This is a genomic window from Desulfovibrio sp. SGI.133 (genome assembly GCF_050313955.1).
Classification (GTDB): domain Bacteria; phylum Desulfobacterota; class Desulfovibrionia; order Desulfovibrionales; family Desulfovibrionaceae; genus Desulfovibrio.
In genome coordinates this window covers 115,344-171,653 of record NZ_JBNPMK010000003.1, presented here as the reverse complement: position 1 = coordinate 171,653, position 56,310 = coordinate 115,344, and the positions used below count along the sequence as shown (strand labels likewise).

The window sequence follows — 56,310 nt, the reverse complement described above, 5'->3', positions numbered from 1 at the left end:
ATTTTTTACTGCTGCACGGACGTGGCCGGGGCCAGATCCTCAACGGAGCTCACCGGACGGCTGCCGGGATAGACCTCACCGGCACTGGTGCCGAAGTCGCGCTGGGGCGTCACGGTGCCGCGCACGGCATGCACGGGCCCTGAGGGCTGCGCCTGGGCCGTTGCGGCCTGCCGTTCCTGTTCCAGGCGCTCCAGACGCCGGGCCTGCTGCTCGCGGGCCTGTTCCGCGGCCTTGCCCCAGCGGGGGCTGCTGCTGCGCGCCATGGGCACCGGCGTGCTGCCCGCGGCCCAGATCAGGCTGGTATCCCGCGTGGAGGAGGCTCGCTGGGCGGCATCGAAACCGCTGCGGCCCGTTTCCTGTCCGGCCAGCTGCACATCGGGGAAACTTTCCGGCGGCATGAGCTCGCGGCCGTCAGGCAAAGGCTGCCGGGTGCGACGGGCCATGAGCAAAGGCGGTTCGGGGTCCAGGCTGCCGTCCAGAAAATCGCTGACCGTCACGAAACGCTGACAGCCCCCGGCCTGCAGCTGCGCGATGATGCGCGGCAGGTTCTCCAGCGTGCCGTGCACCGTATCGTGAAAAAGGAAGATGCCGCGCAGATCGTTGTTGACATAGCGCTGGCCCCGCGTGTTGACCAGGGCGGCGTAATCTTCGCGCACGCCCCGCCAGTCCTCGCTGTCCAGCGACCAAAGCACGACTTTGAGGTCCATCTGCTCGGCAGCCTTCAGGGTGACGTCACTGAATGAACCGTACGGCGGACGCAGGAAGCGGGCCTCGATACCCAGGGAGCGCAAAAAGCGCTGCACCCTGCCGATCTGCTCACTCTGGGCCGCCAGGTTGAGATGGCGCAGATTGGGATGGGAATAGGTATGGATGCCGATCTCGTGGCCTTCATCATGGATGCGCTGCACGAGGTCGGGATGGTGCTCGGCGTTCCGCCCCAGCACGAAGAACGTGGCCGGGATGTTGTGCGCGGCCAGGATGTCGAGGATCTGCGGCGTATTGGCCGAAGGGCCGTCATCGAAGCTCAGGGCGCAGAGGTTCTCCTGCATGGGCTGCGCGATGATGCGCACGCCATCGTAGACCCGGCACTGGCGGACACTGGCATCATTCATTATCAGCGTCGAGAGGGAGGCAGGCTCCAGAGGCCCGGAGAGCTTCCGGGCAGTAGCGGAGACGCGCAGCGGCGTGCCGCTGTCCGGGACGGCCTGGGCACAGCCCGGCAACAAAAGCAGGGCCGCCAGCAGCAGCCCCATGCCCATGCGCGACGGGAAACGCGCATCACGATCTTTGCCGGTCACGGGCCTGCGGCCCTGCCGGAAATGGGAAAACATCATCTTTTCCACCCTGAACTGAAGTGTTTTTCTACCTAACACCGGCCCCCCGGGACTGCAAGGCTATTTATCAGGAACGAATATCAATTTTTTATCCTTTTATTCCAGCTAATTACAAATAAAATTAAACTTTTTTTCAAATTTTTCAATTTTTTTCTTGACCCCGAGGGGTGTTTCCCGTACAAACACTCTTGTTCGAGAGGACAACGACGGACAGTTAGCTCAGTTGGTAGAGCACCGCCTTCACACGGCGGGGGTCACAGGTTCAAGTCCTGTACTGTCCACCACTACGGAGCGGTAGTTAAGACGGTTATAACGCCGGCCTGTCACGCCGGAGGCCGAGGGTTCGAGTCCCTTCCGCTCCGCCATAATTGCGAGAAAAGCGCACTGTGCAAACGGTGCGCTTTTTTTGAGAACAATACGGGATATTTTCCCGACTCCATATTTGGAGCGGTAGTTAAGACGGTTATAACGCCGGCCTGTCACGCCGGAGGCCGAGGGTTCGAGTCCCTTCCGCTCCGCCATAATCACGCGAAGGCGCCCTGCACATGCAGGGCGCTTTTTTTATTCCCGCATCCCCACTGCCCCATTCCACCTTCCGCCCTGTCTGCTCCAGCCATCATGCGTGGACAGGGGCGATCCTCTTGGTCTACCTTTTGCTATACCAGTAAGAAAAAGGAGAGGCCTATGCATCCCACTGCCAATATCATTGCAAAATTTGGTGCCGCTATCGGCATAGACGGCCTTGAGACCGAGAACGGCGTTTGCACGCTCCAGTTCGATGACGTGACAGTCACCCTTGAATGCGCCGAAAACAGCGACGCCCTGTACCTGTACAGCCGGGTGTGCGGCCTGCCGGACAACGATGCCGACAAGCTGGCGCTCTATGGTCTGCTGCTGGAACTGGACAGTTTTTTCAAGGGCACGGACGGCGGGGTGCTGGGCATCGAGCCCCTGCTCGACGCCGTGACCTATACCCGCCGCCTGCCGCTGGAACATCTGGACGAGACCATCCTCGACCGCCAGGTGGGCCGTCATGTGGACACGGTGGAGTCGCTGCGCGCTTCCATCGCGCAACTGCGGGAACAGGCCGCCACGCCCCAGGCCACTGCGGAAGCGGGCTGGAACGACGGCATGCTGAAGATCTGAACGCTGCTGCCATAAAGGATTCGCCATGAAGATCAACGACCTGAACATCATCGCCCAACGGCTGGGCGCGTTCGGCAAGGAACATCTGGGGATCGATCGCCAGGGACATACCGTCCCCACCACCTCCTCGCTGGGAGGCCGCATCGCCAACTGGATACGCTCGCGCCACAGCGACACGGCCGCCCAGGCCAACCGTGACGTCATGACCGGGATCATCAATACCATCCGCCAGACCGACGATCTGGGCGACCGCTTCGCGGACATCGCCCGGCAGAGCCTGGCAAACAAGCTGGCTGCCGGTCGTCCCTTGAGCGGACGTGACGCGGCCCGGGTGCTGCAGGACGTCATCCGTATCAAGACGACGGAAGACCAGGCCCGTCTGGAGACCCGGCTCATCAATGTCCGGGACCAGTTCCAAAAGCTCTGCGCCCCCCATGACGACGGCTCGCCCTCGGATCTGGAAACGCAGACGGCCGCGCGGCGGCAGCGCTTCGGCCTGCCTCCGGCCACGGCGGAACAGCTCCAAAGCTACCGGGACACCGTCCTGCGCGATCTGGAAGCCAGGGCCCGGCGTGCCGACCATTCGCTGACAGCGGCCGAAAGCCTGGATACCCTTGGCGAGAGCATCCGCATGCAGACACTGCAGGAAGCCAAGGCCGGTATCGCGGCCATGGCGGAGCAGGTCAGCGGCGAGGGCCCCCACGGCTTCATGGCCCGTCTGGGCGCCGCCATGCGGACCAAGGGCCTCGTTGGCGACATCAGCCCCGCCACCCGCGATGTCCTGGTCCAGACCATCCATGACAAGCTCAGTGCCCGCTGCCTGTACGACAGCAACAACATGCACCAGCCCACACTGGCGGAAGCCTCCACGGTGGCCGACAAGGTCATCAACAATTTCGTGGCGGCCCTGGACACGGTGGAGCACGCCCGGGCCATGCCCCGGGAGGCCAAGCGTATCCTGCAGGACGAGATCCTGCACGCCGCCAGGCCCGTGAACGCGGCCATGGCGCAGGCCATATGCGACGCCGTACTGGATACGGGCCAGTTTTTGCGCACCCTGACGCTGGCCGAGGCCACCCCCGCCGGACTGAAGAGAGACTTCGGTGCCTATGCCCAAACCATGCACGCCGCCATCACACAGCCGGACGGCATGCTGCGTCCCGGCATCGAGGGCGGGCCGGAAGCCGGTCTGGTCCGCATCCTGACGGCACGCGCCGCATGCAGGATGCTGGGCCTCGGCAATCTGGAGCCCCTGAGCAAGGACGAACAAAAGCTCTTCCAGCAGCTCGTACAGGAAAAGCAGCCCCTCCCGCCGGAGCTGGCCGCCCGCATCAATGCCCGTAATGGTGCCCACCACGCGGCCCGCAGTGCCCTGGGCGGCGGCTCCCCCCTGCATGTCCTGCGCCGTGAGCTTGCCCAGGAGGCCGACGCGGGCCTGCGTTCCCGCAACGAACTCCTGCTCATGAACGTCCTGGACACCCTGGTCCAGGCTGCGGAAAGCAATGAGTTCGATGCCCTTCTCGACCACGCGCCCGGTCTCGGCCAGATGCGCATGGCCGAAGCGCGCCGTTTCGTGCCCCAGGGCCTGGGCCTGACCCTGCCCGAAGGCCAGACCTTCGACATGGCCGCCGCCCGGCAAAAGATGCAGGACGGCCTCAATGCCACCGTCCTGTCCAGCCCTCCGGGCAACGGGGCCGTCACCCTGCCCAGACAGGAGTCGATCTCTCCCGAACTCATCCGCAAGTGCAACCACTTCTCGGACCAGTTCCTCAAGGACTTCGCCCGGAACGGCATCACCATCAACGGGCACAAGTTCGGCGGCGGGAGATTTACCCATGAGCCGCAGCAGCTGGAACGGGATCTGGACGCGCTCATCGCCATGTTCCCCTCCGCCGAAGAGGCCGGACGCATCTGCAGCCCGCTGCATCAGGCCAGCGGCGCCGACATCCTGATGCTCCTCATGGCCGACCCGGCCACCGCCAAGGAGACCACGCGCATCGCCGCCCTTCGGTCCTGGCCCCTCGCCAACAGCCTGCCCATCGAGATCATCCGGCACGCTGACGGCTCGTATCACGTCAATATCGAATTCTGCTTCCAGAAGATCGATGAGGAGATGGGCCCCCGTGCCTCCTCCGGCATCAACGCGAGAGCCTCCTTCCTGCTGCCCAACGGCCGGGAACCGCTGCAATTCCGCATCGAGGATTTCGACGTGCTGTTCAACACCCGGCAGGGCTAGCCGCAGTCAACGACCGGCCCGGCGCCGGGGCTGACTGCCTGACATTCTGAAATGGAACGGGGCATCCGTTTGGCGGATGCCCCGTTTTTCGTCGGCCTGTGGCACTGCCTGTGAGTGTCCCCTGCTCCGGCCTGAGAGGCAGCCCACAGGCACAAAAAAAGCCCTCGCGAGGCTTTCCTCGTGAGGGCTTGAAATCTGTGGCGCGCCCGGCGCGATTCGAACGCACGGCCTTTGGCTCCGGAGGCCAACGCTCTATCCGACTGAGCTACGGGCGCACACGTGTCTTTCTAGGCAAAGGGCGTGCCGCTGTCAAGCCCTGCCCCTGCCCGCTTCGGGGCGCACCGCCTCAGTGCCGAAAAGGGGCCGTGCCCCTCTTCCGGGCGCGACACCGCCCGGCATCACGGCAGGCCTGCTTCTTTTCGTGACAGTCTCCTAGTCTTGCGCTATACTTTCTTTCCCCGTTTTGGGGCGCCCCCCAACAAGGAGAACGATCATGAGCCAGATCCTCTGGTACGGCCATTCGGCCTTCAATATCAGTTGTGACGACAAGCATGTCGTCGTGGACCCCTTCCTGACGCCCGCTTCCGGTACCACGGCCGAGACCATCGGCCCGGTGGACGTGGTGCTGGTCACCCATGACCACGCCGACCATGTGGGCGATGCCGTGGCCATCTGCAAGAACACCGGCGCCATGCTGGGCGCCATCGTGGGCACGGCCCAAAAGCTGGAGGCCGCCGGTGTGCCCTCGGCCCAGCTGCTCAACTACATAGGCTTCAACATGGGCGGTACCGTGGCCCACGCGGGCTTCGAATTCACCATGACCCAGGCTTACCACTCCAGCGAGTCGGGCTCCCCGGCGGGCTACATCATCCGCACGCCTGACGGCAAGCACATCTACCATGCGGGCGATACCTGCATCTTCGCGGGTATGGAACTGTGGGGCCGCCTCTACCCCATCGACGTGGCCCTGCTGCCCATGGGCGGCGTCTTCACCATGGACGCCCGCCAGGCGGCCCTGGCCTGCAAGCTGCTGGGCTGCAAACAGGTCATCCCCATGCACTGGGGCACCTTCCCGGTGCTGGCCCAGGATACGGAAGCCTTCAAGGCCGAACTGGCCCGCGTGGCTCCCGGCTGTACCTGCATCGACCTGCTGCCCGGCCAGTCCGTGCAGATCTAGCGTGTTGTGGGGGAGCCATCCCGCGCATCAGCGATGTCTCCTCCCCCGAGCGCTTCCCGACCCATCAGCAAAAACGCCCTTCCTGCCATGGCAGGAAGGGCGTTTCGCTTTTTTCAGAAAACGGGAGTCGGGCGCGCCCTTAAACAGGGGATCGGCCCCACGCCTCCCGGATATATCGCTTTTTACTTTTTCTCGTCGTCGCCCTTGCCGCGAGCCTTATCCAGCAGCTCGCCCGCCTGTTGGCCCAGCTCACCGGCTTTGCCGCGGGCTTCCTGCAGCAGTTCCCCGGCCTTCTGGCGGGCACCGTCCACCACTTCACCGCTCTGGCGGCGCAGCTCTTCGGCCTTTTGACGGGCTTCCTCCATCATCTCTCCGGCCTGGCCACGCAGGGAGCCCATCTTTTCCCGGGCCTCGTCCAAAAGCTCGCCCGCCTGCTGGCCCAGTTCGCCCGCCTTGCCGCGGGCCTTGTCCACCATCTCGCCGCTCTGGCGACGCAGTTCACCGGCTTTCTGGCGCGCTTCTTCCATCATCTCGCCGGCCTTGCCGCGAGCTTCGTCCAGCAGTTCCCCGGCCTTCTGGCGGGCCTCGCCCACCACTTCGCCGCTCTGGCGGCGCAGCTCACCGGCCTTCTGACGGGCTTCCTCCATCATCTCTTCGGCCTGACCGCGCAGGGAGTCCATCTTTTCCCGGGCTTCGTCCAGAAGCTCGCCCGCCTGCTGGCCCAGGACCTGGGCACGGGTGGGCGCGGCAGCGGGCTGATCCGGCGTGGGCAACAGACGGTCCTCGTCCCCCTGTCCCTGGGCCACGCGCGCGGCCTCCTCGTCACGCAGGATGCGGCGCAGCACCTTACCGATGAGGCTCTTGGGCAGTTCCTCGCGGAACTCGAAGAACTTGGGCACCTTGTAGTTGGCCAGACGCGCCCGGCAATGGGCCGTCAGCTCGGCCGTGGTCAGGGTCTCGCCGGGACGGGGCACCACATAGGCCTTGAGCACTTCACCTCGGGTGGGATGCTTGACGCCCACGGCCACGGCCTCGGCCACTTTGGGATGCTCGTACAGGACCTCGTCCACTTCGCGGGGGTAGACATTGTAGCCGCCCACGATGACCAGATCCTTTTTGCGGTCCACGATATAATAGTAGCCCTCTTCGTCGTAGTAGGCGATGTCGCCGGTATGCAGCCAGCCGTCGGTCAGGGTGGCGGCCGTCTCCTCGGGACGGTTCCAGTAGCCCTGCATGACCTGCGGGCCGCGCACCAGCATCTCGCCCTCCTCATTGGGGCCCAGGACATGGTTGCTGTCGTTGATGTCCACGATGCGGATCTCGGTATGCGGGAAGGCCACGCCGATGGAGCCTTCTTTCTGCGGGCCGTCCAGCGGGTTGGCCGTGACGCAGGGCGAGGCCTCGGTCAGGCCGAAGCCTTCGGTGATGCTGGCGTGGGTCATGCTCACCCAGCGGCGCAGGGCCTCGGTGGGGAACGGCGCCGAACCGGAGACGCAGATCTCGATACAGGTGAGGTCGTATTTCTTGATGTCCTTCTGCTGCATAAGCGACATGTAGACCGAAGGCGCGCCCACGAAGAAAGTGGGACGGAAGCGGGCGATGGTCCGCAGCAGATCGGCGGGCGTGTAGCGCGGCACCGGGATGGTGGTGGCCGCCAGAGCCGTGGGCAGGATGATGTTGCCCACCAGGCCGAAGACGTGGAAGAAAGGCATGATGCTCAGGAAGGACATGGGCTTGCAGTTTTCCCAGTCCATATGGAGGATGGCCAGCAGCTGCTGCATCTGGGCCGAAATGCAGGCATGGCCCAGCATGGCGCCCTTGGGCTGGCCGGAGGTGCCGCCCGTGTACTGGAGCAGGGCCAGGGCGTCACCGGGGTCCTCGTCGGTGGGCACGCTGAAGCGGCCGCGGACCTTGATGAAATCTTTCCAGCGCAGCACTTCCTGCCCGTAGGGCACCTGCGGCACCTGGCCCTGACGGCGGGCCTTGATGCGGTACAGCCAGTTGAGCGGGAAGGCCAGACCGTCCGCGATGGTCGTGACCACGGCAAGGCGCAGGGGCAGACGGTCGCGCAGGGGCTCCAGCTTGGCCCAGAGCAGGTCCAGGGTCACCAGCACCTCGGCCCCGGCATCATTGAAATGATGCAGCAGCTCCTTTTCCATATAGAGCGGGTTGGTCATCACGGCCACGGCCCCGGCCTTCATGATACCCCAAAAAGCGATGACGGTCTGCGGGATGTTGGGCAGCATGACGGCCACCCGCTGGCCGGGCTTGACGCCGCGCAGGCGCAGGGCCTCGGCAAAGCGTTCCGCCGCTTCGTGCAGACGGCTGTAGGTCATCTGGAAATTCTGGAAACGGATGGCCAGGCGGTTGCCGTGCGTCTTGGCGGCTCTATCCAGCAGCGAGGCCAGATGCATGGGCCGGATGACGCATTCCGTGTCCTCGTGACCCACAAAATGCCGCCACCAGCCGGGGCGTTGACCGTCGTCCAGGATATTTTCCATGGCGCCGTCCAGGGGGCGGGCCGTTTCCGTCTGCGAAGGGGTAGTCATGCGCTGCTCCAGATGCATGCTGCAAAGGTTGGGCGCGGCCTCACGGCACACGCGTTGTCATCCCCCGGCCCGGAGACCGGGGGCCGTCATCAGGAGGGGCGCCGAAGCGCCCCTGTCGAACACTTTCGTAAAAAAGGATCAGGCCAGGGCGGTCAGGTCGTAGGTGCTGCTCTCCACGATATCGCCCTGCACCAGCGCGCCGGGAGCCACGCCCAGGCCGCTCACGTAGGTGATGCCGTCCACTTCGGGCGCCTGGAACCAGACGCGGCCCACATGCAGGCCCGGCCATTCGTCATGCGGCGCATCCACCAGCACCGGCATGGTCTGGCCCACCACTTCCTGCAACTGCTGCTCGCTGATCTCGGCCTGGATCTCCATGAGCGTGGCGCGGCGTTCCTCGCGCACTTCCATGGGCACCTGGTCGGGCATGGCCGCCGCGGGCGTGCCTTCCTCGGCCTGATAGGCGAAGACGCCCAGATGGCGAAAGCGCGTCTCTTCCACGAAACGGCACAGGGTCTGGAAATGTTCCTCGGTCTCGCCGGGATAGCCCACGATGAAGGTGGTGCGCAGGGCGGCCTCGGGCAGGGCCTCGCGCACGCGGTCCACCACGCGGCGGGGATCGTTGGCGAAGGGGCGGCCCATGCGGGTCAGTACCTCGGGATGGGCGTGCTGCAGAGGAATGTCGAAGTACGGCAGCAGCTGCGGCCCGGCCTCGCGCATGTAGCGCAGCAGTTCGGGCGTAACGCCGCTGGGATAGAGGTAGAGCAGGCGCAGCCAGGTCAGGCGGTCCAGGGGCAGCAGCTCGTCCAGCAGATGGGGCAGGCTTTGGGGCGTATCGAAGTCACTGCCCCACGAGGTCAGGTCCTGGGCCACCAGGACCAGTTCACGCACGCCGCCGGCCAGCAGACCGCGGGCCTCCTCGCGCAGGTCGGCCGCAGGAACGGAGCGCAGCGGGCCCCGGATGGACGGGATGGTGCAAAAGGCGCACTTGTGGCGGCAGCCTTCGCCCACCTTAAGCCAGGCATAGGACGGGCCCGTGGAGAGCAGGCGGCCCGGCGCGGCGGGAGCCGCGGGCAGGCCCAGGGCCTCGCGCACCATGACGGGCCAGTTTTCCAGCTCGTCGGTGGGCAGCCACAGGTCCACCTCGGGCAGGTCGGCGGCCAGATCCTTGACGCCGTAGCGCCCCACCATACAGCCGGCCACGGCCAGCAGGGGGCGGCGCTTGCAGCGGCCCAGACGCTCCACGGCATCAAGGATGGAGCGGATGGACTCGCGTACGGCAGGCTCGATGAAGCCGCAGGTATTGATGAAGACCAGACGTGCCCGGCCCATGTGTTCCACGCTGTGCACGGGCATGCCCAGCGAGCCCAGCAGATGCTCGGTATCCACACGGTTCTTGGGACAGCCCAGGCTCAGGGACCACACCGGCAAAGAGCCGGACACACGGGCGCGCGTCAGGGGCGCGGCCGCTCCGGCTGCGGAAGAAAAGGAATGGACAGTCATGGAGATAGCCTATCCGTCTCTGTTTTTTTTGTCATCACAAATTGCGCGATATGGTTGCGCTGGCAACGGGATAGGCTGCGTTCGGCAGCAGGACGCCGCCGTGCGGGACCGCCCCGGGGAACGGGGCGGAACGGGAAGATGTCGGGCTAGAAGGCGTGGACGCGCCACGGCAGGGCCAGGAAGCGCAGACTGTTGGGCTGGATGACCAGCAGGCGTTCCCGCTGCACGTCGGCGCTGCGGGTCACGAAGCTCCCGCGCGGGATCAACGTCACGGCTTCGTCTTCGTGGCTGCAGTCGAAAAGATGCAGCAGGTCCCCGTCCATGCGGTCGGCGCAGGTCCAGTGCCGGTTCATGGGCGGCGTCTCGGGCGTCAGGTGCCGCAAAAAGCGGAACAGGATGCAGCGGCCCTCGCCCGGGGCCAGCCACTCGCGGCAGGCTTCCCACAGGGCGTCGGGCGAAACGACCTCGCCTTCGGCAAAGGGCTTTTCCACCAGCAGGGGGTAGCGCTGCCGGCGGGCCTGGATCATGTCGTCCACCAGTTGCATGTAGTCCGTGTCCTGCTCCAGCACGGCCCGCAGGGCACCGGGCTTCTCGGCCAGGGAAAGCAGGGTCTCGTTGAGGATGTCGCGCGCTTTGAGCGTCTGGATGCCGTGGGTCAGGCGCAGAGCGTTAAGCACGGCATAGATGGCACAAAACGTATCCAGTTTCCCCTGGAAAAAAGGTTTGAGCATACGAACCTCCGCATGCTGTTATGCCTGTTCCCCCCGGGCAAGGCAACCGGAAACGCCGGACAGCACAGAAGTTTTTTCTCTCCGGCCCGCCTGCGGGGCTTTTGCGGCTTTACAAGGCCTGCCGCAGCAGGTATAAGGGAATCCCCACTAACTATATCACCATACCTTGATATGCAGATATTCACCAATCCCCAAGATCTGGCGGCCCAGTGCCGCTCCTGGCACGCGGCCGGCGAGGACATCGCCCTTGTGCCCACCATGGGCTATTACCATGCCGGTCACGAGGCGCTCATGGACCAGGGCCGCGGCCTTGCCAAGCGTCTTGTGGTCAGCCTTTTCGTGAACCCCACCCAGTTCGGCCCCAATGAAGACCTTTCCGCCTATCCGCGCGACATCGAACGCGATACGCAGATCGCCGCCGCCCACGGCGCGGACGCCATCTTCATCCCCGAACCCGCGTCCATGTACGCGGAAGACCACGCCACCTGGGTGGAAGTGCCGGACCTTTCCCGCATCATGTGCGGCCTGAGCCGGCCCACCCATTTTCGCGGTGTCTGCACGGTGGTGCTGAAGCTGTTCATGATCACCCAGGCCGACGTGGCCGTCTTCGGCCAGAAGGACTGGCAGCAGCAGGCCATCCTGCGCCGCATGGTGCGCGACCTCAACGTGCCGGTGCGCATCGAGACCTGTCCCATCGTGCGTGAGGAAGACGGCCTGGCCCTCTCCTCCCGCAACGTCTACCTCACCGAGGAAGAACGCCGCCAGGCCCCCTGGATCCATCGCGGCCTGCAGCTGGCCCGCGACCTGGCCCAGAAGGGACAGACCCACGCCAAGATCCTGCGTGAGGCCGCCCTCTGCACCTGGGCGGACCACCTGACCCTGGGCCGTCTGGATTACCTCAGCGTGGTGGATCCCGTGTCCATGGAGCCCCTGGACACCGTGGACGGCCCGGCCCTCATGGCCTGTGCCATCCGCATGGGCAAGGCCCGCCTGATCGACAATATCCTGCTCAAGGACTAGCGGACAGGCCATCATATTTTTTTCGGCAGGGGCCGGACCGGGGCTGATGCTCCGGCCCGGCTTCCTCATGCCTGCCCGGCCGCCCGCACGGGCGGTGCAGGCGACCTGCGGCCCGGCAACGGCCGCGGGCCATACTGAACCATGGAGAACAGACCAATGCAAACCAAGGGCAAATATTTCTTCACTTCCGAGTCCGTGACCGAAGGCCATCCCGACAAAGTGGCGGACCAGATCTCCGACGCCGTCCTGGACACCCTGCTGGCCCAGGACCCCAACGCCCACGTGGCCTGCGAAACCCTGGTGACCACCGGCATGGCGGTCATCGCCGGCGAGATCACCACCACGGGTTACGCCGACCTGCCCCACGTGGTGCGCGAGACCATCCGCGAGATCGGCTACACCAGCTCCGACATGGGCTTCGACGCCGACACCTGCGCCGTGATCTCCTCCATCGACCACCAGTCCCCCGACATCGCCCAGGGCGTGCTGCGCGCCGCTCCCGAAGACCAGGGCGCCGGTGACCAGGGCATGATGTTCGGCTTTGCCTGCAACGAGACCCCCACCCTCATGCCCGCCCCCATCTTCTGGGCCCACCAGCTCTCCCAGCAGCTGACCAAGGTGCGCAAGGACGGCACCGTGCCCTTCTTCCGTCCTGACGGCAAGACCCAGGTCTCCTTCGAATACCTGGACGGCAAGCCCGTGCGCATCAACAACGTGGTGGTCTCCACCCAGCACGCCGCTTCCGCCTCCCAGGCCGACATCATCGAAGCCGTGAAGAAGCACGTGATCCGCCCCGTGCTGGAGCCCTCCGGCTACTTTGATGAAAAGGACTGCGAGATCTTCATCAACACCACCGGCCGTTTCGTGGTGGGCGGTCCCATGGGCGACTGCGGTCTCACCGGCCGCAAGATCATCCAGGACACCTACGGCGGCAGCGGCCATCACGGCGGCGGCGCCTTCTCCGGCAAGGACCCCTCCAAGGTGGACCGTTCCGGCGCCTACATGGGCCGCTACATCGCCAAGAACGTGGTGGCCGCCGGTCTGGCTCCGGTGTGCGAAGTCCAGATCGCCTACTGCATCGGCGTGGCCGATCCGGTGAGCGTGCTGGTCTCCTCCCAGGGCACCAGCGAAATCCCCGACGAAGTGCTGACCAAGGCCGTGCGTGAAGTCTTCGACATGCGCCCCTACTTCATCACCAAGCGTCTGGACCTCAAGCGTCCCATCTACTCCAAGACCTCCTGCTACGGCCACTTCGGCCGCGAGCTGCCCGAGTTCACCTGGGAAAAGACCGACGCCGTGGCCGACCTGCGCACCGCCGCCAAGGTCTAGTCCGCACGACTGATCCTGTTGAAGGCCGGGGCTTCCCCCGGCCTTTTTTTGTATCCGCCGCCCGGTTCCTGCCTCCCCGCGGACAGCCGCCGCGATGACCGCAAAGGAGAGGGAGCGGCCCTCCCCGGCATCCTCGCCACCACCGGGCACCGACGTTTACGGGCCCCTTGCCGATCCTCCTGCAGGACCGGAATGCGTCAGACCTCGTACCGGTTCCGCCTTTGGTCCGCTGCCATGCCTCAGGGCCCCGCCCCTGCCAGGATACCGGCGCTCCCCTCGGGCGCTCGTGTCCGGCCTGCAACTTGCAAGCCCTGTGCGGATTAAGTACATTGAGCGATTACGGATGCTGTGACATCCGCCGCCGCGCCCGGCGCGCGGCACAGCCACTGACCCGCAAGACCGGCGGGGCCCGCGGGCCTGCCGCCATCCCATCCACCTTTCCGCGTGCCGAGGCATCATGAACCCGCAAACCTACACGGCCCCGCAGGAACAGCAGGAGGCGCCGGCCTCCTTTGCCGCCATCCTGCCCCTGCTGCTCTTTTTGCTCATCTTCATCGGTACGGGCGTCAGCCTGAGCCTGGCCGGTGTGGACATGGCCTTCTACCAGCTCTCCGCCACGGTGGCCATCCTGCCCGCCATCGCCCTGGCCCTGATGCAGGGCCGGGCCCGCCTGTCCAAAAAGATCACCATCTTCCTCACCGGTGTGGGCGAGATCAACATCATCACCATGTGCATGATCTACCTGCTGGCGGGCGGTTTTGCCGCCACGGCCACGGCCATCGGCAGCGTGAATGCCACGGTGAACTTCGGTCTTTCGCTGGTGCCCCCGGCCTTCATCCTGCCCGGCCTGTTCCTCATCGGCGCCTTCGTGTCCACGGCCATGGGCACCAGCATGGGTACCGTGGCCGCCATCACGCCCATCGCCCTGGGCGTGGCCGCCCAGACCAGCATCGAAGTGCCCGTGCTCATGGGCGTGGTGCTGGGCGGGGCCATGTTCGGCGACAACCTGTCCATGATCTCGGACACCACCATCGCCGCCACCCGCACCCAGGGCTGCGAGATGGGCGACAAGTTCCGCATGAACTTCCTCATCGTCCTGCCCGCCGCCCTGCTCACCGTGGCCCTGCTCTGGTTCTCGGCCTCGGGCGGTACCGAAGTGACCCTGCACGACTTCGAGCTGATCCGCGTCCTGCCCTACATCGCCGTACTGGTGCTGGCCCTGACCGGGCTCAACGCCTTCATCGTCCTGGCCACGGGCATTTTGCTCAGCGGCCTGGTGGGCCTGTTCTGCGGCATCCCCGGCGCGGACGGCCAGATCGTGCCCTACAGCCTGCTTCGCTGGGGGCAGGACATCTACAAGGGCTTCACCGGCATGAACGAGATCATGGTCCTGTCCATGCTCATCGGCGGCCTGGGCGAGCTCATCCGCTACCACGGCGGCATCGCCTGGCTGCTGGCCCGTGTGGACGGCCTGGCCCGGCGCCTGGCCGGGAAAAGCGGCGGCAAGGGCTCCTCGCGGGTGGGGGAATCCTGCATCGCCCTGCTGGCCTGCCTGGCCGACATCTGCACGGCCAACAACACCGTGGCCATCATCCTCACCGGCGGCCTGGCCCGCGAGATCGCCCTCAAGAACGGCATCGACCCGCGCCGCAGCGCCAGCCTGCTGGACATTTTTTCCTGTGTCTTCCAGGGCCTGATCCCCTGGGCCGCCCAGCTGCTGCTGGCCGGTTCCCTGGCCAAGATCTCGCCGCTGGAGATCACCATCAACAACTGGTACTGCATGCTGCTGGCCGTGGCCGGCATCCTGGCCATCATCCTGGGCCTGCCCCGCATCAAGGCCCGCAGTACGGAGGCGTGATATGGCAGGCAATTCCTTTGGGCGCATCCTGCGCCTCACTTCATACGGCGAATCCCATGGGCCCGGTCTGGGCGGCGTGCTGGACGGCTGCCCCGCAGGCCTGCCCCTGAGCGAGGAAGACCTGCAGCGTGAGCTGGACCTGCGCAAGCCCGGGCAGGGCGCTACGGCCACCAAACGCAAGGAATCCGATACCGTCCGCATCCTTTCCGGCGTATTCCAGGGCCTGACCACCGGCACGCCCATCGCTTTCCACATCGCCAACGAGGATCAGCGTTCCCGCGATTACGGCAACCTGGCCCAGGTCTTCCGGCCCGGGCACGCGGACTGGGGCTTTTTCAAAAAGTTCCACGGCATCCGTGACTACCGCGGCGGCGGCCGCTCCTCCGGGCGCGAGACCGTGGCCCGTGTGGCAGCCGGGGCCATCGCCAAAAAGCTGCTGGCCACGCGCGGTGTCCGGATCGTGGCCGGGGCCGTGGAGCTGGGCGGCATCGCCGTGCCCCCTGAAGCGTGCGATCCGGACGCGGCCCTGAGCCGTCCCTTCTTCGCCGCCGCCGACAGCGTGGTCCCGCTTTGGGAAGAGCGCGTCGCCGCGGCCCGTGCCGCCGGGGATACCCTGGGCGGCGTGGTGCAGGTGGTGGCCCGCAACGTGCCCGCCGGTCTGGGCGAGCCCTGCTTCGACAAGCTGGACGCCCGGCTGGCCTACGCCCTCATGGGCGTGGGCGCGGTCAAGGCCGTGGAAGTGGGCGAGGGTTTTGCCGCCGCGCGCCTCACCGGCTCGCAGAACAACGATCCCATGCTGCCCGGCGGCCGCTTTGCCAGCAATCATGCGGGCGGCATCCTGGGCGGCATCTCCAGCGGCCAGGACATCGTGCTGCGCGTGGGCGTCAAACCCATCGCCTCCATCGCGCAGGAACAGCAGACCATCGACGTCCACGACCAGCCCGCCAGCGTGCTCATCGGCGGCCGTCACGATCTGGCGGCCATCCCGCGCATCGTGCCCGTGCTCACGGCCATGACCGCCCTGGTGCTGGCCGACGCCCTGCTGTTGCAGGAACGCATGGCCGTCCTGCCCGTGCCCGACGGCGTGGACTGGTTTTAACAGTGTTTGTTGAGGGGGAAGGGGCCCTTTTTCCTGCGGTAAAAAGGTCAGCCTTTCCCCTCAAACTCCCCCATCCCTCCAAAAACCGCTCTCCTGGTCTGCCATGTCTGACGATCTTCCCCTGCTGCGCGATCCCGATGCCGTGGAACTCACCGGCACGCTGGAACGTGTGGTCTTCCACAACGAAGAGAACGGCTATACCGTGCTGCGCCTGCTGCCCGACAGGGCCCTGCCCGTGGAGGCCAAGGTCAAGGGCGCGCCCAGCCGCACGGTGAGCCGCGATCCCGTGACCTGCGTGGGGCACATGGTCAACCCGCAGGTGGGCGTCCAGTTGCAGGTCAGCGGCCGCTGGGTCAACAACGCGCGTTTCGGCCGCCAGCTGGCCTTCGACATGGCCGAAGAGATGCTACCCGCCACCAGCGAGGGCATCCGCCTGTACCTGGCCTCGGGCCTCATCAAGGGCGTGGGCGAGGAGATGGCCGGGCGCATCGTGGCCGCCTTCGGCACGGACACCATCCGCGTGCTGGACGAAGAGCCCGAACGCCTGCTCAAGATCAAGGGCGTGGGCAAGAAGAGTTTCGAAAAGATCAAGGAAAGCTGGGCCGAGCACCGGGGCATCCGCGACCTGCTGCTCTTTTTGCAGCCCCACGGCATCACGCCCGCCTATGCCGTACGCATCTACCGCGCCTACGGCGGCGAGGCCCTCAACGTGGTGCGCGAAAATCCCTACCGTCTGGCCATGGACATCCGGGGCATCGGCTTCGTGACGGCCGACGCCGCGGCCCGCAAGCTGGGCTTTGCCGAGGATCATCCCCTGCGCATCCAGGCCGGGCTGCTTTATGTGCTGCAAAAGGCCACGGACGACGGCAACGTCTTCCTGCCCGAGGAAGAGCTGCTGGATCAGGCCTGTCAGCAGCTGGCCGTGGACCGCGACCTGGCCCGGCAGGCCGTGCTGGCCCTGGAGCAGGAAGAGCGCGTGGTGCGCGAGAGCCTGGACGAGCTGCCCGGGCGCCTGCCCGCTGTCTTCCGCGAGGACGGCGAGGAAGCGGAAGCGCCGGAAGTGGCCGTCTATCTGCGCCGCTACCATCATTACGAATCCAAGACGGCCTTTTATCTGCACCGTCTGCTGCACTCGCCCAAGGCCGTGCGCTTTGCCGAGCCCGACGCCCTGGTGGAAAAGGTCACGGAATCCCTGTCCATCAGCCTGGCCCCGGAACAGCTGGAAGCCGTGCGTACCGCGGCGCGCAGCAAGGTCATGGTGCTCACCGGCGGCCCCGGTACGGGCAAGACCACCATCATCAACGCCATCATCCGCCTGTTCGCCGAGGTCAAGGCCAAGATCCTGCTGGCCGCGCCCACGGGCCGCGCCGCCAAGCGCATGAGCGAGACCTCGGGCCGCGAGGCCCGCACCATCCACCGCCTGCTGGAATACAGCCCGCAGGAGGACGGCTTTGCCCGCAACGAGGACAACCCGCTGGCCTGCGGCCTGCTGGTGGTGGACGAAGCCTCCATGATGGACACCCTGCTCTTCTACCACCTGCTTAAGGCCGTGCCCATGGGCGCCACCGTGGTGCTGGTGGGCGACGTGCACCAGCTGCCCTCCGTGGGTCCGGGCAACGTGCTGGCCGACATCATCGCCTCCGGGGCGGTGCCCGTGGTGGAGCTGACCGAGATCTTCCGCCAGTCGGCGGAAAGCGAGATCATCTGCAACGCCCACCTCATCAACAAAGGGCAGGTGCCCTCGCTGGAATCCAGCAAGGACAGGCTCTCGGATTTCTATTTCATCCACCAGAACGACCCGGAACGCGCCGCCGACATGGTGGTGGATCTGGTGCGCAACCACATCCCGCGCCGCTTCGGCCTGGACCCGGTCAACGATATCCAGGTGCTCACGCCCATGCACAAGGGCGCCGTAGGCGCGGCGCAGCTCAACCTGCGCCTGCAGGCCAGCCTCAACCCCAACGGGCTGGAAGTGCGGCGCGGCGAACGCAGCTTCCGCCTGCACGACAAGGTCATGCAGATCCGCAACAACTACGACAAGGACGTCTTCAACGGCGACGTGGGCCGCATCGTCTTCCTGGACGGTAAGGAGCGTACCCTGAGCGTGCGCTATGACGACCGCGTGGTGCCCTATGACTTCGAGGAGCTGGACGAACTGACGCCCGCCTACGCCATCTCCATCCACAAGTCGCAGGGCTCGGAATACCCTGCCGTGGTCATCCCGCTGATGATGCAGCATTATGTGCTGCTGCAGCGCAACCTGGTCTATACCGGCGTCACGCGCGGCAAGAAGCTGGTGGTGCTGGTGGGCGAAAGCCGCGCCCTGCACATGGCCGTCAAGAACAACAAGACCCGTACCCGCCACACCCGCCTTGCCCTGCGCCTGCAGCCGTTGACATAGGCCGCCCATCCGGTTTAGGAGGCAATAATCCTTATCTGTACGATAAGGAATTTCATCCCTCCTGCGCCGGATGACCGGCCGGATCAAAGGTACTGCATGACGCAAAAGAACTATGACCTGACCTTCCACTATTTCCGGGCCTTCGCCATCGTCTCCGTCATGCTCACCCACATGTGGGTGGGCCCCGTCCTCGCGGGCAGCGAGGACGCCGCCAGGCTCCAGGACAGCCTGCGATTATGCCTTTTCCACTCCGCCACCATCTACTTCGTCTTCATCTCCGGCTATCTGTTCGACTTCGTGAACCGCCGGAAAGGCCAATTCTCCCCCCTGCGCTTCTACAAGTCCAAGATCGTCAACGTCTTCTGCCCCTATCTCATCCTTTCGCTGCTCCTGCTGGCTGCGGGCTGGATCTCCCACCACTGGTTCGGCTACGACATCCCCTTCATCAACGACGGCACGCCCGTGGCCTCCCTGTGGGACGTCCTGCGCTGTCTGGCCTACGGATCGGCCAGTCTGGTGCCCTACTGGTACATCCCCTTCATCATGACCGTGTTCAGCGTCGGGCCGCTCATCTTCCACCTGCCCACCGGGCTGCTGCAAAAGATCCTGCTCCCGGCCTCCGTCCTGCCCCTGATGGTGCCGCGCCTGCTGGTCTCGCCCTTGCGCAACCTCTGCTTCTTCGTGCCCATCTTCCTCATGGGCGTGTACTGCGCCCGCAACCGTGACGCCTGCATGGCCTTCATCCGCCGCCACCTCGGCGCCATCCGCGTGACGGCCGTGCTGACCTCCCTGCTCATCGTGGCCGACCATTACTTCGGCAGCTTCATGCCCAATATCGAAGGCGCCTACTATGTGCAGAAACTCTGCATCGGTTCCTGGGTGCTGGAACTGCTGGAAGGCATGGACAGGGAAGTGATGGCCCTGGACTTCCTGGCCCGCTACAGCTTCCCGCTCTTCTTCCTGCATGCCATCTTCCAGGGCATCTTCCAGGCGCCCCTGTTCCAGGTGCTCGGCGCCGCACTGCCCGGACAGGTCTTCACCATCGCCAACCTCACCGTGACCGTGGAGATAGCCCTTTGCATCCTCTGCATCCTGGCCATCAAGAAAGTCATGGGCAAACGCTCGCGCTATCTCATCGGCGGCTAGGCAAAAAAGCCCCCTGCCGCGGGCACAGCACTGACAGCGCTGGAGGATGCCGCCAGCAATGACGGGACCGGGGCCGCCGGAAGGGCGGTCCCGGTCTTTTTTTCGGCAGGAAACAGTCTGGCGACGCACAAAAAAGGGGGACATGGTCCCCCATCGATGTTTCGTGTCACGCCGGTCGCCTGTTGTGGAGCTGTCACCGCATCCCTGCGGCGGGCTCCTGCCGGCTTTCTCCTTCCTGAAGATGCGGAGAAGGAGTCGTGGAAAGCCGCCTGCCCGGACAGCGCCTTCCGGGGGGGTGCAGGGCCCGTCCCCGTTTGCCCGCAGCCCCGGCAGACGGCAGCGGAGAAAAGGACTCCCTCCCCTTCCCCCAGCAAGTGCGGCGAGCGTTCCCCTAGCAGGCCTGGGCCCAGCCCGCCGGGAACACGTCCAGCGGCATGGGGCGGCACAGGTCGCAGGCAGGCTGCAACCAGTGCAGGACTACACGCCCTTTGCGCCGCAAACGCAGGGGCGACAGGCACAGCAGCCCGGCCCTGTCTGCCAGGGCGTTGAGCTCGTCCACCGTATGCCCGGCCGGTACGGGGCGGCCGTTCTCTTGTCCATCCGCGCACACCAGCACGCACTGGCCGCCGGGACGCAGCAGACGCCGGATCTCGCGCAGGCAGGCGGACAGATCTCCTGCCCAGAACGCGGGCTCGAACGCGGTGATGACGTGGAACATCTCCGCCGGGAACGGCAGAGCGGGGAACGCGCCCCGACAAACGCGGACCCTGCCCCGGGCCACGTCATGGCGGTTGTGCGCTGTGGCGGCCGATACCGCTGCAGCGGTGGCGGCCACGCCGTAGACGGCCCCCGAATACAAGGCAAGCTGGGCCAGGGCATGGCCGCCACCGCCCAGATCGAGGACCACGTCGCGCACCCGCAGCCGCAGGGAACGCACGACCTCCCGCTGCACGGCAGCCTGCCCGTTCTGCTTCAGGTACAGGGTAAAACGCCCCCAGACGTCCCCGGGGCGGATGATATGCTGCCAAAGATCCATGCTTCTTGCTCCTTGCATGCAAGTGCCCCCAGAAAAGACTTGCCTTGCGTGCCCTCCCCGTATATCTTAATTGAAAATGAAATTCAATTTATTTAAAAGGACCCCTGCATGAGACCCAGCCACGTCTGTGAGGCATTGCACCATCTGGTGCGCATCCGGCAACCCGTGTTCCTCTGGGGGCCGCCCGGTGTAGGCAAGAGTCGGCTGGTGGCCGACGTGGCCCGCCGCCAGGGCCGCAAGCTCTACGACCTGCGCGCCGTGCTGCTGGATCCGGTGGATCTGCGCGGCCTGCCCCGCATCAGCGATGAGGGCATCACCTCCTGGTGCGTGCCGGAATTCCTGCCCCATCCGCAGGACACGGAGGAAGGCATCCTCTTCCTGGACGAACTCAACGCCGCCCCCCCTCTGGTACAGGCCGCCTGCTATCAGCTTATCCTCGACCGGCGCGTGGGCCAGTACCGCCTGCCCGACGGCTGGGCCGTGGTGGCCGCGGGCAACCGCGAGAGCGACCGGGCCGTGACCTACCGCATGCCTTCGGCTCTGGCCAACCGCATGGTGCATCTGGATGTGGAATGCCATATCGACGACTGGCTGGACTGGGCCCGTGACAACGGCATCCGCGAGGAGATCCAGGCCTTTTTGCGCTTCCGGCCGCGCCTGCTGCATGATTTCGATCCCCGTTCGTCGGACAGGGCCTTCGCCTCGCCGCGCTCCTGGGAGTTCGCCTCCCGCATCCTCGATGCCGCCCCGGACGGCCCGCTGGAAGAAGAGCTTCTGGCCGGGACCATAGGTCAGGCGGCCGCGGCGGAACTGAGCGGATTTTTGCGGGAATGGCGCCACCTGCCCAGTGTGGAGAGCGTCCTCAGCGATCCCGAAGAAGCCCCCGTGCCTGCCGACCCGGCCTCCCTGTACGCCCTGTGCGAGGCCCTGGCCCTGCGCACCGCGCCCGCCACCATGGAAGCCCTGGCCGCTTATGCCGGACGCCTGCCCGCCGAGTTCGGCGTGCTGCTCATGCGCGATGCCGTCCGGCAGGATCCCGCCGTGGTGGAAAGCGAGCCCTTTGCCCGCTGGGCCCGCGACAATGCCGAGGTCCTGATGTGAACAGGGACGATCTTCCTGCCCTGCCCCGTGCTCCCCTCTCCCGGAGCGTGCGTGTCCCCTCCTCCGTCAGCCGCCGGGCTCCCGCCCCCACGGCCAAAGACACCCGCTCCACACCAGACGCCGCGCTATGCCCGCCTTCCCCGGAAACGCCCGGGACGACACGGCAGGATCCCCGGCCGGAGCGCCCGTCCGCGTCACAGGGCATGCGCCACAGCCCTGCGGCGGACGTTCCGGCCCCCCCTCTGGAGCAGCGCGCCCTCACAGCCATGACCCGGGCCCGGGCGGACCTGGTGCTCCGGCAGCCCTTTTTCGGCTCCCTGGCCCTGCACCTGGCCCTGAAGCCGGACAGCTCCTGCCGCCACCTCTGGACCGACGGCCGCACGCTGGGCTTCAATCCTGTCTGGGCGGCCACCCTGCCCCACGAGCGGCTGGTGGGGGCCCAGGCCCACGAAGTCATGCATCTGGCCTGCGCCCACCATGTCCGGCGCAACGGGCGCGATGCCCGGATCTGGAACGAGGCCTGCGACGTGGTAGTGGATGCCCTGCTGCTCGGTGCCGGATTCCGGCTGCCGCAGGGCCATCTGGAACATCCCGAATATGCGGGACTCAGCGTGGACGAGGTCTACAGCCGTCTTGCCTCCCTGCAGGACACGCCCCTGCACGGCGGCGCGCAACAGCAGGCCGCCGGACGCAGCCCCCGGGAAAAGGGCTCCGACCAGCAGAGACATGACGGCCGGGAGCGTCAGGACGCCCCCGCGGCTGCGCCCTCCCGTGCAGGAGAGACTGACGAGGCAGCCGCCCCGGAAGCCGCGGGCACCGCCCGTCCTGCCGGGGACAAGCCGGAAAGGGAACAGCCTGTCCCGTATTTTTCCGGTGAGGTCCGTGACCATCCCCTGCTGGAAGACGGCCAGGGAGACGCGCGCCACAAGGCGGAACAGGAGGCCGAACTGCGTCTGGAGCAGGCCCTGCAACGGGCGCGGCACATGGGCCGCGAGCCCGCGGGCTTCAGCCGCCTGTTGCGCGGCGGCCGCCATGATGGCGGCACGGACTGGCGCGGCCTGTTGCGCCGCTTTCTGGAGAACTGCGCCCTCAACGACTACACCTGGAGCGCGCCCAACCGGCGTTACCTGCATCACGGCATCTACCTGCCCGGACGGCAGGAGCAGCGCATCCCGCAGCTGGCCGTGGCCGTGGACTGTTCGGGCTCGGTGGACGATGCCGCCCTTTCCCTGTTCTGCGAGGAACTGTCGTCCATCCTCGCCGCCTACGAGACGGAACTGGTAGTCATCTTCCACGACAGCCGCGTGCAGGCCGTGCAGACCTTCCGGCGGCAGGACCTGCCCCTGCATCTGGCCCCCGTGGGCGGCGGCGGTACGGACTTCAGGCCCGTGGGCCGCTGGCTGGACGACAACGGCCTGCGCCCGGCCTGCCTGCTCTGGTTCACGGATATGGAATGTTCGTCCTTCCCCGACGAGCCCGCCTGCCCCCTGCTCTGGGCCGTCTGGGGACAGGGAGGGGAACAGCCCCCCTTCGGCGAGCTGCTGCGCCTGCCCGCCGGAGCCTGACCATCAAGGAGCCTGTATGCGGATCACCTGGAAAATAGAAAAAAAGCGCGGCAACCTGCGCCCTGTCCTGACCTATACCGTCACCCTGGAAGACTTCGAACGCCAGCTGGCCACGCCGCCGCTGAGCATCACATCGCTCATCCCCGAACCGCCGGAATCCTGGCAGGAGCACTGCTGGCCCGGGCAGCACGAACGGGCCGGACAGGACGATGCAGGCGAGCGGCCCTGCTACCAGCTCTCCATCCCGTCCCACAAGGGGCGACACGGCAGCCAGAGCCTGCGCCTGCCCTGGCGTGAGGACAACAGCTATCCCGAAGTGGAAGCCTCCTTCCGCCTGCTGCGCGAAGCCTTTGCCAGCGAACTGGAACGGGCCGGGGCCAGCCGCCCCATGCATGAGGAAAACAGCCTGGAGCTGGGCGGTACGGCCCTGCGCTCCGTGGCTCCGGCCATCCTCGGCCAGCGTTTCCTGGAAGCCGTGGGCAAGGCCTAGACCTGCCCGGGATCTTTCTTCTGCCCTTCCTCCAGCCTGCCTGCCGGATCGCGATGCTCCCGGATCACCGGACAGCTTGCGCTCCGGCAGGAAATCATGGAACAATCCGCCATCGCGAACCATGAAGCCGCAGGACATGACATGGCCAGGAACAAGGAAGGCAAGCAGCCCCTGTGCCCGCTCGAATACGGGTTGGACATCTTCAACGGGAAATGGAAGACCCGCATCATCTGCCTGCTGGGGGCCAGCGGCACCTTGCGCTACAAGGAGATCAGGGACAACCTTGACGGCCTGACGGACGCCGTGCTTGCCGCCACCCTCAGGGACATGGTGAACGACCAGATCGTGGACAGGCGCCAGTACAACGAGATACCGCCGCGCGTCGAATACTCCCTGAGCGAAAAGGGCGCCTCCGCCCACAAGATACTGCGCAGCATCTGCTGCTGGGCCGTGCGCTACTGCCCCCTGCCGGAAGAATCCCTGCCCCCCTGCAAAAAGGTCGGGGGCTGCCCTCTGTAAAAAAACAGGGGCGGTCTCCCGCCCCTGTCCGCATCTGCCCGTTTCCGGGTTCTTCTAGAAGATGTATTCGTTCTCCCGCCGAGCCTTCAGGCGCCGGCTGAAATCGCGCGCAAAATTGAGGTAGCTTTCCACATTCATATGCTTGGCCCCCGCAGGACAACTGCGGATGCAGCGGAAGCAGGAAAGACAGCGCGTGCCGTCGATGCTGCGATGGTCGGCCGCGATGGCCTGCACAGGACACAGGGAGGCGCACAGGCCGCAATCCGTACAGGCCTCGGAGGTCAGCGGCACGAAGCCCACGCCCCTGCCCTCTCCCCGGTACGGACGCTGCCCCTTGATGGCCAGCGCCACGGGCGAGGCAAGATCGCCCTGCCTGGCTGCCAGCAGCTGCTGCACGAAGCGGCGGTTTGCGGCGGCATCCCCGGCATCGGGACGCCCCACCTGGATCTCCCCGAAGGTATGCCGCCCCACCAGCGCAGCCGCGCCCTGGACCACGAAGCCCTGCCGCTGCACGATGTCCTGCAGTTCCAGCAGGGAGTCGTCATAGTCACGATTGCCGTAGGTGATGCTGATGATGCAGGGGGTCCGGTGGCCGTGCACCTGCTCCAGACGCCCGGCGGCCACTTCCGGTACCCTGCCGTTATAGCAGGGCACCGAGAACACGACGACGTCCCCGGGGCCGAAATCCCCGGCAACGGCGCCACAGGTGATGTCCAGCTCGACAAAACCTTCAGGAGCCAGGGCTGCGGCAAGGCTGAGCGCGGAGCGCTTGCTGCCGCCGGTGGGAGAAAAATACAGGGCTGTGACGTTCATGGATGTCTCCTTTGCATGATTTTGCGGCAGCATAGCCTGTAACTACGGCAGCCCCCAACAAAATCAGCCGGCCATGAGCCACTATGCTCCGGCAAAGCGACCTTGGAAAAGCGTCTCCCGCCCTGCGGCAGGACGGCCTGAGCCCTGTCGGCTCAAATCCTCACAGCGCCTCCCCGGTCGCCGCGTCTTCAGTGAGCATGTCGCGCAGGCGGCGTGCGGCCAGGCTCAGGGTATGGCCGTCGTATTCCAGCAGGCTGATGCTGCGCGACGGCAGCTCCTCCGCGAGCCGCAGCGCAAACACCTCCCCGGCGGCCAGAGCTTCTCTGGCGGCCACTTCCGGCAAAAAGCCGATGCCCAGGCCGTGCCGGGCCAGATCCAGCACCAGCCCCGTGGTGTCCGGCTCCATGGCCGGGGCAAAGTCCACGCCCCGCGCCTTGCACATGCTTTCCAGGAATTCAAAGGTGAGGCTGCCCTGCTTGTGGCAGATGAAGGGATGCCGCATCACTTCATCCAGGGGCACGTCCCTGCCGCGCAGCTGCCCAAAGGCCGACGAGGCCACGAAGACGTCCCGCAGCGGGCACAGGCGCGTCTCCTTCAGGGCACGGAAACCGCCGCCGGGCACGGCGGCCACGGCAAAGTCGATGGCCCCGGACTTGAGTTCATCAATGGCCTGCCGGGACGTACCGCCGAACAGCCGGAGCCGCACCCCCGGATACAGGGCATGGAAGCGGTCCAGCCTCGGCAGCAGCCAGTGGCGCAGGGCCGTCTCGCTGGCCCCCAGGGCGATGCTGCCCGATTGCAGGCCCACGGCCTGTTCCAGCTCTTCCCGGCCCCGGCGGAACTGCTCGCAGCCCGCCTCCACATGGGCGTAGAACAGGCGGCCTTCGGGCGTGAGCTCCACGCCGCGCCGGTTGCGGATGAACAAACGGCAGCCCAGTTCGCGCTCCAGGGCCGCCATGGAGCGCGATACCGCGGGCTGACTGGTGAACAGCATGGCCGCCGCCCGGCTGAAGTTGCGGCAGCGCGCCACCTGATAGAATATCCGGCAAAGCTCCCAGTTCAGCTCCATGCGCTCTCCTGTTATGCATTTTTGATATATCTACGATATCAACTAAGCATTTTACCGTATCAGGGCCCCTTGCTATAGGCAAGCGCAGCACTTCTCCCGCAACAGTTTTCCAACCAGGGACCTTGAACGATGAACCGCGGATACATTTTCATCTTTCTTGCCACCGTGTTCTTCAGCTCCATGGAAGTGGCCCTGAAGACCGTGGCCCATGATTTCAACCCCATGCAGCTCAACTGCACCCGCTTCCTCGTGGGTGGCCTGCTGCTCATCCCCTTTGCCCTGCGCGGCCTGCGCCAGCACGGGGCAAAGATCACCGCCGCCGCATGGAAAGGCTTTGCCTGGCTCGGCTTCGTGGGCCTGGTGGTGAGCATGATGTTCTACCAGATGTCCATCCTCTACGCCCCGGCCTCGGTGGTCAGCGTGCTGTTCAGCTGCAACCCCGTGCTGGTGCTGGCCTTCGCCTATCTCATCCTGCGCGCCGACATCCGGCCCCAGCACATCACCGCCCTGGTCATGGAAGTGGTGGCCGCCCTCATCATCATCGACCCGCTGCACACCACGCTCGATCCCGTGGGTATCACGCTGGTGCTGCTCTCGGCCGCCACCTTCGCCCTGTATGCCGTGCTGGGCAAAAAGCAGTGCGCCCAGTACTCCGGCGTGGCCGTCACCTGCTTCAGCTGCCTGGCCGCCAGCGCCGAGATGATCGTCCTCATGCTCATCAGCCACATCCCCGCCGTGGCCGATGCCCTGCAGGCCGCCGGTCTGCCCATGTTCGCCGCCATGCCTTTCTTCAGCGGCTACACCACGGGCAACCTCCTCAACGTGCTCTATATCTGCGTTTTCGTCACCGCGGGCGGCTATGCCTGCTACTTCATGGGCATGGAAGCCACCTCCGCCATGCAGGGTTCGCTGGTCTTCTTCTTCAAGCCCGTGCTGGCGCCCATCCTGGCCATGCTGATCCTTGGCGAGGAGATCCCCTGGAACATGTGGGCCGGTATCGGCCTCATGCTCGTGGCCTCCGTGGTCTCCATGATCCCCACCTGGGAAACGCTCCTGGCCGTGCGCCCCTTCATCATCGACCGCATCCTGCACCGCCGGCATTGATCCTGCGGGGGCGCCCCTCCTCCGTCCCCCGCCGGTATCCGGCCCGGACATAGACCGGGCATAAAAAAAGGACGCTGTACAGCGTCCTTTTTTTCATACTTGCCCGGCCGGCCGCCGGCAGCTTTCTTTCCTGGTATTCATCAACTCCAGCCGGCGACCACGGCAAGCCCTGTCCTGGGACAGGAAAAGGGGATCAGACGGCTGGGGCTCAGGCCCGGCCTTCCTGCCGTTCACGCCAGCGCACGATATCCGCCACGGCCAGCAGGGGCAGGTCGTTGGCACGGGCAAAGTCCGCCACCTGCGGCAGGCGCGCCATGGTGCCGTCATCATTGGTCAGCTCGCACAGCACACCGCAGGGCGGCAGGCCCGCCAGGGACATCAGGTCCACGGTGGCCTCGGTATGGCCGCGCCGTTCCAGCACGCCGCCGGGGCGGGCCCGCAGCGGGAACACATGGCCGGGATGGCGCAGGTCCTCGGGACGCGCATCCTCGGCCACGGCGGCCTTGACGGTGGTCACCCTGTCGGCGGCGGAAACGCCGGTGGTCACGCCTTCGGCGGCCTCGATGGAGATGGTGAAAGCGGTCTGCTGGGTATTGGTGTTGTGGGCCACCATGGGCGGCAGGCCCAGATGGGTGGCGCGCTCGTCGGTAAGACACAGGCACACGATGCCGCTGCAATGGCGGATGAGGCGGGCCATCTGCGCATCGGTCAGGCTGTGGGCGGGATAGATGAGGTCGCCTTCGTTTTCGCGATCCTCGTCGTCCACCACCAGGACGCCCCTGCCCGCACGCACGGAGGCCAGGGCGCGTTCCATACGCGTTTCCCAATCACCAAAAGAAGCCAGGATATCGGGGGACTGATGCATCATCGTCTCCTTGATCGGCCCGGACGGGCCGGAAGATGTGCATCAGGGCACGGCTGCCGTGCGCGCTGTGGGGCGGCCGCCAAGACCGTCCATCCTTGCGCCCTACACGGCAGAAAAACGAACCGTTCTCTTTCATCCGGACTGTTACCGTCGGCTCCGGGATCTCACCGGTATCTGCTGACCCGCACCACGTTGCATGGTGCGGCGCTCGCGGGCTCATGCGGAAAACCGCCATCACCGCCGGTGGGGACTTGCACCCCGCCCTGAGAATGGAGCCACCATACGCCCGCCTCCGGCGTTTGGCAATCCCCGGCCATAAAAGGCGGATGACTTGCGGACAGGAGGAACAGGGCGAAGTGCATGGTGATACCTTTCCCCATTTTTGAAAAAAGTTTTCCACAGCATGTTGACAACTAGCCGTCCCACCTTACTTCTATGTCAACAAGGAAAAATATCAGGAGGCATTGAAATGAGCCTTATCCGTGTATATCCCCAGCATTGGTTCTCTCCCCGCAACGCCCAGCAGTCCGAACAGAGCTTCCAGCCCCTGGACCGCCTGCATCACGATATCGACCGTCTGTTCAATGGTTTCTTCACGCCCGGCTGGCCGACCAGCCTGATGGACAAGCCGCAGGCCGACATCCGTCCCAGCCTGGACATCCACAGCGATGACAAGGCCTACACCATCCACATGGAAGTGCCCGGTGTGGACCCCGATGAAGTCAAGGTCGAAGTCCGTGACGGCATGCTGACCGTTGAAGGTGAAAAGAAGATGGAAAGCTGCGCCGCCCCTGCCGCCGAAGGCGAAAAGGCGGAAGCCAAGGAACCCGTCTGCCATGTGCAGGAACGCGTCTACGGCTCCTTCTGCCGCCAGATCGGCCTGGCTGAAGATGCTGATGTGGAAAACATCAGCGCCAGCCACAAGAACGGTGTGCTGACCATCGTCATCCCCCGCAAACAGCCTGAAGCCCCCGCCGCCCGTTCCATCACGGTGCAGAAACAGTAATCCCCCCTCTTGAAGGACCCTCCTCCGGCTCCCACTCCTCGGGGAGCCGGACCGCCCGCAACGGGCGGACTCCACGGCCTGCCGCGTTACGCGGCAGGCCGCTTTTTTTATGCGCGACCGGTAGCGGCCGCGTATCCCGCCTTTCCCCGCCTGCTGCGCTCCCGATCCCGCACCATACGGCTCCCGGCAGACAGCCTGCCCCACGACCGGCACCGCAAGGATACCCTCCTTCCCCCGCTGCATCCCGGCCATCCACAGGCCAGGGATGCCCGCTTTTCCAGCGGGCCCGGCCTTGTCCACAGCACGGGCACAAAAAAAGGCGGCATCCCGCGCAGGGACACCGCCTTGTCGGATTCGCTGTTCGGCTGTGGATTACTTCTTGCCCGCAGGCTCGATGACTTCCACGCCGTCCATGTAGGGCACCAGGGCCTTGGGCAGCACGATGCTGCCGTCCTTCTGCTGGCCGTTCTCCAGGATGGCGGCCATGGCGCGACCGGTGGGCAGGCCGGAACCGTTGAGGGTATGGCAGTAGGTGCTCTTGCCGCCCTTGGGCTTGAAGCGGATGTCCGCACGGCGGGCCTGGAAATCGATGCAGTTGGAGCAGGAGGAGATCTCGCGGTAAGTGTTCTGGGCAGGCAGCCAGACTTCCAGGTCGTAGGTCTTGGCGGAACCGAAGCCCATGTCGCCCGTGCACAGGGTGATGACGCGGTAGGGCAGCTCCAGCTTTTCCAGCAGGGTGCGGGCATGGCCCACCATGATCTCCAGCTGGTTGAAGCTGTCATCAGGATGGGCAAAACGCACCATCTCCACCTTGGTGAACTGGTGCAGGCGGATCAGGCCGCGCGTGTCCTTACCGGCGGCACCGGCTTCGGAACGGAAGCAGGGCGTGGCGGCACAGTAGGCGCGGGGCAGGTCGGCCTCGTCCAGCACCTCACCGGCGTGGATGTTGGTCAGGGGCACCTCGGCGGTGGGGATGAGGTAGTAGTCCCAGGCGGGCATCTTGAAGAGGTCTTCCTCGAACTTGGGCAGCTGGCCCGTGCCGGTCATGGTGGCGCGGTTGACCATGAAGGGAGGACAGACTTCGATGTAGTCCTCGTGCTTCACATGCTGGTCCAGGAAGAAGTTGACCAGGGCGCGGTCCAGACGGGCGGCCCAGCCCATGTACAGGGCAAAGCGGCTGCCGGCCAGACGGGTGGCGCGCTCGAAATCCAGGGCGCCGCCGCCCAGCTCCCAGTGCTGACGGATCTCGAAATCGAACTGGCGCGGCGTGCCCCAGCGGAGCACTTCCACGTTCTCGGTCTCGTCCTTGCCCACGGGCACGCTGGCGTCCGGGATGTTGGGCACACCCATGAGCCAGTTTTCCACAGCGGCCTTGGCTTCGGCGGTCTGCACGTCCAGGGCCTTGATGCGGGCCGACAGGGCGCCCAGTTCTTCCATCATGTGGGAGGCGTCCCCGCCTTCACGCTTGATCTGGGCCACCTGACGGGAGGCGGCGTTCTGCTGCTGTTTCAGGCTTTCCACTTCGGCCAGCAACGCACGACGGCGGCCGTCCAGTTCGAGGAACTCATCCACTTTCAGCGGCGACTGCCGGTCGGCCAGGGCCTTGGCCAGCACTTCGGGCTGTTTTTGCACCAGTTTGAGGTCGATCATAAAAACTCCTGCATAGCATGCGCAATGTGGAGGCCACGCTACCACGAGCCCCCAGACCTTGCAAGACAAGGGCATTGCGTATATAAAAAGTCTCAAAACTTTTTAAAACATCTTTCCTGCGAGACCTTGCCATGAAATCCGCCCGTATCACACGCCTCCTCCCCCTTGCGCTGGCGCTTATGCTGGCCATGTTCCTGACTGCCTGCGGTCCCAGCAACACCGTGCGCCTGCTTTCGCCCGCGCCTGCGGTCAATCCCGTGCTGCCCGCTCCCAATGCTCCGCGCGTGACCGTGGTGCCCTTCACCGATAACCGTCAGGACAGCACCAACCTCGGCGTGCGCCGTGACGGCAGCGCCTTCGTGGCCAGCGACGACCTGGCCCAGTGGGTGAGCCGCGGCCTGGCCGACGAGCTGCGCCGCCAGGGCGTGCAGGTCTCCTACGCCATGGACGAGAACCAGGCCCGCAGCGGCAACCCCGATTACATCGTCACCGGTACCGTGGAACAGGCCTGGCTGCGCGAAGTCTCCGCCACCGAACTGGCCACCTCCATGCGCGCCACCTACCGCCTGGCGCCTCGCAGCGGCCGTGTGGTCAAGGAGACCCTCAACTCCAGCCAGAACCGCAGCGGCATCCCCTCCAGCGGCGCCGCGGAAGAGATCATGCTCAACAGCATGCGCGAGCTGGTGCAGCCCATGGCCCGCAAGATCAAGGCTATCGTGGACGGCAAGTAAACAGGATTTCTCAGGGGCTCCCCTTCGGGAGCCCTTCGCTTTCCGGGGCCCCGCCGCAAGCGGGGCCTTTCTTTTTTGGGACACTTGCCCCAGAATGATGTTTTGTCCCGGCCGCCGGACGCGCCCCTGCCGTCCGCCTGCCGCAACCCCTTTCCCCGGAGCCTGCCGTGCGCGATCCCCTGGTCAAGGCCTACGGCCATGTCTACCCCGTGACGCCCGCCCTGTACGCGGCGCTGGAATCGGCCCTGCGCGATGCCCTCAACGAAGACGAAGACGTGCCCCTGCTCTGTCAGGAAGGCGATATGGCCCGTATATCCATGGAAGGTTCCTACTTTCCCGAAGACGAGGTGGTGGAGGCCTTCCGCGCCCATCTGACGCCGGACATGCAGGGCAAGCTGGACGTGCTCGATATGGACGGCTGGCGCCTGACCCGGCATGTGTTCACCGGCGGACAGGTCAAAAGCAGCAGTGCGCCCCTCAACAATGTTCTGGACTATTCCGGCCATTGATGCCGGAGCCTCGCCCTTTTTCCACATTTTCCCCAAGGAGCCCGCATGGATATCGCCTCCTTCATCCGCCACGTCCCCGACTACCCCAAGCCCGGCATCCTGTTCTACGACATCACGCCCCTGCTGGCCTCGCCCGAAGCCTTCGGGGACGTCATCGAACGGATGGCCGACGCGGCCCGTCCCCTGCGGCCCACCCGCATCGTGGCCGCCGAAGCGCGGGGTTTTTTGTTCGCGGCGCCGCTGGCCCGGCGTCTGGGCGTAGGCCTGGCCCCGGTGCGCAAGCCCGGCAAGTTGCCCTGCGAAGCCTTCGAGGCCAGCTATGACCTGGAATACGGTTCCAATACCCTGTGTCTGCACAAGGATGCCCTGACGCCGGGGGATCGCGTCCTCATCGTGGACGACATCCTGGCCACCGGCGGCACCCTGGATGCCATGATCCGTCTGGTGGGCCAGAGCGGCGCCACCGTGGCGGGCTGCTGCATGCTCATGGAACTGGATGCCCTGGGCGGCCGCAAGGTGCTGGGCGACATCCCCCTGTCCGTGCTGCTGCACGTGTAGCCGGGAGCTTCGTTTTTTGTTTTGAGGGGGCCCCTCAAACTCCCCCTTCCCCAGCGCGCTTGATCCAACGGCCGGCCTCTCCTGCAAAAGCAGGAGGGACCGGCCGTTTCCTATGGGACAGAACGACGCACCACGGGAAAGGATGCCATGGTATGGAGACATCGGCAGCAAGGATAAAGGGGACCTTCCCCACATATCCTCTTCCTGGCAAACAAAAGGCCCCCGGCGCTGAAAAGCATCGGGGGCCCTGGCATCAAAAACGAAAGGACAGCCTACAGGTTGGCGGCGTACCAGTCGCCAGCCAGACGCAGGCCGGTGCGCACGTCGAACTGGGGCTCATAGCCCAGCAGGGTGCGGGCGCGGGTGATGTCGGCCAGGGAGTGGCGCACGTCACCGGCGCGGAAATCGCGGTGCGTGGCCGTGGCCGTGGCGGCTTCGGGCATGTGGCGCACCACTTCCTCACGGATGAGGTCGAACAGCTCGTTCAGGGTCGTGCGCTGGCCAAAGGCCACGTTGTAGACCTTGTTGCGGGCTTCGTCCGTGGCAAAGCTGGCCAGCAGGTTGGCCTGCACCACGTTGTCGATGTAGCAGAAGTCGCGGCTGGTCTCGCCGTCGCCGTTGACGAAGACGGTCTCTTTTTTCAGCAGGCTGGCGAACCACTGGGGGATGACGGCGGCGTAGGCGCCGTAGGGGTCCTGACGCTGGCCGAAGACGTTGAAGTAGCGCAGGCCCACGGTGGTGAAGCCGTAGCAGCGGGCGAAGACGTCGGCGTAGAGCTCGTCCACATATTTGGTCACGGCATAGGGCGACAGGGGATGACCGATCTTGTCTTCCACCTTGGGCAGTTCGGGGGAATCGCCGTAGGTGGAGGAGGAAGCGGCGTAAACGAAGCTCTTCACGCCCGCATCACGCGCGGCCACCAGCATGTTGAGGTAGCCGGTGATGTTGCAGCTGTTGGACAGGATGGGATCGTCGATGGAGCGCGGCACGGAACCCAGGGCGGCTTCATGCAGCACATGATCCACACCTTCGCAGGCCTTGCGGCAGGTATCCAGATCGCGGATGTCGCCTTCGATGAAGGTGAAGCGGCTCCAGGCTTCGGGGCCCACCAGGGCTTCCACCATGTCCAGGTTCTTCTGGTAACCGGTGAGGAAGTTGTCCAGACCCACCACGGTCTGCCCCATCTTGAGCAGATGTTCCAGCAGGTTGGAGCCGATGAAACCGGCAACGCCGGTCACCAGCCAGGTGGAGGGTTCGGCACGCATTTTTTCACACAGTTGGGTATAGGCGCTCATATTGCCTTCCTTATCAGAGGTCGTGGTTGCCCGCCGGGAGGCCGCGAAAACGGGAGAACCCGCCTTCGCGGCACAGACGGCGTGCTTTCCTTGTACGCTGTGCCGACGCCGCTGTCAAAAGACGGCCCCCTTGTCCCGGCAGGAGCTTTTTTGCCGCATCCTGCCGGAATCGCGTTTTTTTGTCCCCATCCTGTCCCCGCCCGCAGGGCCCCTTTGCCTCTTTTCAGCGGCAAGGGATACTGGTATAGCCCGTGAAGAGCCCACCAAACAGGGGACCGGCCGCACCCGGCCGACACGTCTCCCCTTTCCGGTCCGGCCAGGCGGGGATGGTCTTTGCCCCGCAGGACAGACAGCGCCCCATCAGGGAGCGTACCCGCCGGACAGGTGGGCAAAGGATATGCCGTGAAAATACTCATCCTGGGCAATCAGGCCCGTTCCACTTCCAATTTCTGGACCGTCCTCATGCGCCGCATGCGTGCCGCCGGGCATGAGGTCCTTTGCGCCGTGCCCGCGGGCGACGACGCTGCCGAGGCCGCCATCCGCGCCATCGGCGAAGAAGATCCCGCCTTCCGGAAAGGCCCGGCCGTGCGCCTGTGCCATTACCCCCTGGACCGCAAGGGCCTCAATCCCCTGCGCGACATGGCCACCATGCACGCCCTGTACCGCCTGTTCAGGCAGGAAAAGCCGGATTTGCTCTTCGCCTCCACCATCAAGCCCGTCATCTACGGCTGCATGGCGGCGCGTCTGGCGCGGGTGCCGCACATCTACGCTACCATCACCGGCCTGGGCTACGCCTTCGAGGCGGACAACTTCTTCAAGAAATGCGTCAACCGTCTGAGCATCGGCCTGTACCACTGCGCCCTTGCCGGGGCCGAAGGCGTGTTTTTCCAGAACCGCGACGACGCGGAGCTGTTCCGCAAGGTAGGCATCCTGCGCCGCAGCGCGCGCGTGCTCATGGCCCGCGGCACCGGTGTGGACATCCGCCGCTTTGCCGAAGCGCCCCTGCCGCCCCTGCCCGCCGAAGGCTGCGCCCCCGAAGAACGGGAGATCATCTTCCTGCTGGTGGGCCGCCTGCTGGAGGCCAAGGGCCTGCCCGAATACGCCGCCGCGGCCAAGGAACTGAAAACGCAGTACCCTGCCGCCCGCTTCCAGCTGCTGGGCCCGCCGGAACAGGGCCTGGGCAGTGTGGATCTGGACCAGGTGCGCCGCTGGCAGGACGAAGGCAGCATCGAATACCTGGGCGAGACCCGCGACGTGCGCCCCTATGTGGAGGCCTGCCACGCGCTGGTGCTGCCTTCGTGGCGTGAAGGCACGCCCACGTCCATCATGGAAGGCATGAGCATGGGCCGCGCCGCCGTGGTCACGGATGTGCCCGGCTGCCGCGAGGTGGTGGAAGACGGCGTCAACGGCTGCATCTGCGCCGCCCACGATCCCCGGGCGCTGGCCGCCGCCATGCGCCGCCTGCTGGACGAACCCGGACTGCTGGTCCGCATGGGGGCCGCCGGCCGGGACCTGGCCTGCCGCGAATTCGATGCCGAAGTCGTGGCCGAGAAGATCCTGGTCGACATGCGCGTGCCCCGCGCGGCCGGATAAACAAGCAACCATGCGGGCCCGTGGCGGCCCGCTCCTGTCCCGGCCCTGCCGGGACGACGGTGTCTCGCGGTCACAGGGACAGCCCGCCCGCCGCAGGCGGCCCACAGGCCTGTCCCGTCCACTGTACGAAAAAATGGAGAAACTATGATCAGCCGTTACCGCATGGCATTGATGCAGGTGGTGGACCTGTGCTGCATCCTGCTGGCCCTGGCCGTTTCGGGCATGGTGACCATCGCGCCCGACCTGAGCGTCTTTGACGACTACACCGGCGCCTCCCTGTTCACCATCTTCTTCTATCTGCTGTTCTTCTACATCCTCGACGCCTACAGCGTGGGCATGGAAGACTTCAAGGACACCCTGGGCCGCATCCTGGTGGCCTGCGTGCTGGGCATCATCAGCTCGGCCACGGCGTCCTTCGCCCTGGAGAACTGGCGCTTCGACCGCGTGACCGTGCTCCTGCTCTTCGCGCTCTCCTTCGTGTTCTGCCTGGGCTGGCGCTTCCTCTACTACCTCAATGCCGACAAGCTGACCCATCCCCTGCGCGTCCTGCTGGTGGGCGTGGACCGCGGCGGCAAGGTACGCAAGCTGCTGGCCGAAGGCCTGCCCAAGGCCCGCATCCTGGGGTATGTGGGTGAAAAGGATCAGGATCCCGACGCCGGTGAGTGCTTTGGCCCGCCCTTCATGGCCCTGGAAGCCGCCAAGCAGCATAACGCGACCATGATCGTGCTCCTGCCCGACGCCCCCATCGACGACGACATCGCCCATGACCTGCTGGAAGCCAAGCTGCACGGCGCCATGGTGGTGGATATCCGTACCTTCTACGAGCATGTGGTGCAGCGCCTGCCCCTTTCCCAGATCACCGAGGAATGGCTGCTGCAGACCGAAGGCTTCTCGCTCAACACCCGCGGCAGCCTGCGCCGCCTGAAGCGCGCCTTCGACCTGTTCCTGTCCCTGATGCTGCTCATCCCGGCCGCGCCCATCATGCTCATCACCGCCCTGCTGATCCGTCTGGAATCGCCGGGCCCGGTCATCTACCGTCAGGATCGTGTGGGCCTGTATGAAAAGGAATTCACGGTCTACAAGTTCCGCTCCATGCGTACCGACGCCGAAAAGAACGGCGCCGTCTGGGCCGCCGCCAATGACGCCCGCGTGACCCGCGTGGGCAAGTTCATCCGCAAGGTGCGCATCGACGAGCTGCCCCAGATCTGGAACATCATCAAGGGCGACATGAGCTTCATCGGTCCCCGTCCCGAACGCATGACCTTCGTGAAGCAGCTCAAGGAACACATCCCCTATTACAGCCTGCGCCATACCGTGAAGCCCGGCCTCACCGGCTGGGCCCAGGTCTGCTACCCCTACGGCGCCAATGAGGAAGATGCCCGCCACAAGCTGGAATACGACCTGTTCTATGTGAAGAACATCTCCATCCTGCTGGACATCCACATCATCTTCAAGACCGTGGGCGTGGTGCTCTTCCCCAAGGGCGCGCGCTAGGCCGGACATCCCGGTACACGCACGACGGGGCGGATCAGCCGGCTGATCCGCCCCGTTTTTTTCTTCCCGTCCGAATGCAGAGGGGCCCAAAGACGGCCCTGCGGGGCTCAGGGATGCTCCTGCCCCGTGCGCTGCTGCCGTGCCTGACAGTACTGGCAGTTCTCGCCGTCGATGAGGCTCTTCAGGATGCCGCAGCCCCCTTCCCGGCTGCCGTCGCATTTGTGGTACAGGGATTCAAGATGCGCCCTGAGGTGCTCAAGATCCCGTATCTGCTGCTCCACCGCTTCGATATGCGTGCGGATGAGCCTGTTGATCCAGTCGCAGCTGCCCGTGGGATGGTCGCTGTACACCAGCAGGGTGCGGATCTCGTCCAGGCTCATGCCGTGCCGGCGGCAATGCCGGATGAAGCGCAACCGCGCGATGTCCTCGTCCCCGTAAAGACGATAGTTCCGTTCCGTGCGTTCCGGGCGTTTCAGCAGCCCTTCCTTCTCGTAATAGCGGATGGTGACCACCTGACAGCCGGTCATCTTCGCCAGCTCGCCTATCTTCACTTTCATGCGCGTCCTCCGGTCCGGGCCTGTCCGGGACGGAACGGCAGCTGCCGGAAAAAATTTTTTTCCAACGCTTCCTCCCCTCTTGACCCTATAGTGACTATAGGCCCTATGGTCTGTCTATAGCAAGAACGACCAGGGGACGCCGGACACCGGCATCCCCGTGGAGGAACGACCATGAGCAGTGAAACACTGTTTTTATGCCCCTGCGGTGCCCGGCACCCGCACGGCTTCGTATGTGACAAGGTACTTCATGCCACCCTGCCCGCCGGGCACGAACACCACGGCCACGAGCACGGCAGCCACAGCCATGACCATAGCCACGAGTGCTGCGGTCATGACCACGGACACGGCGACCACCCGCACGCCCATGCGGAAAGCTGCCATGCACATGACCACGAAAGCTGCGACCACGACCATGCGCACGAGCACGGCTCCTGCTGCTGCGGCCATGACGCGCCCCAGGCCGTGGACTGGAGCACGCTGGCGGCCCCTTCCGCCACGCGCGCCGTGTACCGCATCCTCAACATGGACTGCCCCATGGAAGAGGCGCTCATCAGGAAGAAGCTGGCCACGGTGCCCGGCATCACCGGCCTCACCTTCAACCTCATGCAGCGCGTGCTCACCGTGGAACATGCGCTCCCGTCCACCGCGTCCATCGAGGCGGCCCTGAAGGCCATCGACATGACGCCGGAGCCGCTGGATGCCGCCGAAGGCGCCACGGCCGTCTTTGCGGTGAGCGGCATGGACTGCCCCACGGAAGAACGCCTCATCCGCAAGGCCCTGGACGGCCTGCCGGGCCTGCTCGGCCTTGAGATCGACCTGATGCAGCGCCATGTGCGCGTGCGGCACGAGCCCGCAGCCCTCCCGGCCATCACCGCCGCTCTGGAAGGGCTGGACATGGGCGCCAAGCTGCTGGAAGGCACGACAGAGGCACACGACACCATCCCGGTCCCCCGCATCCCCTGGAAGCGGCTGGCCGTGGCCGGCGGCTTTGCCGCCCTTTCCGAGATCCTGGAGCTCATCCAGCACTGGGGGGCGCGTCCCTTCGGCCTCGATATGGCCTCCTGGAGCGTGGGCGGCTGGCCCGTGCTGACGCTCCTGCCCCTGTGCTGCGCCCTCATCGCCATCCTGCTGAGCGGCCTGACCACCTACCGCAAGGGCTGGCTGGCCGTCTCCAACCTCGACCTGAACATCAATGCCCTCATGTCCGTGGCCGTCACCGGGGCCGTGCTCATCGGGCAGTTCCCGGAAGCCGCCATGGTCATGGTGCTGTTCAACGTCTCGGAAGCCATCGAGGCCAAGGCCCTGGACAGGGCCCGCAACGCCATCAAGGACCTGCTGGCCCTGGCGCCCGATACGGCCACGGTGCTGCGTGAGGACGGCAGCTGGCAGGAAGCCGACATCCGCACGGTGGCCGTGGGCAGCCGTGTGCGCGTGCGCCCCGGCGAAAAGATCGCCCTGGACGGTCTGGTGCTGGACGGCCATTCCCTGGTGGACCAGTCGCCCATCACCGGCGAGAGCATGCCGGTGGAAAAGCGGGCCGGGGACACGGTCTACGCCGGGACCCTCAATACCTCCGGCTCCTTCGAATTCCAGGTGACCGCCGCGGCCACGGACACCACGCTGGCCCGCATCATCCATGCCGTGGAAGAGGCCCAGGGCAGCCGCGCCCCCATGCAGCGCTTTGTCGATACCTTCGCGCGCTACTACACTCCGGCCGTCTTCCTGGTGGCCCTGCTGGCCGCCGTGGTGCCGCCCCTGTTCCTGGGCAGCGCCTGGACGGACGCCATCTATACCGCGCTGGTGATACTGGTCATCGGCTGCCCCTGCGCCCTGGTCATCTCCACGCCGGTGAGCATCGTCAGCGGCATGGCCGCCGCCACCCGTTACGGCATCCTCATCAAGGGCGGCATGTTCCTGGAACAGGGCAGACGCCTCGACTGCCTGGCCCTGGACAAGACCGGCACCCTCACCCACGGCAAGCCGCGCCAGACCGACTGCCTGTGCACGGGGCAGGAAAATAAAGCGGACGCCCGCTCGCTGGCGGCCAGTCTGGCGGCCCGTTCCGACCATCCGGTTTCCGGCGCCATCGCCCAGGCCGCCGCGGAAGACCACATCCCCCTGCGGGACGTGGACGATTTCACCGCTCTGCCCGGTCAGGGCGTCAGCGGCATCATGGCCGGCCGGCGCTGGTATCTGGGCAACCGCGCCCTTGCGGCATCGCTGGGCCGGTGCCCGGCAGCCCTCGACGAGCGGATCTCCCGGCTGGAGCAGCAGGGCAAGACCGTGGTCGCGCTCGTGGGCGACAACGGCATCCAGGCCCTGTTCGCCGTGGCCGATACGCTCAAGGAAAGCAGTCTGGAAGCTGTCGGGGAACTGAAGGCACTGGGCGTGACCACGGTCATGCTCACCGGTGACAACGAGCACACGGCAGCGGCCATCGCCCGTCAGGTGGGCGTGGACAGCTTCAAGGCCGGTCTGCTCCCGGCGGACAAGCTCGCCGTCATCGAGGAACTGGAAGCCCGGGGGCACAAGGTGGGCATGGTGGGCGACGGCATCAACGACGCCCCGGCACTGGCCCGGGCCGACGTCGGTTTCGCCATGGCCGGCAACGGCACGGACACCGCCATCGAGACCGCCGACGTGGCGCTCATGGACGACGACCTGCGCAAGATCCCCCGCTTCATCCGCCTGTCCCGGGCCACCTTTGCCATCCTGGTGCAGAACATCACGCTGGCGCTGGGCGTCAAGGCGCTGTTCTTCGCCCTGACCTTCACCGGTCACGCCACCATGTGGATGGCCGTCTTCGCCGACGTAGGCACGGCCCTGCTGGTGGTGGCCAACGGCCTGCGGGCCATGCGGCAATAGCGATGCCCGGCTGCGGCAGCAGCTTCCCCGGCTTCATGGAACTCCGCACTTGTCTGTGAGGCCCGCTGCTTCCCATCCCCTGAATGACAGAGCGGGACAGTCCCTGAAGGACTGTCCCGCTCTTTTTTTTATCCATATGCACCCGGATGCTGTTTTCCCTGCACGGTCAGAACAACTGCCCGCCGGTCATGGCCGCAAATGCGCCCTGCGGCTGAGGCCCGTCAGCACAGGAGCATGGCCTTCCCGCAGCGTACGGGAACACCGCCGCGCGCCAGAGGGCCGGAGGCCTCACTGCCGCCGTTTGAACAGTTTCTCCAGTGCCACGGCATCCCAGCGCAGGATGCTGGGGCGGCCGTGCGGGCAATATTCCCGCTCCGGCGTATGCAGCCACTGGCGCAGCAGGGCCGCGGCCTCGTCATCGGCCAGGCGCTGCCCGGCCTTGATGGCGCCCTTGCAGGACAGGGAAATGAACATGGCGCGGATATCGTCCTTGCGACCGGCCAGCACCTCGCGCAGGAACTCCCCGGCTTCGCTGCGAGACAGGGAGGGCGGGATGCCCCGGGCCAGCAGACGGCCTCCGGAGCAGGAGACATCGAAGCCCATGCGCTCCAGATTGTCCCGCACTTCCAGAAAACGTTCCTCTTCCACCGGCTGCAGGGCCAGCTCCAGCGGCAGGGCCAGGCACTGGGCCGTGCCCACAAAGGCCCCCTTGCGCAAACGTTCGTAGAGCACGCGCTCATGCGCCGCGTGCTGGTCCAGCAGCATCAGGGCGCCGGAAGCATCACGCAGGACAAGATAGGTCTCGGCCACCTGCCCCAGATAGGTCAGGCCGCCCACCACCAGCTCATGCCGTCCGGCGGCGCTCTCGTCCGTCACGACAGTGCCGGGGCCGCAGGCGGTCTCCCCGGCTCCGGGCAGGCCCTCCGGCCCGTCCGTCTTTGGCGCAGGGGCGCGTTCCGTTACGGTCTCGTCCGTACCCTCATGGCCCGTCACGGTCGTCACATGGTCGGGCGGCATGGCCGTGCGCGCCGTCTGCCGGGCGCTCTCAAAAAATTCCTGTCTGTCGGCGGACAAACGTCCCGTCCCCTCCGCATCCTCCGCAAAGGACGCGGCCGAAAACGCCGAGGGGGCCACGGCTTCCCGCAGGCCCGCAGGGGCCGTCCGCCCGGAGGCGAAGGCCGCCGCACTGCCGGAAGATGACGGCATGGACGGGGCATCCGCCGTGTATCCCGTGCCCGTCATGGACTCAGGGGCCGTGCTGTGGTCCGCATCGGGCCGCCGCACCTGCCACTGGCCTTCGTCTTCCCGCGTCTCGTCCTCCACATGCCGCATCAGGGGCGCGGCATCGGCGCTGCCCCAAAAGCCCTGCGGGCGCGGGGGCAGATCGTCCCACAGACGGGACTGCGCCGCCACCGGGCGGGCATCGTCGGCTTCGCGGGCCGCGTCCAGCACGCTTTCCACATCGCTGACCAGGGCCCCCTGCACGGCATGGAGCACGGCGGAAAAGACCGAGGATTCGTCCCGGAAACGGACTTCGCTCTTGGCCGGATGCACGTTGACGTCCACCATGTCGGGCGGCATGTCCACAAAGAGCACCACCTGCGGGTAGTCCCGGCTGGTGATGCGCCCCTTGTAGGCCTCGCGCACGGCGGCCAGCAGGCGCTTGTCGCTGACGCTGCGGCCGTTGACGTACAGCAGGATGCGGTCCCCGCGCTGCTGGCTCACCGACGGCAGGGCCGCCAGCCCCCTGGCCCGGATGCCGTGGCGTTCGGCATCGAACGGCCGCAGGGCCTCCACCACCAGACGCGGCCACAGCAGAGCCAGGCGGTCACGCAGGCTCTGCCCGGGCAAAAAGCGCAAGGCCTCGCGTTCCCCGGCCCGGAGAGTGAAGCCCACGTCGCAGCGGGCCAGCGCCAGACGCACCAGCCAGTCCTGGGCCCGTTTGAGCTCCGTGGCCGGGGTCTTCAAAAACTTGAGCCGTGCGGGTATATTGGTGAACAGATCGCGCACTTCCACGATGGTGCCCCGATGCAGGGCCGAAGGCTCCACCGCCAGCAGGCGGCCGAATTCCACCACGATGCGGCTGGCCTCCGTCCCGCCGTCGGCGCCGGTCACGGCGGATTCCATGCTGAAGCGGGCCACCGAGGCGATGCTCGGCAGGGCCTCGCCGCGGAAGCCGTAGGACGCGATATGCTCAAGGTCGTCCATGCTGGCGATCTTGCTGGTGGCATGACGGGTCACGGCCAGTTCCAGTTCGCCGGGGGCGATGCCCGCGCCGTCGTCCTGTACGCGGATGCAGCTCTGGCCGCCGTTCTCCAAAAACACGTCCACGCGCGTGGCACCGGCATCCAGGCTGTTTTCCACCAGTTCCTTGACCACACTGGCCGGGCGCTCCACCACCTCGCCGGCGGCGATCTGATTGCGCAACTCAGGCGGTAACAAACGAATATGACGAGATACTCCAGACATGCGGCCACTCTATCCGGCCGCCAGATGCAAGGCAAGCGCGCCCTCCGGCGCCCCCTCAACCGCAGACGCCCCCTGCTGCACGGCAGCCGCTCCCTGAGCGCGCGGCAAGAGGCCCCCCATACGGTCAACGTGCCCGTGCTGCCGCAGCCGGAAGCCTTCGACCCCGACATGCTCTATGTGGAGTGCGGCCATTGCGGCGCGCCCATCGTCTGGGAAAAGGGGCGCACCCGCCGCCTGCTGGCGGCCGTGGGCATCGACCCGCTGGAACTGGATGCCAGCTGCGTGCTGATCACCGATTCCTGCCCCCTGTGCGGCGGCAAGGGCCGCTACACCATCCAGATCTACCGCATCAGCGCGGCCCGCAGCGCCCGCCACATATTCTACGCGGGCAATGCCTGATCCTTTCCCGCAGGCCAAAAACAGGGCGCCCGTCTCCTTCAGGAGGCGGGCGCCCTGTCATTCATACTTCCGAACCTGCCGGACATTTTCTTCAAAAATCCGCACAGCCCCTAGCTATCCTCGCGCCGGCCTTTCTGGCCGCCCCACTGGCTGAGCAGCACCCCGGCCACCACCAGCACCGAGGCCATGTACTGGCCGGGCAAGAAGACCTCGCGCAGCAGGATGACGCCGCTGGCCAGGGTCAGGATGGGGATAAGGTTGGTGTAGGCGGCGGCACCGGCGGCGGAAAGACGGCTGACTCCCACGTTATACAGACCGTAGCCTCCCAGCGAGACCACCCCGCCCAGATAGACCACGCTGGCCCAGGGGGCCCAGTCCGGCACTTCCACATGCAGCAGCACGGGCGTGTAGTCCAGGGGCGCCAGCGCCAGCAGCCCGGCAAAAAAGCTCATGCCCACGAAGGACTGCACGGCCGTGATCTGCAAGGGCGAATAGGCGGCGGAAAGACGCCGGGCCAGCACGGTATACAGGGCGGCGCAGACCATGGCCAGCCCCTCGAAGAAATTGCCCAGCACGGGCGCCGTGGCGGTCTCGTCCACGGCCGATTGCAGGGAGAGCCAGACCACCCCGGCCACGGCCAGGGCAAAGCCTATCCAGCCGCGCAGGCTGACCCGCTCGCCCAGCAGGCGCCAGGCCACCACGGCGGTGATGAGCGGCAGCAGCGAGATGATCATGCCCGCCTGCGAGGCCGTGGTCAGGCACAGGGCGCGGGTCTCCAGCAAAAAGTAGCAGCAGGGCTCGGCAAAGGCCATGAGCAGGAGCCAGCGCCACTGCCCCTTACGACGCAGGTCGCGCAGCAGCCCGCCCCACAGCGGCAGGAACAGCAGCGTGGCCACGCCCATGCGCCCGGCCATGACCGTGAACGGATCCAGCGCGCTGAGCGCGATGCGCAGGGCCACATAGGACGTGCTCCAGAAAACCATGGCCAGCAACAGGGCCAGATGCGGCCAGATGCGGCCAGATGCGAACCCACATGACGATATCTCCTCCTCGGTAGCCGGGGCCGGAGGCGCGGCCGGTCCGGGCCTCCGTGCGTCGCAGCAGCATGCCAAAGCCGGGGCAAAAGGTCGAGCGAAAGAGCAGCCCGTCCGCACACATACCGCAGGGTACCGCCCCGGAACGGCTGTTCGCCCTGCCGCCCCGTACCGTGCGCGAGAGTCCCCCACACCTTGCTTGCCCAGCCGTACGATAGAGCGTATTGCAAAGTTCCGGGCTGCCTCTGCCCGGTACTTTTCCATGAAACATGAGGATATGCCATGAGCATGCGTCTTTCCCGTTCCATCGTGGGCGAAGCCGAGGCCGAAGCCGTCCGGCGCGTCATCGTCGAAGACGGTTATCTGGGCATGGGACACGAGACCTGCCTGTTCGAACAGGAACTGGCCGCCTATCTGGGCGTGGCGCCCGAACAGGTGGTGACCACCAACACGGGCACCGCGGCCCTGACCCTGGCCGTGGACGCCATCGCCCCGCGCGATGCCGCCCGCAAGCCGCAGATCCTGGTGCCGTCCCTGACCTTTGTGGCCTCCTTCCAGGCCATCGAGGCCGCCGGTTGCGAGCCCGTGGCCTGTGATGTGCTGGCCGAGACCGGCACCATCGACCTCAAGGACGCCGCCCGCCGCATCACGCCCGACACGCTGGCCATCATGCCCGTCCACTACGCCAGCAACCCCTGGCATCTGGACGAGGTCCATGCCTTCGCCAAAGAACACGGCCTGCGCGTCATCGAAGATGCCGCCCATGCCTTCGGCTGCCTGCACCACGGCCGCAAGATCGGCAGCTTCGGGGACGTGGTCTGTTTCAGCTTTGACGGCATCAAGAACATCACCTCCGGCGAAGGCGGCTGCGCCGTCTTCTTCAACGCCACGGAAGCCGGCTATGCCGCCGACGCCCGTCTGCTCTCCGTGGAAGGCGACACCCGTTCCCGCTTTGCCGGTACCCGCACCTGGGACCCGGACGTGAAGCGCATCGGCTGGCGCTTCCACATGAGCAACATCATGGCCGCCATCGGCCGCGTGCAGCTCTCGCGTCTGGACGGGGAATTCATCCCGGCCCGCCGCGCCCTAGGCGACATCTACCGGCAGCGTCTGGCGGGGCTGGACGGCCTGCGCCTCCTGCAGACCGACCCGCAGGACTTCGTGGTGCCGCACATCGTCTGCGTACGCGTGCTCAACGGCCGCAAGGACGAGCTCAAGGCCGCCCTCACCGCCGCGGGCATCCCTGTGGGCGTCCACTACAAGCCCAACCATCTGCTGAGCCTGTTCCGCCCCGCTCCGGGCTCCCTGCCCCTGCCCGTGACGGAGCAGCTCTACGGAGAACTGGTGACCCTGCCCATGCATCCCGGCCTGAGCGCCGCCGATGTGGAACACATCTGCGACGTCATCACGGCCACCCTGGCCTGACCTTTTCCGGTAACGGAGCCGCCGCAGGCGGCTCCGCCCGTCCGGCCCCTGCCGGTACAGGGCCATGCCCGGCGCATGCCATCCGAACATGCCATGACCATACTGTCCGAGACCACGGCCTTTGCCCGCAGCCTGCTGTCCCGTCCCCTGCTCCGTTTCGGCATGGTAGGCAGCAGCGCCACCCTCTGCTATCTCTGGGCCGGCCATCTGTTCGTCAGCTGGGCCCGCTGGCCCGCCCCGGCGGCCCATGGCCTTGCCGGACTGCTGGCCCTGCTGGCCGCCTACGCCGGGCACTGTTTCTGGACGTTCGGCATCAGGGGCGGCGATCACGCCCGCATGCTGCCCCGCTTCGTCCTGGTGCAGGGCGCGGGCCTCTGGCTGGGCGACCTGTTCGCCCGGGGGCTCGGCTGGTGCGGCGTCCCCCACGGTCCGGCCCTGCCTGCCGCCTCCCTGGCGGCCCCGCTCTTCCTCTATCTGCTATGCCGTCTCTGGGTCTTCCGGCCCGTACGCTCCATGAACCTGTCGTCCCCGTCATCACGAGGTACATCCATGCATATTGTCCCCACGTCAGAGGCCCCCGTGATCTCCGTCATCATGAACTGCCTGAACAGCTCCGAACATCTGCAGGAGACCCTGGACAGCCTGGCCGCCCAGACCTTCACTGATTTCGAGGTCATCTTCTGGGACAACGGCTCCACGGACAGCAGCCCGCAGATAGCCCGGGGCCATGCCGGGCTGACTGGCCGCCTGCGCTATTTTCGCGGCGAAGAGACCGTGCCCCTGGGCGCGGCCCGCAATCTGGCCATCGCCCGGAGCCGGGGCCGCTATGTGGCCTTTCTGGACTGTGACGACCTGTGGCGGCCCGAAAAGCTGGCCCGCCAGGTGGCCTGCTTCGAAGCCGATCCGCATGTGGGCCTGGTCAGCACCGATACCGAGATCTTCGACGGCAAACATGTGCTGAAGCGCCTGTTCGCCGAGTCCCGCCCCCAGCGCGGCAAGGCCTTTGCCGCCCTCATGGAACGGCAGTGGATCTCCATGTCCTCGGCCATGCTCTCCCGCGCGGCCCTGGACAGCGTGGTCTGTCCGCCCGCCCGTGAGGGAGGCGCGCCGGTCTGGTTCGACGAGAGCCTCAACGTTTGCGAGGAGGCCGATATCTTCTACCGCGTGGCCCATGACTGGGAACTGGATCATGTGGACGCGCCCCTGACCCTGTGGCGGGTACACGGCAACAACACCACCTTCCGCAAATTCGGCCAGTTCGCGGACGAGACCCTGTACATCCTGGAAAAGCACCGCCGCCTCTGGCCCGGCTATGATGCGGCGCATCCCGAGCTCGTCAGCCTGCTGACGCGCCGCGCCGCCTTCCAGAAGGCCGTGAGCCTGTGGCGCGAAGGGCGCGGCAGCGAGGCCCGCGCCGTCATCCGGCCCTGGCGTGACGGTTCGCGCAAATACCGCCTGTTCTGGTGGGCCAGCCATCTGCCCGGGGCCTGCTTCGACCTGGCCGCGCGCCTGTATTTTGCCCTGCCCTCCGTGATCCGCCGCCGCTAGGGGATCTTGGATACATCAAGACCACCCGCATGGCGGGTGGTCTTTTGTTTCGGGCCGTGACGCCAACAGGCTGATGCCCATAAAAAAGACGGCGGGAACACATCACGCGTTCCCGCCGTCTTCACACATCGTGCGACAACAGACGGGGCATGCCCTGCATGCCTCGTCTTATATTAAAGACACAAGGGACTTTCCCGGGGACGCACGCCCAGACCTGCACGCCTGACGTGCAGCGGACATGACGGCCATGCCGTCCTGCGGTAACCGGGAAACAGCGCGGCAACGCCCGCCGCCGGTATCAGTACCGGTCCGGCGTGCGTTCCGTGAAAGCGCTATTCGTCGTCGTCCCAGGAAGAAGTATCGTCCACCAGCGTATAGCCGCGGACCTGGATGTAGTTGACCTCGTCCACCTGCTCCAGCAGGCCGGTCACTTCCACCAGGGCGCTCACCTCGTCGGCCAGATCGGCACCGGCGCCACGAGGGATGATGCGATATTCCACATCGTCCTGTACCACAGCCACACTGGCCTGCCGCGCATCGGCGGCACGGGGCACAGAACAGACATAGCCTTTCACGGTAATGGGATTGCTCATGCCTAGGTAATCCTTTCTCACAAAGCTGGGAAATGTCCCTTCTCACCTTGTATCCGCTTTCCCGGCCTACCGCAAGCCTTTGCGCGCTTTTCAGGCAGCACCCCGCAGGCCTAGAAGCCGTATTTTTTCAGCAGCTCGTACCAGTGCCCGCGGGAGACCCCGGCCATGCGTGCCGCGGCCCGGGCATCATCGCCGCACAGCGCCCGTACCTGGGCTACATAGTGCCGCTCCGCCTCATGCCGCCAGCTGCGCAATGACGGGAAGACCTGCCCCTCCTCCGGCATGGGGGGGAGGACAGGCGCGCTACCGGACCGGGCCCCGGCTTCAGCCAGCGGGGGACAGACCTCCCTGCCGCCGGGCACGTCGCCTGCCCCGCGTCCCTGCCCGGCCCGGCTGCGGGCTACGGCCACGCGCAGGCCGGTGGTCAGGTGCGCGGGCAGCAGCAAGGGCGCATGTTCCGCCGCAAGACAGGCCCGCTCCAGCGTATGGAACAGCTCGCGCACATTGCCCGGCCAGTCGTATTCGTCCAGCATCTCCAGCAGCAGGGGGGAAAGCTCCTTCTCCTCCATGCCGTTGCGGCGGCAGCAGCGGATGACCGCCTGCCGTGCCAGCAGGGGTATCTCGTCCCGGCGACGGCGCAGGGGCGGGATCACGATGGTCATGCCCTGCAAGCGGTAAAACAGATCCTTGCGGAAGCGCCCGTCCTCGCTCATGGCTTCCAGATCCTGATTGGTGGCCGCCACCAGGCGAAAATCACTCTCCACCTCGCGCACCTCCCCCACAGGCCGGAAACGGCGCAGTTCCAGCGCCCGCAAAAAAGCCCCCTGTATGCCCTGCGGCAGGTCGCCCACCTCGTCCAGGAAGAGCGTGCCCTGATGCGCCGCCCGCAACAGGCCCTCGCTGGCCCGCTCCGCGCCGGTGAAGGCCCCCCGGGCATGGCCGAACAGATGGCTCTCCACCAGCGTTTCCGGCAGGGAGGCGCAGTCCACGGCCACGAAAGGCCGTGAGGCCCGGTGGCTGTTACGGTACAGGGTGCGGGCGAACAGTTCCTTGCCCACGCCGGTCTCGCCCAGCAGCAGGACGTTGACGTCGCTGTGCGCGGCCTGTTCCAGCTGGGCCAGCGCCGCCTGCATGGCCGGGCCGCTCCCCGCCACCTGTCCCGGCTCCAGTTCCAGGCCCCGGCGCGAGCGCCGCCTGTCCCGGGTCTCCAGCACATGGCTCAGGGTCTCTTCCACATCGCGCACCCGCACCGGCTTCATAAGAAAATCCCAGACACCGCCGCGCAGGGCTTTTTCCGCCGCATCGCCGTCGCCGTGGCCCGTGATGACCACGATGTCCGGCGCGTCGGGCAGGACCGCCAGCTCCTGCTGCGCATCCAGACCATTGCCGTCGGGCAAAAGCATGTCCAGAAGGATGACGTCCACGCCCGTGGCCGCCAGACGCCGCCCTTCCGCCAACGTGGCCGCGCACAGGGCCTCGTGCCCCAGACGGCGGCAGGCCACCTCCACCATGGTGCGCATCAGGTTCTCGTCATCCACTACCAGCACACGGGCCATCCTTGCCTCCCTGCCCGGGCCTGTGGTCCCGGAGCTTCCCCTGTGGCCATCCCCCGGGCGCGGCACAGGGGCGCGCCTGCCGCCCGGCATATCGTTCTCTTTTTCCTGCGCTCTCCGGCTGATGCCGGATACAAAAACTTTTCGAGCTGCCGTCGGCCTTCCTGCGGCCTTTGCGCGCACCAGAGCCCCGTCGATCGGAAGGACGGCCGGGCAGCTATCCGCCTGTCACGGCTTCCGTCCATCTGCCCGCATACGGGGCACGGCGGCATGGTCCTCCGCGAAGACACCGGCATCAGACGTCTTCCCGCCGCAGGACTTCTGCGGCGCGAGCCAAAGCTGCGGCACAGGCCGCCGCCAAGGGTCCCAGCCCTTCCGCGTTCTCCGGCGTCTCCGCCAGTACCTGCCGTGCCGCCTGCTCCAGGGCCGCCGCCCTGAGACGCAGCTCCTCAAAACAGAGCGTGGCCGCGGAATTCTTCAGGGCATGGGCCGCCCGGCGCAGGGCCTCCGCCGTCTGGGCCGCCGGGGCCGTGGGATCTGCGGCCAGGTTTCGGGCAGCTGCAAGCGCTGCGTCCAGACGCGGCAGGTCCTCCCGCAAGGCCGTGACCAGGGTATGCAGCAGCTCTTCGTCCTGATCCGCGGCCGCCAGCGCGGCCGCCCTGTCCCAAATGACGGGAGCCTCAGCCTCCGTATCACGGGGCTTCGGTGCTGGCTGACCGTCGTCGGGACAGCCACGGGGCACGTCCCGCAACGCGGCCAGCAGCATGGCCGGGGGAACCGGCTTGTCCAGCAGGGCCCGTACGCCCAGCGACCGGAAGCGCGCCTCCTCATCGGGGGCCAGACCGGCGGAATGGACGATCACCATCTGCTCCCGGGGCGCGGCGCTCCGCCCGGTGCGGATGCGCTCCAGCACGGTCAGGCCGTCCATGCGCGGCATGCCGGCATCCAGCAGGATGACGTCCCATGCTGCGGCGGCCAGCATGTCCAGGACCTGTTCCCCGTCAGCGGCAAGGCCCACGGTGCAGCCCTGCTCCCGCAAGCGCACTTCGAGCAGATAGCGGCCCGCGGCGTCATCCTCGGCCACCAGCACCCGCAGGCCCTGCAAGGGGCCCGCCGCAGGGGCCGGAGCCGTGCCGTTTTCTTCCGCCGGGCACAGGGGCCCGGACTTGGGGCCGGGGCCGCCCTCCACGATCTCCAGGCGCACTTCCAGCGTGAACGTGCAGCCCTGTCCGGGGCAGGAACGCACCTGCACGTCCCCGCCCATACGGCGGGCGATGGTACGCACGATATTCAACCCCAGACCGGTTCCCGGTTTGCCGCCGGCGGCACTGCCCCGGTGAAAGCTCTCAAAGACCGTCCTTTCCTCACCGGGCTCCAGTCCGGGCCCGCTGTCCCGGACGTCCAGCCGCAGCAGGAAGGCACCGGAAGCCAGACGTTCCCCGTCTGCCTCTACCTCTATACGACCCTGTTCCGTAAATTTGACGGCATTGCTCACCAGATTGCCCAGGGCCTGCCGCAGCCGGAAACCGTCACCACGGACCTGCCGGGGCAGCTGCGGCGCCAGATGCAACAACAGCTCCAGCCCCTTGGCCTCCGCCGCCGGTCTGTACAGATCCGCACAGGCCCGCAGGCACGTAGGCAGGTCGAAGGTCCGGCAGCGCAAACGCACCTCCCCCTGCTCCAGCGACGCATGGTCGGTGATGTCGTCCACCATTTCCAGCAGGGCCCCGCAGGCCCGGCGCAGATAGGCCAGGGCCGTATGCCGCTGCTCCGTCCCGCAGTCCTGACGGTCGAGCAGATCGCTCATGCCCAGCATGGCCGCCAGCGGGGTACGCATGTCGTGGCTGAGGCGCCCCATGAAGGCGCTTTTGAGGCGGCTCTTCTCCTCGGCCTGCAGACGCCGCAAGGTCAGGTTGCTGGTGATGCCGCCCACGGCCAGCACCCCGGTCAGGGCCAGCAGGCCATACAGCAGGCCCAGCTCCCGCTGCTTACGCTCCAGATCCCGCACATAGGCGGCGGCATCCATGCTGATGCTGATACCGCCCAGCATATCCCCTTCCTTGTGGCCCTGATGACAGCGCAGACAGCTTTCCTGCGCGGCCAGCGTCCTGAGCAGGCGCAAACGCCCCTGCGGCAGGCAGTCCTCCCCGCTGAAGAAGACCTGCCCGCCCTGCGTGGCCGTGGTCAGTATCCGCCGTTCCCAGTCATCGGCCCGGTTGCCCGGCCGCAGGGGAGCCTGGCCCACGATGGCCAGACGGAAGCCGGGCTCGGTGAGGCGTTCGGCCATCTGGCGGCTCATGTAGGCGGGATTCATGAGCACCAGCGTCCGCCCGTCGGCGGTCTGCAGGGTCCTGTCCTTTTCCGGCAGCCAGGGATTGGGCTCGCCATAGACGCTCAGGGGCACATAGACACCGCCGTGGCCCGCGTTCCAGTCACGGGCATCCATGAGTTGATGGGCCGTGGCCGCCAGCCGGGTGTGGCAGAGCTCCAGCAGGTGGGCCTGCTCGCCCTGCACGGCATGGCGGTACAGGAAAAAGGTCAGGACCAGCCAGGCGGCACTGGCCAGCACGGGCAACAGCCAGCGCCGCCAGTGTCCGGGTCCGCCGGAGGGCGGCACGCGCACGGGGTCGGACATGGTTCCTCCGTCGGCCCGTCCGGACACGCCGGGGTATCCCGGCGGCGGAAACAGGACCGGAGTTGTCAGATTTTTCGGAAAATCTGTCTTTTTTTTCTGAAAATCACAAGAGCCCTGCCGGGGGAATAACGACAACTTGTTCAGCAATATACTGATAAGACAAGAAAAAATGTGAATATGCTCACATTCGTCCCAACTGGCACGGCCCTTGCTCTTTTTGGAACAAACGCCGGAGGGGACCGGCGTCATGCTCAGATCGTCCCCCTGCCCCTTGGTGCGGGACAGGCGACGATATCAACGAAGGAGGCTCTTTATGGGTACACCCCGCACAGGACCCTGGCTCAAAGTCTTTCTGGGTGGTCTGGCAGCGGGCGCGGCACTGCTGGCCGTGATGGCTTTTGCCATGGTCTCGACGGACCAGCGTCCGTTCTGCGCCAGCTGCCACATCATGCAGGAGGCCGCCGTGACGCACAAGCTGTCTACGCATGCCAAGCTCGCCTGCAACGAATGCCACGCCCCGCACAACCTGCTGGCCAAGCTGCCGTTCAAGGCACAGGAAGGGCTGCGCGACTTCATGGGCAACGTGTCCGGCAAGGACATCCCCCGCCCGCTCAGCGCGCGCACCCGCGACGTGGTCAACGAGAATTGCAAGGCCTGCCACTTTGCCACCAACAGCGAAGTGGCCAGCATGGATGCCAAGCCCTATTGCGTGGACTGCCACCGCAATATGGCCCACATGCGCCACAAGCCCATCAGCACAAGGACGGTTGCTTATGACTAATCGACTCTTCGGCCTCACCCTTGCGGCCGCGGCCCTGCTGGCGCTGCCCCTGCTGGGCGGCTGCCAGGACGTGGACACCGAACTGAAGGCCCCGGAATACAAGACCGGCCTGCCCGCGGGCGAGACCCGCATCTCGGCCTTCAAGGAGGCCTTCCCGCATCAGTACGCCTCGTACCAGAAAAACAACGAGACGTCCGCCATGACCGAGTACAAGGGCTCGGTGCCGTTCCACAAGAACGACGACGTGAATCCCCTGCCCAAGGGCTACAAGCATGCCCAGCCCTACCTGAAGAACCTCTGGCTGGGCTATCCCTTCATGTACGAATACAATGAGGCCCGCGGCCATACCTATGCCGTCAAGGACTTCGTCAACATCGACCGCATCAACCGCTACGGGGAAAAGGGCGGCCTGCCCGCCACCTGCTGGAACTGCAAGACCCCCAAGATGATGGAATGGGTCGGCAAGTACGGTGACGCCTTCTGGAGCAAGGACGTGAACACCTTCCGCGGCAAGGACGCCATCAACGAGATGGACGAGACCATCGGCTGCAGCAACTGCCACGATCCGGCAACCATGGAGCTGCGCCCCTACTCCGAACCGCTCAAGGACTGGCTGAAGCGTTCCGGCAAGGACTGGAACAAGCTCTCCCGCAACGAGAAGCGCTCCCTGGTCTGCGCCCAGTGCCATGTGGAATACTACTTCACCCACAAGGACAACGGGCCCGCCGGCCGTCCCGTCTTCCCCTGGGACAAGGGCTTCGGCCCCGGCGACATGTATGAGTACTACAAGAGCCACGGTCCCAAGCAGGCCGACGGCAGCAGCGGGCCCTTCACCGACTGGGTGCATGCGGCCTCCAAGGTGCCCATGATCAAGATGCAGCATCCCGAGTACGAGACCTTCATCGACGGCACCCACGGCGCCGCCGGCGTCTCCTGCGCGGACTGCCACATGCCCTATCAGCGCGTGGACGGCAAGAAGGTCTCCAGCCACTGGATGACCTCGCCGCTCAAGGATCCCGAGCTGCGCGCCTGCCGCCAGTGCCATGCCGACAAGACCGCCGATTACCTGCGCGGCCGCGTGCTCTACACCCAGGAAAAGACCTTCAAGCAGCTGCTCAAGGCCCAGGAAGAATCCGTGCGCGCCCACGAGGCCGTGCGCCTGGCCAACGCGGTGCCCGCCGAACAGCGCGCCGCCAACTACGACAGCCTGATGGCCGAGGCCCGCGAGATGGTCCGCAAGGGCCAGCTCTACTGGGACTACGTGTCCGCCGAGAACAGCGTGGGCTTCCATAACCCCGCCAAGGCCCTGGACACCCTCATGAGCTCCATGGAGTTCAGCCACAAGGCCGTGGCTCTGGCCGAACAGGCCACCGGCTACAGCATCAGCCCCGCCCTGGCCGGGGACATCAAGCAGATCGTGCCGCCCATCCTGAACATGAGCCGCAAGCTGCAGCAGGATGCCGATTTCCTGAAGCAGCATCCCTGGACGCAGCTCCTGCCTGTGCTGCCCAAGGCCGAACAGGTGTGGGACGGTCAGGAACTGAACGCCCGCTAGGGCCTCGACAGCCCTGAAACGGGATCGGCAGCCCTGCCGGTCCCGCCTCGTCCTGAGGAAAACAGCAGCGCGGGCACGGCCCACGGGCCGTCACCGGGCCGCATCGGGGAGGGGATTCCCCTCCCCCTCCCCGACCTTTCATGCAACGGCCCGGCCATGCCTCATCCTCCACCCCCGGGGCCCCGCAAGGGGCCCCCTTTTTTTAGGCCCCTGCCACAGCCGCACGGCGGCTCCGGCGGCGTGGAAACTTTGACGCCCGCCCCATTTCATGCGAAAAGGATGACAGATTTTTGTCTGCTCCTATGGGCTGGCATACTGTTCCTTTAAACAACATCTATCTGTTTTTACTTACTATTTATAAAAATATCCCAACGTATGCCCTTTTGGCCCGGTATTTGCTTTGCATCTGGAAAACAGTTTTTCCGACGGCATCTCCACGCCGTGACTTTCAAACTTTCAGGCAGAGCGGATCATGAGAACCTATCGCCGTCTTTTTCAGATATTTTTCCTGGCCCTGATTCTGGGCAGCGCATCGGGCTGTGCCATGTTCCAGCCGGACGATCCCGGCTACAACGATCCCCAGCGGGCCCAGAACATCGTACGCACGGCCTCCAGCCAGGAAGGCAAGCAATACCGCATGGGCGGGGCCTCTCCCTCCCGCGGTTTCGACTGCTCGGGCCTCATCTGGTGGGCCTACCGCCAAAACGGCCTCAAGGTCCCGCGCGTGACCGTGGACCAGGCGCGAGCCGGATATGCCGTGCCCAAGAGCTCGCCCCGGCCCGGCGACATCATGGTCTTCAGAACCAGCAGCGGCCCCCGCGGCCTGCATACCGGCATCTATGCGGGCAACAATACCTTCATCCACAGTCCCAGCCGCGGCAAGACCGTACGCCGGGAAAACATGGAGCCCTACTGGGGCAACAGGCTCATCGCGGTACGCCGCATCGTCATCTGATCCCTTTGCAGAAAAGGACGAAAAAAAGCGCGGTCGCCCGCGCTTTTTTTGCACCTTTTTTCCAGGCATCCGGCCCGACAGGCCGCCCTTTCCCGCAGACCGGCCTTTTTCCTCTGCGGGCGTAGGGGCTGGCATCTTGCCATCAGGAGTTTTTTGACGTAGCGTTGCAGTGAGATTTCCACTTTTTATTCCAGCTAATCTTGACGGGCGTTTCGCCACGCCCGGCCTTCACATAAAGGACAGCCTCCGGGCTGTCCTTTGCCTTGTCCGCCCCCCTCGCATCGACGGTCTCATCTTTTCCTGCCGCGCCATCCCGCACGCCTGACGGACGTCAGCAGCACGCGCTGTCCTTTTCAATAAAAACGGACCGCCGAACCATCCCGGCAGTCCCCCTGCTTTCCGGACGGATGCCCGCCCCCTGACAGCCCGGCAAAAAAACTCCATCGCGAAACGGGCACTACCATCCTCCCCGCTCCTCGGGCCCGGCAGGCCCATCCGTCTTCAGCCCGGCTCGAAGGCATAAAAAAAGACCGGCATACGGGGTATCCCGCAGCCGGTCTTCGTACGGTCATGACCAGATGTTAGCGTGCCGCTTCCAGAGCGATGTCCACGGCCGCTTCGAACAGGGGTTCGGACAGTGCGCCCCGCACCATCAGGCCGTTGACCAGGAAGCAGGGCGTGCCGTCGATCTTCAACTTTTTGGCATCGTCCAGATCCTGGGCGATGATCCGGGCCGTCTTGTCGCTGGCGGCGTCCTTTTTCAGGCGGTCCTTGTCCAGGCCCAGCTTGTCGCAGACCTCATCCACGAACTTCTGGCCTTCCAGCAGCAGACGGTCGCGGTCGGCGTACATGGCGTCATAGAACTTCCAGGCCTTGCTCTCGCTCTGCGCGGCCACGGCCACGAAGTAGCGGGCGGCCAGCATGCCGGGGCCCTGCTCGTCCAGCGGCATGTGCTTGTAGACCAGGCTGACGTTCTTGCCGTATTTCTTCATGATCTCGTCCAGCACATGGGTG

Annotated in this window: 44 protein-coding genes, 4 tRNA genes and 1 riboswitch (1 of these 49 cut by a window edge); of the genes, 30 read left to right on the top strand and 18 right to left on the bottom strand. The window is 65.9% G+C overall.

Features of this window, described 5'->3' with window-relative positions:
• Positions 1-5: 5 nt before the first annotated feature.
• Positions 6-1,334 (bottom strand): polysaccharide deacetylase family protein, encoded by a 1,329-nt coding sequence (locus tag ACQRBR_RS05830; RefSeq protein ID WP_427812553.1) that lies wholly within the window; start codon positions 1,332-1,334, stop codon positions 6-8.
• Positions 1,335-1,542: 208 nt separating this feature from the next.
• On the opposite strand from ACQRBR_RS05830, the gene ACQRBR_RS05825 reads away from it, so the two are divergent.
• The 5 genes from ACQRBR_RS05825 (at position 1,543) to ACQRBR_RS05805 (ending at position 4,716) form a co-directional block, all read left to right on the top strand.
• Positions 1,543-1,618 (top strand) — tRNA-Val (locus ACQRBR_RS05825).
• Positions 1,619-1,622: 4 nt separating this feature from the next.
• Positions 1,623-1,699, top strand: a tRNA-Asp gene (locus ACQRBR_RS05820).
• A gap of 79 nt (positions 1,700-1,778) precedes the next feature.
• A tRNA-Asp gene (locus ACQRBR_RS05815) sits at positions 1,779-1,855 on the top strand.
• Between the two features lie 163 nt (positions 1,856-2,018).
• Positions 2,019-2,480, top strand: a complete 462-nt coding sequence (locus tag ACQRBR_RS05810) for a CesT family type III secretion system chaperone (protein WP_427812552.1) — start codon at positions 2,019-2,021, stop codon at positions 2,478-2,480.
• A gap of 25 nt (positions 2,481-2,505) precedes the next feature.
• Positions 2,506-4,716, top strand: coding sequence for a hypothetical protein (locus ACQRBR_RS05805; RefSeq protein WP_427812551.1), 2,211 nt, complete (start codon positions 2,506-2,508; stop codon positions 4,714-4,716).
• Positions 4,717-4,914: 198 nt separating this feature from the next.
• Here the strand turns inward: ACQRBR_RS05805 and ACQRBR_RS05800 are convergent.
• Positions 4,915-4,991: transfer RNA gene (locus ACQRBR_RS05800), tRNA-Arg, on the bottom strand.
• A gap of 215 nt (positions 4,992-5,206) precedes the next feature.
• On the opposite strand from ACQRBR_RS05800, the gene ACQRBR_RS05795 reads away from it, so the two are divergent.
• Complete coding sequence (locus tag ACQRBR_RS05795; RefSeq protein ID WP_204625856.1) at positions 5,207-5,893, top strand: metal-dependent hydrolase; 687 nt, start codon at positions 5,207-5,209, stop codon at positions 5,891-5,893.
• A 182-nt stretch (positions 5,894-6,075) separates the two neighbouring features.
• Here ACQRBR_RS05795 and ACQRBR_RS05790 read toward each other — a convergent pair whose 3' ends face one another.
• The 3 genes from ACQRBR_RS05790 to ACQRBR_RS05780 form a co-directional block, all read right to left on the bottom strand.
• Complete coding sequence (locus ACQRBR_RS05790; RefSeq protein ID WP_303877916.1) at positions 6,076-8,442, bottom strand: long-chain-fatty-acid--CoA ligase; 2,367 nt, start codon at positions 8,440-8,442, stop codon at positions 6,076-6,078.
• Between the two features lie 138 nt (positions 8,443-8,580).
• Complete coding sequence (gene rimO, locus ACQRBR_RS05785) at positions 8,581-9,945, bottom strand: 30S ribosomal protein S12 methylthiotransferase RimO (protein ID WP_427812550.1); 1,365 nt, start codon at positions 9,943-9,945, stop codon at positions 8,581-8,583.
• 146 nt (positions 9,946-10,091) lie between these two features.
• Positions 10,092-10,676, bottom strand: a complete 585-nt coding sequence (locus ACQRBR_RS05780) for a hypothetical protein (RefSeq protein ID WP_303877909.1) — start codon at positions 10,674-10,676, stop codon at positions 10,092-10,094.
• Positions 10,677-10,847: 171 nt separating this feature from the next.
• Here ACQRBR_RS05780 and panC point away from each other — a divergent pair, with 171 nt between their 5' ends.
• The 6 genes from panC to ACQRBR_RS05750 all read left to right on the top strand — a co-directional run bounded on the left by panC (position 10,848) and on the right by ACQRBR_RS05750 (position 19,529).
• Positions 10,848-11,696, top strand: coding sequence for a pantoate--beta-alanine ligase (panC, locus tag ACQRBR_RS05775; RefSeq protein ID WP_303877906.1), 849 nt, complete (start codon positions 10,848-10,850; stop codon positions 11,694-11,696).
• A gap of 156 nt (positions 11,697-11,852) precedes the next feature.
• The gene (metK, locus tag ACQRBR_RS05770; RefSeq protein WP_168935341.1) at positions 11,853-13,025 is read left to right on the top strand and encodes a methionine adenosyltransferase; all 1,173 of its coding nucleotides are present in this window, start codon (positions 11,853-11,855) and stop codon (positions 13,023-13,025) included.
• Between the two features lie 457 nt (positions 13,026-13,482).
• A complete protein-coding gene (locus ACQRBR_RS05765; protein ID WP_427812549.1) occupies positions 13,483-14,883 on the top strand; it encodes a Na+/H+ antiporter NhaC family protein in 1,401 nt (466 codons plus the stop codon).
• A 1-nt stretch (position 14,884) separates the two neighbouring features.
• Positions 14,885-15,982, top strand: a complete 1,098-nt coding sequence (gene aroC, locus ACQRBR_RS05760) for a chorismate synthase (protein ID WP_427812548.1) — start codon at positions 14,885-14,887, stop codon at positions 15,980-15,982.
• A gap of 103 nt (positions 15,983-16,085) precedes the next feature.
• Positions 16,086-18,383, top strand: coding sequence for an SF1B family DNA helicase RecD2 (gene recD2 / locus ACQRBR_RS05755; protein ID WP_204625848.1), 2,298 nt, complete (start codon positions 16,086-16,088; stop codon positions 18,381-18,383).
• A gap of 96 nt (positions 18,384-18,479) precedes the next feature.
• Positions 18,480-19,529 (top strand): acyltransferase family protein, encoded by a 1,050-nt coding sequence (locus tag ACQRBR_RS05750; RefSeq protein WP_427812547.1) that lies wholly within the window; start codon positions 18,480-18,482, stop codon positions 19,527-19,529.
• A gap of 391 nt (positions 19,530-19,920) precedes the next feature.
• Here ACQRBR_RS05750 and ACQRBR_RS05745 read toward each other — a convergent pair whose 3' ends face one another.
• On the bottom strand, positions 19,921-20,565 hold the full coding sequence (locus ACQRBR_RS05745; RefSeq protein ID WP_427812546.1) for a class I SAM-dependent methyltransferase: 645 nt from the start codon (positions 20,563-20,565) through the stop codon (positions 19,921-19,923).
• Positions 20,566-20,673: 108 nt separating this feature from the next.
• On the opposite strand from ACQRBR_RS05745, the gene ACQRBR_RS05740 reads away from it, so the two are divergent.
• The 4 genes from ACQRBR_RS05740 (at position 20,674) to ACQRBR_RS05725 (ending at position 24,240) form a co-directional block, all read left to right on the top strand.
• Positions 20,674-21,666: an ATP-binding protein gene (locus ACQRBR_RS05740; RefSeq protein WP_168935335.1), complete on the top strand. Its 993-nt coding sequence runs from the start codon at positions 20,674-20,676 to the stop codon at positions 21,664-21,666.
• 203 nt (positions 21,667-21,869) lie between these two features.
• The gene (locus tag ACQRBR_RS05735) at positions 21,870-23,231 is read left to right on the top strand and encodes a vWA domain-containing protein (protein ID WP_427812545.1); all 1,362 of its coding nucleotides are present in this window, start codon (positions 21,870-21,872) and stop codon (positions 23,229-23,231) included.
• 16 nt (positions 23,232-23,247) lie between these two features.
• A complete protein-coding gene (locus ACQRBR_RS05730) occupies positions 23,248-23,721 on the top strand; it encodes a hypothetical protein (protein WP_168935333.1) in 474 nt (157 codons plus the stop codon).
• Positions 23,722-23,817: 96 nt separating this feature from the next.
• Positions 23,818-24,240, top strand: a complete 423-nt coding sequence (locus ACQRBR_RS05725; protein ID WP_304037496.1) for a winged helix-turn-helix transcriptional regulator — start codon at positions 23,818-23,820, stop codon at positions 24,238-24,240.
• A 54-nt stretch (positions 24,241-24,294) separates the two neighbouring features.
• Here the strand turns inward: ACQRBR_RS05725 and ACQRBR_RS05720 are convergent, their stop codons facing one another.
• Both ACQRBR_RS05720 and ACQRBR_RS05715 read right to left on the bottom strand, forming a co-directional pair.
• Positions 24,295-25,053 (bottom strand): 4Fe-4S dicluster domain-containing protein, encoded by a 759-nt coding sequence (locus tag ACQRBR_RS05720; RefSeq protein WP_427812544.1) that lies wholly within the window; start codon positions 25,051-25,053, stop codon positions 24,295-24,297.
• 160 nt (positions 25,054-25,213) lie between these two features.
• Complete coding sequence (locus tag ACQRBR_RS05715; protein WP_321128051.1) at positions 25,214-26,122, bottom strand: LysR family transcriptional regulator; 909 nt, start codon at positions 26,120-26,122, stop codon at positions 25,214-25,216.
• A 129-nt stretch (positions 26,123-26,251) separates the two neighbouring features.
• Between ACQRBR_RS05715 and ACQRBR_RS05710 the strand changes: the two genes are divergently transcribed.
• Positions 26,252-27,226, top strand: coding sequence for a DMT family transporter (locus tag ACQRBR_RS05710; protein WP_427812543.1), 975 nt, complete (start codon positions 26,252-26,254; stop codon positions 27,224-27,226).
• A gap of 208 nt (positions 27,227-27,434) precedes the next feature.
• Here ACQRBR_RS05710 and ribB read toward each other — a convergent pair whose 3' ends face one another.
• Complete coding sequence (gene ribB / locus ACQRBR_RS05705; protein ID WP_204674162.1) at positions 27,435-28,091, bottom strand: 3,4-dihydroxy-2-butanone-4-phosphate synthase; 657 nt, start codon at positions 28,089-28,091, stop codon at positions 27,435-27,437.
• 120 nt (positions 28,092-28,211) lie between these two features.
• Positions 28,212-28,366: riboswitch (FMN riboswitch) on the bottom strand.
• Positions 28,367-28,560: 194 nt separating this feature from the next.
• Here ribB and ACQRBR_RS05700 point away from each other — a divergent pair.
• Positions 28,561-29,097, top strand: coding sequence for an Hsp20/alpha crystallin family protein (locus ACQRBR_RS05700; RefSeq protein WP_204674161.1), 537 nt, complete (start codon positions 28,561-28,563; stop codon positions 29,095-29,097).
• A 372-nt stretch (positions 29,098-29,469) separates the two neighbouring features.
• Here the strand turns inward: ACQRBR_RS05700 and serS are convergent, their stop codons facing one another.
• On the bottom strand, positions 29,470-30,747 hold the full coding sequence (gene serS / locus ACQRBR_RS05695) for a serine--tRNA ligase (protein WP_300705551.1): 1,278 nt from the start codon (positions 30,745-30,747) through the stop codon (positions 29,470-29,472).
• A 131-nt stretch (positions 30,748-30,878) separates the two neighbouring features.
• Here serS and ACQRBR_RS05690 point away from each other — a divergent pair, with 131 nt between their 5' ends.
• The 3 genes from ACQRBR_RS05690 to ACQRBR_RS05680 all read left to right on the top strand — a co-directional run bounded on the left by ACQRBR_RS05690 (position 30,879) and on the right by ACQRBR_RS05680 (position 32,545).
• Positions 30,879-31,478 (top strand): hypothetical protein, encoded by a 600-nt coding sequence (locus ACQRBR_RS05690; protein WP_427812542.1) that lies wholly within the window; start codon positions 30,879-30,881, stop codon positions 31,476-31,478.
• Between the two features lie 167 nt (positions 31,479-31,645).
• On the top strand, positions 31,646-31,987 hold the full coding sequence (locus ACQRBR_RS05685; RefSeq protein WP_300705553.1) for a hypothetical protein: 342 nt from the start codon (positions 31,646-31,648) through the stop codon (positions 31,985-31,987).
• 45 nt (positions 31,988-32,032) lie between these two features.
• Positions 32,033-32,545 carry an adenine phosphoribosyltransferase gene (locus ACQRBR_RS05680; RefSeq protein WP_321128057.1) on the top strand — a complete coding sequence of 171 codons (513 nt, stop codon included), beginning with the start codon at positions 32,033-32,035 and terminating at the stop codon, positions 32,543-32,545.
• A gap of 272 nt (positions 32,546-32,817) precedes the next feature.
• Here the strand turns inward: ACQRBR_RS05680 and ACQRBR_RS05675 are convergent, their stop codons facing one another.
• Positions 32,818-33,840, bottom strand: a complete 1,023-nt coding sequence (locus ACQRBR_RS05675) for an SDR family oxidoreductase (protein WP_278338304.1) — start codon at positions 33,838-33,840, stop codon at positions 32,818-32,820.
• Between the two features lie 402 nt (positions 33,841-34,242).
• Here ACQRBR_RS05675 and ACQRBR_RS05670 point away from each other — a divergent pair, with 402 nt between their 5' ends.
• Complete coding sequence (locus tag ACQRBR_RS05670) at positions 34,243-35,433, top strand: glycosyltransferase family 4 protein (RefSeq protein ID WP_427812541.1); 1,191 nt, start codon at positions 34,243-34,245, stop codon at positions 35,431-35,433.
• 144 nt (positions 35,434-35,577) lie between these two features.
• Positions 35,578-36,927: a sugar transferase gene (locus tag ACQRBR_RS05665; RefSeq protein ID WP_303877877.1), complete on the top strand. Its 1,350-nt coding sequence runs from the start codon at positions 35,578-35,580 to the stop codon at positions 36,925-36,927.
• Between the two features lie 107 nt (positions 36,928-37,034).
• On the opposite strand, the gene ACQRBR_RS05660 is transcribed toward ACQRBR_RS05665, so the two are convergent.
• Complete coding sequence (locus tag ACQRBR_RS05660) at positions 37,035-37,484, bottom strand: Cd(II)/Pb(II)-responsive transcriptional regulator (protein ID WP_168935322.1); 450 nt, start codon at positions 37,482-37,484, stop codon at positions 37,035-37,037.
• 171 nt (positions 37,485-37,655) lie between these two features.
• Between ACQRBR_RS05660 and ACQRBR_RS05655 the strand changes: the two genes are divergently transcribed.
• Positions 37,656-40,349 (top strand): heavy metal translocating P-type ATPase, encoded by a 2,694-nt coding sequence (locus ACQRBR_RS05655; RefSeq protein WP_427812540.1) that lies wholly within the window; start codon positions 37,656-37,658, stop codon positions 40,347-40,349.
• Between the two features lie 288 nt (positions 40,350-40,637).
• Here ACQRBR_RS05655 and mutL read toward each other — a convergent pair whose 3' ends face one another.
• Entirely contained in the window at positions 40,638-42,818 is a 2,181-nt protein-coding gene (gene mutL / locus ACQRBR_RS05650) for a DNA mismatch repair endonuclease MutL (RefSeq protein ID WP_427812539.1), read from the bottom strand.
• Here mutL and ACQRBR_RS05645 point away from each other — a divergent pair.
• Complete coding sequence (locus ACQRBR_RS05645) at positions 42,798-43,217, top strand: hypothetical protein (protein ID WP_427812538.1); 420 nt, start codon at positions 42,798-42,800, stop codon at positions 43,215-43,217. The two genes, mutL and ACQRBR_RS05645, sit on opposite strands and share 21 nt — an antisense overlap.
• 110 nt (positions 43,218-43,327) lie before the next feature.
• On the opposite strand, the gene ACQRBR_RS05640 is transcribed toward ACQRBR_RS05645, so the two are convergent.
• Positions 43,328-44,200 carry a DMT family transporter gene (locus ACQRBR_RS05640; RefSeq protein ID WP_427812537.1) on the bottom strand — a complete coding sequence of 291 codons (873 nt, stop codon included), beginning with the start codon at positions 44,198-44,200 and terminating at the stop codon, positions 43,328-43,330.
• A gap of 333 nt (positions 44,201-44,533) precedes the next feature.
• On the opposite strand from ACQRBR_RS05640, the gene ACQRBR_RS05635 reads away from it, so the two are divergent.
• Together ACQRBR_RS05635 and ACQRBR_RS05630 are read left to right on the top strand one after the other, a co-directional pair.
• Complete coding sequence (locus ACQRBR_RS05635; protein WP_204626403.1) at positions 44,534-45,676, top strand: DegT/DnrJ/EryC1/StrS family aminotransferase; 1,143 nt, start codon at positions 44,534-44,536, stop codon at positions 45,674-45,676.
• A 93-nt stretch (positions 45,677-45,769) separates the two neighbouring features.
• Positions 45,770-47,224, top strand: a complete 1,455-nt coding sequence (locus ACQRBR_RS05630) for a glycosyltransferase (protein ID WP_427812536.1) — start codon at positions 45,770-45,772, stop codon at positions 47,222-47,224.
• 332 nt (positions 47,225-47,556) lie between these two features.
• On the opposite strand, the gene ACQRBR_RS05625 is transcribed toward ACQRBR_RS05630, so the two are convergent.
• The 3 genes from ACQRBR_RS05625 to ACQRBR_RS05615 form a co-directional block, all read right to left on the bottom strand.
• Positions 47,557-47,817, bottom strand: coding sequence for a hypothetical protein (locus tag ACQRBR_RS05625; RefSeq protein ID WP_006006945.1), 261 nt, complete (start codon positions 47,815-47,817; stop codon positions 47,557-47,559).
• A 110-nt stretch (positions 47,818-47,927) separates the two neighbouring features.
• A complete protein-coding gene (locus ACQRBR_RS05620; protein ID WP_427812535.1) occupies positions 47,928-49,373 on the bottom strand; it encodes a sigma-54-dependent transcriptional regulator in 1,446 nt (481 codons plus the stop codon).
• Between the two features lie 292 nt (positions 49,374-49,665).
• Entirely contained in the window at positions 49,666-52,005 is a 2,340-nt protein-coding gene (locus ACQRBR_RS05615; RefSeq protein ID WP_427812534.1) for an ATP-binding protein, read from the bottom strand.
• A 313-nt stretch (positions 52,006-52,318) separates the two neighbouring features.
• Between ACQRBR_RS05615 and ACQRBR_RS05610 the strand changes: the two genes are divergently transcribed.
• From ACQRBR_RS05610 to ACQRBR_RS05600, 3 genes are all read left to right on the top strand, one after another.
• Entirely contained in the window at positions 52,319-52,786 is a 468-nt protein-coding gene (locus tag ACQRBR_RS05610) for a NapC/NirT family cytochrome c (protein ID WP_006006938.1), read from the top strand.
• Positions 52,779-54,341 carry an ammonia-forming cytochrome c nitrite reductase subunit c552 gene (locus ACQRBR_RS05605; RefSeq protein WP_427812533.1) on the top strand — a complete coding sequence of 521 codons (1,563 nt, stop codon included), beginning with the start codon at positions 52,779-52,781 and terminating at the stop codon, positions 54,339-54,341. The genes ACQRBR_RS05610 and ACQRBR_RS05605 overlap by 8 nt, the downstream gene beginning before the upstream one ends.
• Positions 54,342-54,813: 472 nt before the next feature.
• Positions 54,814-55,296, top strand: coding sequence for a C40 family peptidase (locus ACQRBR_RS05600; RefSeq protein WP_321128073.1), 483 nt, complete (start codon positions 54,814-54,816; stop codon positions 55,294-55,296).
• A 581-nt stretch (positions 55,297-55,877) separates the two neighbouring features.
• Here the strand turns inward: ACQRBR_RS05600 and ACQRBR_RS05595 are convergent.
• Positions 55,878-56,310 carry the 3' portion of a DsbA family protein gene (locus ACQRBR_RS05595; protein ID WP_303877859.1) on the bottom strand. It continues 383 nt past the right edge of the window, so the window shows 433 of its 816 coding nt (coding positions 384-816); its start codon lies off the right edge, out of view; the stop codon is at positions 55,878-55,880.

What these genes read in the sequence shown, in the direction of transcription:
- ACQRBR_RS05830 (WP_427812553.1), bottom strand. Translation starts at nt 1,334, where the DNA reads ATGATGTTTTCCCATTTCCGGCAGGGCCGCAGGCCCGTGACCGGCAAA.
- ACQRBR_RS05810 (WP_427812552.1), top strand. Translation starts at nt 2,019, where the DNA reads ATGCATCCCACTGCCAATATCATTGCAAAATTTGGTGCCGCTATCGGC.
- ACQRBR_RS05805 (WP_427812551.1), top strand. Translation starts at nt 2,506, where the DNA reads ATGAAGATCAACGACCTGAACATCATCGCCCAACGGCTGGGCGCGTTC.
- ACQRBR_RS05790 (WP_303877916.1), bottom strand. Translation starts at nt 8,442, where the DNA reads ATGACTACCCCTTCGCAGACGGAAACGGCCCGCCCCCTGGACGGCGCC.
- rimO (WP_427812550.1), bottom strand. Translation starts at nt 9,945, where the DNA reads ATGACTGTCCATTCCTTTTCTTCCGCAGCCGGAGCGGCCGCGCCCCTG.
- ACQRBR_RS05780 (WP_303877909.1), bottom strand. Translation starts at nt 10,676, where the DNA reads ATGCTCAAACCTTTTTTCCAGGGGAAACTGGATACGTTTTGTGCCATC.
- panC (WP_303877906.1), top strand. Translation starts at nt 10,848, where the DNA reads ATGCAGATATTCACCAATCCCCAAGATCTGGCGGCCCAGTGCCGCTCC.
- metK (WP_168935341.1), top strand. Translation starts at nt 11,853, where the DNA reads ATGCAAACCAAGGGCAAATATTTCTTCACTTCCGAGTCCGTGACCGAA.
- ACQRBR_RS05765 (WP_427812549.1), top strand. Translation starts at nt 13,483, where the DNA reads ATGAACCCGCAAACCTACACGGCCCCGCAGGAACAGCAGGAGGCGCCG.
- aroC (WP_427812548.1), top strand. Translation starts at nt 14,885, where the DNA reads ATGGCAGGCAATTCCTTTGGGCGCATCCTGCGCCTCACTTCATACGGC.
- recD2 (WP_204625848.1), top strand. Translation starts at nt 16,086, where the DNA reads ATGTCTGACGATCTTCCCCTGCTGCGCGATCCCGATGCCGTGGAACTC.
- ACQRBR_RS05750 (WP_427812547.1), top strand. Translation starts at nt 18,480, where the DNA reads ATGACGCAAAAGAACTATGACCTGACCTTCCACTATTTCCGGGCCTTC.
- ACQRBR_RS05745 (WP_427812546.1), bottom strand. Translation starts at nt 20,565, where the DNA reads ATGGATCTTTGGCAGCATATCATCCGCCCCGGGGACGTCTGGGGGCGT.
- ACQRBR_RS05740 (WP_168935335.1), top strand. Translation starts at nt 20,674, where the DNA reads ATGAGACCCAGCCACGTCTGTGAGGCATTGCACCATCTGGTGCGCATC.
- ACQRBR_RS05735 (WP_427812545.1), top strand. Translation starts at nt 21,870, where the DNA reads ATGCGCCACAGCCCTGCGGCGGACGTTCCGGCCCCCCCTCTGGAGCAG.
- ACQRBR_RS05730 (WP_168935333.1), top strand. Translation starts at nt 23,248, where the DNA reads ATGCGGATCACCTGGAAAATAGAAAAAAAGCGCGGCAACCTGCGCCCT.
- ACQRBR_RS05725 (WP_304037496.1), top strand. Translation starts at nt 23,818, where the DNA reads ATGGAACAATCCGCCATCGCGAACCATGAAGCCGCAGGACATGACATG.
- ACQRBR_RS05720 (WP_427812544.1), bottom strand. Translation starts at nt 25,053, where the DNA reads ATGAACGTCACAGCCCTGTATTTTTCTCCCACCGGCGGCAGCAAGCGC.
- ACQRBR_RS05715 (WP_321128051.1), bottom strand. Translation starts at nt 26,122, where the DNA reads ATGGAGCTGAACTGGGAGCTTTGCCGGATATTCTATCAGGTGGCGCGC.
- ACQRBR_RS05710 (WP_427812543.1), top strand. Translation starts at nt 26,252, where the DNA reads ATGAACCGCGGATACATTTTCATCTTTCTTGCCACCGTGTTCTTCAGC.
- ribB (WP_204674162.1), bottom strand. Translation starts at nt 28,091, where the DNA reads ATGCATCAGTCCCCCGATATCCTGGCTTCTTTTGGTGATTGGGAAACG.
- ACQRBR_RS05700 (WP_204674161.1), top strand. Translation starts at nt 28,561, where the DNA reads ATGAGCCTTATCCGTGTATATCCCCAGCATTGGTTCTCTCCCCGCAAC.
- serS (WP_300705551.1), bottom strand. Translation starts at nt 30,747, where the DNA reads ATGATCGACCTCAAACTGGTGCAAAAACAGCCCGAAGTGCTGGCCAAG.
- ACQRBR_RS05690 (WP_427812542.1), top strand. Translation starts at nt 30,879, where the DNA reads ATGAAATCCGCCCGTATCACACGCCTCCTCCCCCTTGCGCTGGCGCTT.
- ACQRBR_RS05680 (WP_321128057.1), top strand. Translation starts at nt 32,033, where the DNA reads ATGGATATCGCCTCCTTCATCCGCCACGTCCCCGACTACCCCAAGCCC.
- ACQRBR_RS05675 (WP_278338304.1), bottom strand. Translation starts at nt 33,840, where the DNA reads ATGAGCGCCTATACCCAACTGTGTGAAAAAATGCGTGCCGAACCCTCC.
- ACQRBR_RS05665 (WP_303877877.1), top strand. Translation starts at nt 35,578, where the DNA reads ATGATCAGCCGTTACCGCATGGCATTGATGCAGGTGGTGGACCTGTGC.
- ACQRBR_RS05660 (WP_168935322.1), bottom strand. Translation starts at nt 37,484, where the DNA reads ATGAAAGTGAAGATAGGCGAGCTGGCGAAGATGACCGGCTGTCAGGTG.
- ACQRBR_RS05655 (WP_427812540.1), top strand. Translation starts at nt 37,656, where the DNA reads ATGAGCAGTGAAACACTGTTTTTATGCCCCTGCGGTGCCCGGCACCCG.
- ACQRBR_RS05645 (WP_427812538.1), top strand. Translation starts at nt 42,798, where the DNA reads ATGACGAGATACTCCAGACATGCGGCCACTCTATCCGGCCGCCAGATG.
- mutL (WP_427812539.1), bottom strand. Translation starts at nt 42,818, where the DNA reads ATGTCTGGAGTATCTCGTCATATTCGTTTGTTACCGCCTGAGTTGCGC.
- ACQRBR_RS05640 (WP_427812537.1), bottom strand. Translation starts at nt 44,200, where the DNA reads ATGGTTTTCTGGAGCACGTCCTATGTGGCCCTGCGCATCGCGCTCAGC.
- ACQRBR_RS05635 (WP_204626403.1), top strand. Translation starts at nt 44,534, where the DNA reads ATGAGCATGCGTCTTTCCCGTTCCATCGTGGGCGAAGCCGAGGCCGAA.
- ACQRBR_RS05630 (WP_427812536.1), top strand. Translation starts at nt 45,770, where the DNA reads ATGACCATACTGTCCGAGACCACGGCCTTTGCCCGCAGCCTGCTGTCC.
- ACQRBR_RS05625 (WP_006006945.1), bottom strand. Translation starts at nt 47,817, where the DNA reads ATGAGCAATCCCATTACCGTGAAAGGCTATGTCTGTTCTGTGCCCCGT.
- ACQRBR_RS05620 (WP_427812535.1), bottom strand. Translation starts at nt 49,373, where the DNA reads ATGGCCCGTGTGCTGGTAGTGGATGACGAGAACCTGATGCGCACCATG.
- ACQRBR_RS05615 (WP_427812534.1), bottom strand. Translation starts at nt 52,005, where the DNA reads ATGTCCGACCCCGTGCGCGTGCCGCCCTCCGGCGGACCCGGACACTGG.
- ACQRBR_RS05610 (WP_006006938.1), top strand. Translation starts at nt 52,319, where the DNA reads ATGGGTACACCCCGCACAGGACCCTGGCTCAAAGTCTTTCTGGGTGGT.
- ACQRBR_RS05605 (WP_427812533.1), top strand. Translation starts at nt 52,779, where the DNA reads ATGACTAATCGACTCTTCGGCCTCACCCTTGCGGCCGCGGCCCTGCTG.
- ACQRBR_RS05600 (WP_321128073.1), top strand. Translation starts at nt 54,814, where the DNA reads ATGAGAACCTATCGCCGTCTTTTTCAGATATTTTTCCTGGCCCTGATT.